The 57,671-nt window shown below is 28.2% G+C and carries 57 protein-coding genes and 4 tRNA genes (2 of these 61 only partly in view); 34 read left to right on the top strand and 27 right to left on the bottom strand.

What is annotated here, in order from left to right; translation table 11 throughout:
• The 3 genes in view from dinB to ACZ5SO_RS05210 are tightly spaced (each overlapping or abutting the next) and all read right to left on the bottom strand, a layout consistent with a single transcriptional unit that may run on beyond the window.
• On the bottom strand, nt 1-563 hold the 5' end (the start) of the coding sequence (dinB, locus tag ACZ5SO_RS05220; protein ID WP_464627270.1) for a DNA polymerase IV. 613 nt of this gene lie to the left of the window's left edge; the window shows 563 of its 1,176 coding nt (coding positions 1-563); it begins with the start codon at nt 561-563; its stop codon lies off the left edge, out of view.
• Nucleotides 553-1,623, bottom strand: coding sequence for a D-alanine--D-alanine ligase (locus tag ACZ5SO_RS05215; protein ID WP_464627268.1), 1,071 nt, complete (start codon nt 1,621-1,623; stop codon nt 553-555). The genes dinB and ACZ5SO_RS05215 overlap by 11 nt, the downstream gene beginning before the upstream one ends.
• Nucleotides 1,616-3,088, bottom strand: coding sequence for a UDP-N-acetylmuramoyl-L-alanyl-D-glutamate--2,6-diaminopimelate ligase (locus ACZ5SO_RS05210; protein WP_464627266.1), 1,473 nt, complete (start codon nt 3,086-3,088; stop codon nt 1,616-1,618). Before ACZ5SO_RS05210 ends, ACZ5SO_RS05215 begins: the two co-directional genes overlap by 8 nt.
• A gap of 135 nt (nt 3,089-3,223) precedes the next feature.
• Between ACZ5SO_RS05210 and ACZ5SO_RS05205 the strand changes: the two genes are divergently transcribed.
• On the top strand, nt 3,224-3,472 hold the full coding sequence (locus ACZ5SO_RS05205) for a TIGR03905 family TSCPD domain-containing protein (protein WP_464627265.1): 249 nt from the start codon (nt 3,224-3,226) through the stop codon (nt 3,470-3,472).
• Entirely contained in the window at nt 3,469-4,515 is a 1,047-nt protein-coding gene (locus tag ACZ5SO_RS05200; protein ID WP_464627264.1) for a hypothetical protein, read from the top strand. Before ACZ5SO_RS05205 ends, ACZ5SO_RS05200 begins: the two co-directional genes overlap by 4 nt.
• On the opposite strand, the gene ACZ5SO_RS05195 is transcribed toward ACZ5SO_RS05200, so the two are convergent.
• The 4 genes from ACZ5SO_RS05195 to ACZ5SO_RS05180 all read right to left on the bottom strand — a co-directional run bounded on the left by ACZ5SO_RS05195 (nt 4,505) and on the right by ACZ5SO_RS05180 (nt 7,489).
• On the bottom strand, nt 4,505-5,329 hold the full coding sequence (locus ACZ5SO_RS05195) for a metal ABC transporter permease (protein WP_464627262.1): 825 nt from the start codon (nt 5,327-5,329) through the stop codon (nt 4,505-4,507). The two genes, ACZ5SO_RS05200 and ACZ5SO_RS05195, sit on opposite strands and share 11 nt — an antisense overlap.
• 10 nt (nt 5,330-5,339) lie before the next feature.
• A complete protein-coding gene (locus ACZ5SO_RS05190; protein ID WP_464627260.1) occupies nt 5,340-6,101 on the bottom strand; it encodes a metal ABC transporter ATP-binding protein in 762 nt (253 codons plus the stop codon).
• On the bottom strand, nt 6,101-6,949 hold the full coding sequence (locus tag ACZ5SO_RS05185; RefSeq protein ID WP_464627258.1) for a metal ABC transporter solute-binding protein, Zn/Mn family: 849 nt from the start codon (nt 6,947-6,949) through the stop codon (nt 6,101-6,103). Before ACZ5SO_RS05185 ends, ACZ5SO_RS05190 begins: the two co-directional genes overlap by 1 nt.
• A gap of 126 nt (nt 6,950-7,075) precedes the next feature.
• Nucleotides 7,076-7,489, bottom strand: coding sequence for a Fur family transcriptional regulator (locus tag ACZ5SO_RS05180; RefSeq protein ID WP_464627257.1), 414 nt, complete (start codon nt 7,487-7,489; stop codon nt 7,076-7,078).
• A 246-nt stretch (nt 7,490-7,735) separates the two neighbouring features.
• Between ACZ5SO_RS05180 and ACZ5SO_RS05175 the strand changes: the two genes are divergently transcribed.
• The 6 genes from ACZ5SO_RS05175 (at nt 7,736) to miaA (ending at nt 12,102) form a co-directional block, all read left to right on the top strand.
• Complete coding sequence (locus ACZ5SO_RS05175; RefSeq protein WP_464627256.1) at nt 7,736-7,906, top strand: hypothetical protein; 171 nt, start codon at nt 7,736-7,738, stop codon at nt 7,904-7,906.
• A gap of 62 nt (nt 7,907-7,968) precedes the next feature.
• On the top strand, nt 7,969-9,420 hold the full coding sequence (locus ACZ5SO_RS05170; protein ID WP_464627254.1) for a glutamate ligase domain-containing protein: 1,452 nt from the start codon (nt 7,969-7,971) through the stop codon (nt 9,418-9,420).
• A gap of 18 nt (nt 9,421-9,438) precedes the next feature.
• Nucleotides 9,439-10,308 (top strand): YicC/YloC family endoribonuclease, encoded by an 870-nt coding sequence (locus tag ACZ5SO_RS05165; protein WP_464627253.1) that lies wholly within the window; start codon nt 9,439-9,441, stop codon nt 10,306-10,308.
• 12 nt (nt 10,309-10,320) lie between these two features.
• Nucleotides 10,321-10,848 (top strand): (d)CMP kinase, encoded by a 528-nt coding sequence (gene cmk, locus ACZ5SO_RS05160; protein ID WP_464627252.1) that lies wholly within the window; start codon nt 10,321-10,323, stop codon nt 10,846-10,848.
• 125 nt (nt 10,849-10,973) lie between these two features.
• Nucleotides 10,974-11,186, top strand: a complete 213-nt coding sequence (locus tag ACZ5SO_RS05155; RefSeq protein WP_464627251.1) for a hypothetical protein — start codon at nt 10,974-10,976, stop codon at nt 11,184-11,186.
• Nucleotides 11,143-12,102: a tRNA (adenosine(37)-N6)-dimethylallyltransferase MiaA gene (gene miaA, locus ACZ5SO_RS05150; RefSeq protein WP_464627249.1), complete on the top strand. Its 960-nt coding sequence runs from the start codon at nt 11,143-11,145 to the stop codon at nt 12,100-12,102. The genes ACZ5SO_RS05155 and miaA overlap by 44 nt, the downstream gene beginning before the upstream one ends.
• Before the next feature lie 310 nt (nt 12,103-12,412).
• On the opposite strand, the gene ACZ5SO_RS05145 is transcribed toward miaA, so the two are convergent.
• The 5 genes from ACZ5SO_RS05145 to ACZ5SO_RS05125 all read right to left on the bottom strand — a co-directional run bounded on the left by ACZ5SO_RS05145 (nt 12,413) and on the right by ACZ5SO_RS05125 (nt 19,741).
• A complete protein-coding gene (locus ACZ5SO_RS05145; protein ID WP_464627248.1) occupies nt 12,413-13,984 on the bottom strand; it encodes a hypothetical protein in 1,572 nt (523 codons plus the stop codon).
• Nucleotides 13,984-14,823 carry an AmmeMemoRadiSam system protein B gene (gene amrB / locus ACZ5SO_RS05140; RefSeq protein WP_464627247.1) on the bottom strand — a complete coding sequence of 280 codons (840 nt, stop codon included), beginning with the start codon at nt 14,821-14,823 and terminating at the stop codon, nt 13,984-13,986. The genes ACZ5SO_RS05145 and amrB overlap by 1 nt, the downstream gene beginning before the upstream one ends.
• A 27-nt stretch (nt 14,824-14,850) precedes the next feature.
• Entirely contained in the window at nt 14,851-16,284 is a 1,434-nt protein-coding gene (locus ACZ5SO_RS05135) for an NFACT RNA binding domain-containing protein (RefSeq protein ID WP_464627246.1), read from the bottom strand.
• A 159-nt stretch (nt 16,285-16,443) separates the two neighbouring features.
• Nucleotides 16,444-17,787, bottom strand: coding sequence for a bifunctional folylpolyglutamate synthase/dihydrofolate synthase (locus ACZ5SO_RS05130; RefSeq protein ID WP_464627244.1), 1,344 nt, complete (start codon nt 17,785-17,787; stop codon nt 16,444-16,446).
• 106 nt (nt 17,788-17,893) lie between these two features.
• Nucleotides 17,894-19,741 carry a hybrid sensor histidine kinase/response regulator gene (locus tag ACZ5SO_RS05125; protein ID WP_464627243.1) on the bottom strand — a complete coding sequence of 616 codons (1,848 nt, stop codon included), beginning with the start codon at nt 19,739-19,741 and terminating at the stop codon, nt 17,894-17,896.
• 325 nt (nt 19,742-20,066) lie between these two features.
• Between ACZ5SO_RS05125 and ACZ5SO_RS05120 the strand changes: the two genes are divergently transcribed.
• The 3 genes from ACZ5SO_RS05120 to ACZ5SO_RS05110 all read left to right on the top strand — a co-directional run bounded on the left by ACZ5SO_RS05120 (nt 20,067) and on the right by ACZ5SO_RS05110 (nt 23,294).
• The gene (locus tag ACZ5SO_RS05120; RefSeq protein ID WP_464627242.1) at nt 20,067-21,788 is read left to right on the top strand and encodes an AMP-binding protein; all 1,722 of its coding nucleotides are present in this window, start codon (nt 20,067-20,069) and stop codon (nt 21,786-21,788) included.
• Between the two features lie 76 nt (nt 21,789-21,864).
• On the top strand, nt 21,865-22,161 hold the full coding sequence (locus ACZ5SO_RS05115; protein WP_464627241.1) for a YhbY family RNA-binding protein: 297 nt from the start codon (nt 21,865-21,867) through the stop codon (nt 22,159-22,161).
• 128 nt (nt 22,162-22,289) lie between these two features.
• Nucleotides 22,290-23,294, top strand: a complete 1,005-nt coding sequence (locus ACZ5SO_RS05110; RefSeq protein ID WP_464627240.1) for an ABC transporter substrate-binding protein — start codon at nt 22,290-22,292, stop codon at nt 23,292-23,294.
• Nucleotides 23,295-23,376: 82 nt separating this feature from the next.
• Here ACZ5SO_RS05110 and ACZ5SO_RS05105 read toward each other — a convergent pair whose 3' ends face one another.
• The 3 genes from ACZ5SO_RS05105 to ACZ5SO_RS05095 are packed head-to-tail and all read right to left on the bottom strand — an operon-like array spanning nt 23,377 to nt 26,313.
• Entirely contained in the window at nt 23,377-24,336 is a 960-nt protein-coding gene (locus ACZ5SO_RS05105; protein WP_464627239.1) for an NAD(P)H-dependent glycerol-3-phosphate dehydrogenase, read from the bottom strand.
• A 2-nt stretch (nt 24,337-24,338) separates the two neighbouring features.
• Nucleotides 24,339-25,001 carry a potassium channel family protein gene (locus ACZ5SO_RS05100; RefSeq protein WP_464627238.1) on the bottom strand — a complete coding sequence of 221 codons (663 nt, stop codon included), beginning with the start codon at nt 24,999-25,001 and terminating at the stop codon, nt 24,339-24,341.
• 10 nt (nt 25,002-25,011) lie between these two features.
• Nucleotides 25,012-26,313, bottom strand: coding sequence for a TrkH family potassium uptake protein (locus tag ACZ5SO_RS05095; protein WP_464627237.1), 1,302 nt, complete (start codon nt 26,311-26,313; stop codon nt 25,012-25,014).
• 361 nt (nt 26,314-26,674) lie between these two features.
• Here ACZ5SO_RS05095 and ACZ5SO_RS05090 point away from each other — a divergent pair, with 361 nt between their 5' ends.
• Together ACZ5SO_RS05090 and ACZ5SO_RS05085 are read left to right on the top strand one after the other, a co-directional pair.
• Nucleotides 26,675-26,830 carry a hypothetical protein gene (locus ACZ5SO_RS05090; protein ID WP_464626058.1) on the top strand — a complete coding sequence of 52 codons (156 nt, stop codon included), beginning with the start codon at nt 26,675-26,677 and terminating at the stop codon, nt 26,828-26,830.
• Nucleotides 26,831-26,863: 33 nt separating this feature from the next.
• Nucleotides 26,864-27,793 carry an IS110 family RNA-guided transposase gene (locus ACZ5SO_RS05085; protein WP_464626056.1) on the top strand — a complete coding sequence of 310 codons (930 nt, stop codon included), beginning with the start codon at nt 26,864-26,866 and terminating at the stop codon, nt 27,791-27,793.
• 235 nt (nt 27,794-28,028) lie between these two features.
• On the opposite strand, the gene ACZ5SO_RS05080 is transcribed toward ACZ5SO_RS05085, so the two are convergent.
• On the bottom strand, nt 28,029-29,687 hold the full coding sequence (locus ACZ5SO_RS05080; protein WP_464627236.1) for a diphosphate--fructose-6-phosphate 1-phosphotransferase: 1,659 nt from the start codon (nt 29,685-29,687) through the stop codon (nt 28,029-28,031).
• Nucleotides 29,688-29,863: 176 nt separating this feature from the next.
• On the opposite strand from ACZ5SO_RS05080, the gene ACZ5SO_RS05075 reads away from it, so the two are divergent.
• Nucleotides 29,864-30,415, top strand: a complete 552-nt coding sequence (locus ACZ5SO_RS05075) for a DUF188 domain-containing protein (RefSeq protein WP_464627235.1) — start codon at nt 29,864-29,866, stop codon at nt 30,413-30,415.
• A 22-nt stretch (nt 30,416-30,437) separates the two neighbouring features.
• Nucleotides 30,438-30,995, top strand: coding sequence for a response regulator transcription factor (locus ACZ5SO_RS05070; protein ID WP_464627234.1), 558 nt, complete (start codon nt 30,438-30,440; stop codon nt 30,993-30,995).
• Here the strand turns inward: ACZ5SO_RS05070 and ACZ5SO_RS05065 are convergent.
• Together ACZ5SO_RS05065 and asnS are read right to left on the bottom strand one after the other, a co-directional pair.
• Nucleotides 30,992-31,987 (bottom strand): adenosine kinase, encoded by a 996-nt coding sequence (locus ACZ5SO_RS05065; protein WP_464627233.1) that lies wholly within the window; start codon nt 31,985-31,987, stop codon nt 30,992-30,994. The genes ACZ5SO_RS05070 and ACZ5SO_RS05065 overlap by 4 nt on opposite strands.
• 545 nt (nt 31,988-32,532) lie before the next feature.
• Nucleotides 32,533-33,918 (bottom strand): asparagine--tRNA ligase, encoded by a 1,386-nt coding sequence (gene asnS, locus ACZ5SO_RS05060; RefSeq protein ID WP_464627232.1) that lies wholly within the window; start codon nt 33,916-33,918, stop codon nt 32,533-32,535.
• A gap of 398 nt (nt 33,919-34,316) precedes the next feature.
• Here asnS and ACZ5SO_RS05055 point away from each other — a divergent pair, with 398 nt between their 5' ends.
• The 6 genes from ACZ5SO_RS05055 (at nt 34,317) to ACZ5SO_RS05030 (ending at nt 40,881) form a co-directional block, all read left to right on the top strand.
• Nucleotides 34,317-36,212 (top strand): AMP-dependent synthetase/ligase, encoded by a 1,896-nt coding sequence (locus ACZ5SO_RS05055; protein WP_464627231.1) that lies wholly within the window; start codon nt 34,317-34,319, stop codon nt 36,210-36,212.
• A 121-nt stretch (nt 36,213-36,333) separates the two neighbouring features.
• Complete coding sequence (locus ACZ5SO_RS05050) at nt 36,334-36,666, top strand: arsenate reductase family protein (protein WP_464627230.1); 333 nt, start codon at nt 36,334-36,336, stop codon at nt 36,664-36,666.
• Nucleotides 36,666-37,454 (top strand): MBL fold metallo-hydrolase, encoded by a 789-nt coding sequence (locus tag ACZ5SO_RS05045; RefSeq protein WP_464627229.1) that lies wholly within the window; start codon nt 36,666-36,668, stop codon nt 37,452-37,454. Before ACZ5SO_RS05050 ends, ACZ5SO_RS05045 begins: the two co-directional genes overlap by 1 nt.
• Nucleotides 37,441-39,276 (top strand): AMP-binding protein, encoded by a 1,836-nt coding sequence (locus ACZ5SO_RS05040; RefSeq protein WP_464627228.1) that lies wholly within the window; start codon nt 37,441-37,443, stop codon nt 39,274-39,276. Before ACZ5SO_RS05045 ends, ACZ5SO_RS05040 begins: the two co-directional genes overlap by 14 nt.
• Before the next feature lie 9 nt (nt 39,277-39,285).
• Nucleotides 39,286-40,335 carry a 3-deoxy-7-phosphoheptulonate synthase gene (locus ACZ5SO_RS05035; RefSeq protein ID WP_464627227.1) on the top strand — a complete coding sequence of 350 codons (1,050 nt, stop codon included), beginning with the start codon at nt 39,286-39,288 and terminating at the stop codon, nt 40,333-40,335.
• Nucleotides 40,336-40,338: 3 nt separating this feature from the next.
• Entirely contained in the window at nt 40,339-40,881 is a 543-nt protein-coding gene (locus ACZ5SO_RS05030; protein WP_464627226.1) for a DJ-1 family glyoxalase III, read from the top strand.
• Here the strand turns inward: ACZ5SO_RS05030 and ACZ5SO_RS05025 are convergent.
• A complete protein-coding gene (locus tag ACZ5SO_RS05025; protein WP_464627225.1) occupies nt 40,878-41,288 on the bottom strand; it encodes a hypothetical protein in 411 nt (136 codons plus the stop codon). The two genes, ACZ5SO_RS05030 and ACZ5SO_RS05025, sit on opposite strands and share 4 nt — an antisense overlap.
• Nucleotides 41,289-41,459: 171 nt before the next feature.
• On the opposite strand from ACZ5SO_RS05025, the gene cysK reads away from it, so the two are divergent.
• From cysK to ACZ5SO_RS05005, 4 genes are all read left to right on the top strand, one after another.
• Complete coding sequence (cysK, locus tag ACZ5SO_RS05020; RefSeq protein WP_464627224.1) at nt 41,460-42,371, top strand: cysteine synthase A; 912 nt, start codon at nt 41,460-41,462, stop codon at nt 42,369-42,371.
• 2 nt (nt 42,372-42,373) lie between these two features.
• Nucleotides 42,374-43,123, top strand: coding sequence for a DNA-3-methyladenine glycosylase family protein (locus tag ACZ5SO_RS05015; protein ID WP_464627223.1), 750 nt, complete (start codon nt 42,374-42,376; stop codon nt 43,121-43,123).
• A gap of 144 nt (nt 43,124-43,267) precedes the next feature.
• Nucleotides 43,268-43,909: a cytidylate kinase-like family protein gene (locus tag ACZ5SO_RS05010; protein ID WP_464627222.1), complete on the top strand. Its 642-nt coding sequence runs from the start codon at nt 43,268-43,270 to the stop codon at nt 43,907-43,909.
• A 34-nt stretch (nt 43,910-43,943) separates the two neighbouring features.
• Nucleotides 43,944-45,008 carry a GGDEF domain-containing protein gene (locus ACZ5SO_RS05005; RefSeq protein WP_464627220.1) on the top strand — a complete coding sequence of 355 codons (1,065 nt, stop codon included), beginning with the start codon at nt 43,944-43,946 and terminating at the stop codon, nt 45,006-45,008.
• 74 nt (nt 45,009-45,082) lie between these two features.
• Here the strand turns inward: ACZ5SO_RS05005 and ACZ5SO_RS05000 are convergent, their stop codons facing one another.
• On the bottom strand, nt 45,083-46,363 hold the full coding sequence (locus ACZ5SO_RS05000) for an FKBP-type peptidyl-prolyl cis-trans isomerase N-terminal domain-containing protein (protein ID WP_464627219.1): 1,281 nt from the start codon (nt 46,361-46,363) through the stop codon (nt 45,083-45,085).
• A 278-nt stretch (nt 46,364-46,641) separates the two neighbouring features.
• Between ACZ5SO_RS05000 and ACZ5SO_RS04995 the strand changes: the two genes are divergently transcribed.
• The 3 genes from ACZ5SO_RS04995 (at nt 46,642) to ACZ5SO_RS04985 (ending at nt 48,904) form a co-directional block, all read left to right on the top strand.
• Nucleotides 46,642-47,676 (top strand): translation initiation factor eIF-2B alpha/beta/delta subunit family protein, encoded by a 1,035-nt coding sequence (locus tag ACZ5SO_RS04995; protein WP_464627217.1) that lies wholly within the window; start codon nt 46,642-46,644, stop codon nt 47,674-47,676.
• On the top strand, nt 47,673-48,380 hold the full coding sequence (locus ACZ5SO_RS04990; protein WP_464627216.1) for an MTAP family purine nucleoside phosphorylase: 708 nt from the start codon (nt 47,673-47,675) through the stop codon (nt 48,378-48,380). The genes ACZ5SO_RS04995 and ACZ5SO_RS04990 overlap by 4 nt, the downstream gene beginning before the upstream one ends.
• Nucleotides 48,381-48,481: 101 nt before the next feature.
• The gene (locus tag ACZ5SO_RS04985) at nt 48,482-48,904 is read left to right on the top strand and encodes a hypothetical protein (RefSeq protein ID WP_464627215.1); all 423 of its coding nucleotides are present in this window, start codon (nt 48,482-48,484) and stop codon (nt 48,902-48,904) included.
• A 130-nt stretch (nt 48,905-49,034) separates the two neighbouring features.
• Here the strand turns inward: ACZ5SO_RS04985 and ACZ5SO_RS04980 are convergent.
• The 3 genes from ACZ5SO_RS04980 to ACZ5SO_RS04970 form a co-directional block, all read right to left on the bottom strand.
• Nucleotides 49,035-49,108: transfer RNA gene (locus tag ACZ5SO_RS04980), tRNA-Arg, on the bottom strand.
• Nucleotides 49,109-49,281: 173 nt separating this feature from the next.
• Nucleotides 49,282-49,355, bottom strand: a tRNA-Arg gene (locus tag ACZ5SO_RS04975).
• A 156-nt stretch (nt 49,356-49,511) separates the two neighbouring features.
• Entirely contained in the window at nt 49,512-50,048 is a 537-nt protein-coding gene (locus ACZ5SO_RS04970) for a hypothetical protein (protein WP_464627213.1), read from the bottom strand.
• 116 nt (nt 50,049-50,164) lie between these two features.
• Here ACZ5SO_RS04970 and ACZ5SO_RS04965 point away from each other — a divergent pair, with 116 nt between their 5' ends.
• Nucleotides 50,165-50,680 carry a GNAT family N-acetyltransferase gene (locus ACZ5SO_RS04965; protein WP_464627211.1) on the top strand — a complete coding sequence of 172 codons (516 nt, stop codon included), beginning with the start codon at nt 50,165-50,167 and terminating at the stop codon, nt 50,678-50,680.
• Nucleotides 50,681-50,743: 63 nt separating this feature from the next.
• Here the strand turns inward: ACZ5SO_RS04965 and ACZ5SO_RS04960 are convergent, their stop codons facing one another.
• The 4 genes from ACZ5SO_RS04960 to ACZ5SO_RS04945 all read right to left on the bottom strand — a co-directional run bounded on the left by ACZ5SO_RS04960 (nt 50,744) and on the right by ACZ5SO_RS04945 (nt 52,446).
• Nucleotides 50,744-51,661, bottom strand: a complete 918-nt coding sequence (locus ACZ5SO_RS04960) for an IS3 family transposase (protein ID WP_464627831.1) — start codon at nt 51,659-51,661, stop codon at nt 50,744-50,746.
• Nucleotides 51,661-52,056: a transposase gene (locus tag ACZ5SO_RS04955; RefSeq protein WP_464627210.1), complete on the bottom strand. Its 396-nt coding sequence runs from the start codon at nt 52,054-52,056 to the stop codon at nt 51,661-51,663. The genes ACZ5SO_RS04960 and ACZ5SO_RS04955 overlap by 1 nt, the downstream gene beginning before the upstream one ends.
• Nucleotides 52,057-52,228: 172 nt before the next feature.
• Nucleotides 52,229-52,301: transfer RNA gene (locus ACZ5SO_RS04950), tRNA-Pro, on the bottom strand.
• Between the two features lie 72 nt (nt 52,302-52,373).
• Nucleotides 52,374-52,446, bottom strand: a tRNA-Pro gene (locus ACZ5SO_RS04945).
• 333 nt (nt 52,447-52,779) lie between these two features.
• On the opposite strand from ACZ5SO_RS04945, the gene ACZ5SO_RS04940 reads away from it, so the two are divergent.
• The 5 genes in view from ACZ5SO_RS04940 to ACZ5SO_RS04920 are tightly spaced (at most 51 nt apart) and all read left to right on the top strand, a layout consistent with a single transcriptional unit that may run on beyond the window.
• Nucleotides 52,780-53,790 (top strand): LacI family DNA-binding transcriptional regulator, encoded by a 1,011-nt coding sequence (locus ACZ5SO_RS04940; protein ID WP_464627209.1) that lies wholly within the window; start codon nt 52,780-52,782, stop codon nt 53,788-53,790.
• Nucleotides 53,791-53,810: 20 nt separating this feature from the next.
• Complete coding sequence (locus ACZ5SO_RS04935) at nt 53,811-55,097, top strand: ABC transporter substrate-binding protein (protein ID WP_464627207.1); 1,287 nt, start codon at nt 53,811-53,813, stop codon at nt 55,095-55,097.
• A gap of 51 nt (nt 55,098-55,148) precedes the next feature.
• Nucleotides 55,149-56,018, top strand: coding sequence for a carbohydrate ABC transporter permease (locus tag ACZ5SO_RS04930; protein WP_464627205.1), 870 nt, complete (start codon nt 55,149-55,151; stop codon nt 56,016-56,018).
• Complete coding sequence (locus ACZ5SO_RS04925) at nt 56,011-56,835, top strand: carbohydrate ABC transporter permease (protein WP_464627204.1); 825 nt, start codon at nt 56,011-56,013, stop codon at nt 56,833-56,835. Before ACZ5SO_RS04930 ends, ACZ5SO_RS04925 begins: the two co-directional genes overlap by 8 nt.
• Before the next feature lie 3 nt (nt 56,836-56,838).
• Nucleotides 56,839-57,671, top strand: the start of a protein-coding gene (locus ACZ5SO_RS04920; protein ID WP_464627203.1) for a glycoside hydrolase family protein. It continues 1,153 nt past the right edge of the window; the window shows 833 of its 1,986 coding nt (coding positions 1-833); its start codon is at nt 56,839-56,841; its stop codon lies beyond the right edge, outside the window.

Below are 57,671 nucleotides of genomic sequence, written 5' to 3'. Positions count from 1 at the left end.
ACCTTACCAATTCCCCAAAGTTTCTTTAAGCCTACAGCATCTATAAATTCTATAACTCTATCTTGATCTACAATACAAAGACCATCAGGCTTATTATAATCACTAGCTAACTTTGCAATTAACTTTGAAGGGCCAATGCCAACACTAATAGTTAAGCCCGTTTTATCTTTAATTTTCTTTTTAAGCTTTAAAGCTACTTGGTAAGGATGACCAAAAAGTTTTTCTGTTCCACTCATATCTAAAAAAGCTTCATCGATTGAAACTTGTTGTATAGTTGGCGAAAACTCTTTGAATATATTCATAACTTCCTTGCTTTTTTGTGAATACCTTTCATGCCTACCTTTCAAAACTACAGCATGTGGGCACAATTCTAAAGCTTTGTACATAGGCATAGCAGAGTGTACACCATATTTTCTTGCAATATAATTACAAGTAGATGCAACGCCTCTTTTCCCACTTCCTCCAATGATTACTGGCTTGTTTTTAAGAGAAGGGTTATCTAATATTTCTACAGCTGCAAAAAAAGCATCTAAGTCAACATGAAAATAAACCTTATTGCTCATATGCTCTCCTACATATTTCATAAATGGCTTCTTGAAAACTTATAAAAGAGCTTTCCATTAAAACTGGGTAGTGTGATTTATCAGTTAAACCTGGTATTGTATTTACTTCATTAAAAAATATTAAATTGTCTTTATAGAAAAAATCAATTCTTGAATATCCAGATAGATTTAAAGCCTTAAAAATTTTAATTGCAGTGTTCTTTAATTCTTTTTTTAATTTTTCATCTTTAATCAATTTAGGATCAATATAAGCACTATCTATTGATCCATATTTTTTATCATATGAAAGAATTTCTTGCATATTTGATTTAACAACTAATCCTGGGTTGGAGGCTAAAAGAATTTTATTTTCTCTCTCTAAAATGGCTACTTCAATTTCTTTAATATTTTCCATCAAAGGTTGGATTAAAACTCTTTTACTATATTTAAAAGCTTTATTTATTGCCTTATCAAATAATTCTTGAGTCACGTATTTTAACGATGTAACTCCTATAGAGCTTCCTGTTGTTTCACTTTTAATAAAAAGATGTGGTGATAATTTTTTTTGGTAATATTCGATAGGGTGAATTTTATCTGATTTTGATAAAACAATGGTTTCAATTGTTCTAATATTATGAGCTTTAACAATTTGGGTTGCTAATTCTTTATACATGCAAATACCACTACTTGTAGCAGATGAGCCTGTATATGGAATATCCATAATATCTAAAAGACCTTGAAGTTTACCATCTTCTCCCTCGTTACCGTGTATTAAAGGAAAGGCTAAATCGATATCAATCTTATGAGAATTAAAATATATACCTTTTGATGGTATAAAGGTAATTAATTGTTTTTCTAAAATAGTGTCTTCAATACAAAAATTAGGATTAATGTTTAGTGAAGAATTTAAATTTTGGAGGTAGAAAGTGCCACTTTTTGAGACTCCAAGTAAATAAACTTTATTAAATAAGTTTTGTAAGATTGGATATACACTTTTAGCACTATTTATAGAAACTTCATGTTCAGGAGATCTTCCTCCATAAATTAGTGCAATATTTTTATTCTTAAAAAATTTATCCATATATATTTTTAATTACCTCTTTAATCGTTTGTGTTTCATCATAAGGGTATTTTATACCTTTTCTCTCAATGGATGATTCATGCCCTTTGCCTAAAAAAAGAAGAATATCATCTTTTTTACTGATTTCAAACATCTTCTTTATAGCGTCTACTCTGTTATTAACTTTATAAACTTTAGCACAATTATTTACTTTAATAATTCCCTTTTCAATTTCATCCATAATTTTTAAATTATCTTCATATCTTGGATCTTCTTCACTTAATACAATATGTGATGAATATTTAGCAGCTACTTTACCCATTTTATATCTTTTTTGAACATCTCTTTCACCACCGGAACCGAAGAGGATTAGAATTCTTTTATTTAAAAGGTTTAGATATGATAATAGCTTGTCAAAAGCATCACTTGTGTGTGCAAAGTCAACAATAATAGTTCTATTAATTTTATTTTCAATTATATTAAATCTTCCTTTTATAAAATCTATATCATTTAAATTGCTAAGTAATGTCTCTATAGAGGTTTTAGTGAGAATATTAACACATAAAGTGGCCAATAGGGCATTTGAAATGAAAATTGGCAATAAAAATGATGTAGGATAAATTTTATTTTTAAATATTATAGATAATGGTGATAATTCATTGTTTTTTAAAATTTTATAATTGATTAAATTTTCAACAATGTAAGTTTTTTTATTTAAGGAATTAGCCCTATCTATACATTCTTTAAGCTTATAATTATTTCTTGTAGTAATAAAAAAACCTTGATCTTTCAATTTATCTACAATATTTAATTTTGCTTTTAAATATTGAATTTGACTTTTATGAAAATCAAGATGTTCTTGAGTAATAGTTGTAATTATAGCTGCATCAAATTGTAAGCCATCTAATCGAGAAAAAAATGAAGATAAGGCATGCGATGTAGCTTCTATTACAACATATTGTTTCCCACTTAAAACACACTTTTCTAATAAATAAAAAAGAATATTTGCATCAGGAGTACTCTGCCTATATGGGGAATCTTTTAAAACATTATCAGTGTCAATGTTAGTTGTGCTAATTAGTCCTACACTATATTTTAAATCTTTCAATAGTTTGTATGTTATATAAGCTGTTGTAGTTTTTCCATCTGTTCCAGTAATACCTATTAATTTTAATTTTTTGTCAGGGAAATCATATAACACTCTAGATAATGTAGCTAAGGCTTTTCTAGCATTTTTGACTATTAAAAAGCCGACATCACGGTATGACTTAGTAGGAAGGCTTTCACTTATAATTAGAGAGGCTCCCTTATCAATAGCTTCATCAATATATTTGTTTCCATCAACTTTAAATCCTTTGATGGCTACAAAAATACTTTTAGGTTTTACTTCTTTAGAATTAAAAGTTATTGAAGTTACTTCAATATCAATAGGATATTGAAAATAGTAACTATCATATAAATATTCATCAAGATTTAAGCTATTCATGTATATACAATATCACACTTTAAATTCAATCTGCAATATTTTTAAATATATTGTATAATGTTAAGGTTGGATTTCTTATAAAAATAAGTATATATTTATTATTATTACTAAAATATGGTATTATGAGGATGTAAAATGAAAAATATGATTTATAAAACTAATGGTACTTGCTCTAAAGAAATACACCTCAGTGTTGATGATAATAATATTATTACAAAATTAGATTTTGTAAGAGGTTGTGATGGTAATGCTAAAGGTGTTTCATCTCTATGCTTAGGAAGGAGTGTTGATGAAATTATTGAGCGTCTTGAGGGGATAACTTGTGGAAATAAAAATACTAGTTGTCCAGATCAATTGGCTAAGGCCTTAAAGGAATTAAAGTGAAAAAAGTTATCTTAAGTTTGTTGTTCATGCTTACCTGTAATTTTGCATTTGCTAATGAAGTTGATATTCTATCTTTAAGTTTAGTTGGATTAGGAAGAGCTGGTATTGCAGATGTTAGTGTATGGTATAATCCTGCAAATTTAGCAAATAGATCAGAGAGTGATCCTTCAATAATTACTTATTTTACAATAGATGAGCAGGTTAATTTAGATGAAATTAATACCACATTGGGATTTTTTCAATATCCTTCTATGATTATGGGTGTTCAATTTTTTGGATCAAACTTAAGTTTAACTTTAAATCTAGAAACGAGCTTAGAGGATAGAGAGTATTATGATGATGCTCTTCATTATATTGGATATAATACATTCCTTCTGCAGCTAGACTGGGGATATAAATTAAATGTAGTAGATTTTGGTATGAGATTGAAGGGGGGCTCTATTGCTAAAAGAGGAAATTTTGAAATTAGAAATAATTTGTTTTTTTTATCTGATTATATAGTTAATACTTTCTTCTCAGAATATACAACATTAGATAGTTCTGACTTTTTTTCTCTAAGCTTTGCCCTTCGGTTTGATATTTTCGAAAATTTAAGTTTTGCCCTTTTAAGTGAATCTGATTTAGATTTAACAGAATCGACTACTAATAATGTAATATCATATTTAAAAGAAACTAGTTTAGGTTTTACTTATGTGAGCAATACATATAGTGACACTAACGAATTAAATAATTTATTATATAAAATTTCTATTGATTTAGTAAAAATTGGGGATCCAGATTATAGAGAATTTAGAATTGGAAATGAGCTAAAACTAGAATTGAGCAATAATAAATCTTTAGCTCTTAGAGTTGGATACTATGAATTAAAACCAGTTTTCACTGATATTTTCAAAATTGATAGTGATTTAGGCAATTCAACCTATGCCTTAGTCTATTCAACAAATAATTTATCCTTATCACTCGATTTTATAGTTCCAATTAACACATATACAGATTTGTCGAATGGCTTTAGCATTGGGTTTAATTCTATATTTAGTTTTTAATTGATTTAATCAATTTTGTTTTTTGAATTGAGAAGACAAAAGCATATACTAGAGTTGAAAAAATAACTATTGAAGCTCCTGATGCGATGTCTAAGACATAAGAAATATATAAGCCTAATAAAGAATTAAATAGTCCGATTAATATGGATATTATCATTCTTGAATTTAATTTTTCACTAATTAAAGCCGCAGTAGCACTTGGCGCACATAAAAGAGCAATTAGCATTATAATACCTGATACTCTAATTAAAATAACTACAGAGAAGGCTATTAGAATCAATAGAGTGTATTCTAAGAAAGTAGTATTTAATCCATTTATTTTAGCCATTTCTTCATCAAAAAGATAAATCTTCCAATCTTGAAAAATAACTATCAAAATAGCTAAAACTAAAAATGTTAATACGCCCATCTGAATTAAGTCACTATCAGTTACACTTAAAATATTTCCAAATAGATATGAACTCATATCTGGTGGGTATCCCTTCATAAATGAAATAAAGAGGATTCCTAAGGCCATACCAAGGGACCAAAATAAAGCTATTATTATCTCACTATGCTTTACATTCGTTTTTCTAACTTTCCCAATTCCAAGAGCCGCTATTAAAGAAAAAGAGAGAGCTCCAATTAATGGGTTGAAATTTAATAAATAGGCTAATCCAACTCCGCCGTAAGCGGTATGTGCTATACCACCCCCCATAAGTATTAGTTTTTTTTCAATAATAATTGTTCCAATTATTCCACAAATTATGCTCGAAAGTATTGAAGCAATAATAGCATTTTGAATGAAATGATAATTTAAAATAATATCTAACATGATTTTCCCCTTAATGGTTGTGATTCGCGAGTACTCTATGAGGAACTCCATGGGCTAATAAATCAATAGGACAACCGTACATTTTATCAATAACATTTTGAGTTAAATGGGGTCCTCCATGATAAATTAAGTTTTCGCTTATACATGCTATATTTTTTACTTTAGATGAAATAGCCATAGTATCGTGGCTTACCATAATTATAGTCATACCTTGTTTATTTAATTTATCGAGTAAATCATAAATTATATTTCTTGAAACAGGATCAACATTTGCAGTTGGTTCATCAAGTAATAATAATTTAGGAGAGCTTGCAAGAGCTCTAGCTATCAATAAACGTTGGAATTCGCCACCTGATAGTCTTTGAATTTGTCTGTTTGATAAGTTTTCAATATTTACCATTTTAAGTGCATTTGTAGCATCTTCAATGTCTTGTTTTGTAAATTTGTAAAAAGGATTTAAAGATTTTTTAAGTTTAGAACCTAAAACAACTTCCATAACACTTATTGGATAAGTCCTATCGACTTTGGAAATTTGAGGTACATAACTTATTTGTTTTTGAACTTTTTTAAAGGGTTTATTAAAAAATAAAATTTTAGAACATTGATGATCTACAAGATTTAAAACGGCCTTTAGGAGGGTGGTTTTACCCCCTCCATTAGGTCCGATAATACCTAAATAATCACCTTCTTCAATTTTTAATGTAATATCACGTAAGGCATAATTATTTTCATATTTTACTGATAAATTCTCAACTTCGAGAGCGGTTTTCATTACATATTGTCCTTAAAAGTATTAGCCATGATTTCTAGATTTTCAATGTAATTTGGGCTTAAAGGATCAAGAAGTATTGCTTTTCCACCAAGTTCCTTACTAAAGGCTATACTTTGCTCAGCTGCTATTTCAGCTTGATAGTATATATTTTTTATACCTTCTTGCTTAGCAATGTCAATAATTTCAGTTAAAGATTTTGGAGTAACTTCTTTACCTTCTTCTTCAATTGAATACATTTTCAAATTAAAATCTTGGGCGAAATAATTAAAAGCGGGGTGGAATACTAAGAAACTTCTATTTTTAGCATCTTTTAAAGTGCTATCTATTTTTTTAATAGCTTGATTTAATTTAGTTTTGTATTCTTCAGCGTTAGCTTTATAGAAATCAGCATTATCACTATCTAAGATTGATAATTCATTAGTAATTATATCAATCATTAATAAAACTCTTTTTGGACTTAACCAAATATGAGGGTCTCTTGTATCACCAAAATACAAAGGAGCATAAGTTTTTTCGACTTCAGTAGATAAGTCTACAATTTTAGTATTTTCACTAGCCATATCTAGGATTGAGTGTTCTTCACTAGGTACTCCAATTGCAAAATAAATATCTGCTTGTTCAAATTCTATTCGCTCTTGGGGTGTAGGTTCATAATTCTCAGGTGAACCTCCTTTAGGAATCATAGTAACGATATCTACTTTTCCTTGGGCTATAGCATCAACAAAAGTAGCCTCAGGAATTATAGAAACTGCAATTACAGGTTTTTCTTTACTTTCTTTTTGCCCTTGGGCAATAATTGGTGTTATACATATTGTGAAAATAGCTAATAGTATAGTTATTTTTTTCATTTTTTATTTCCTCCGAATTTGCAACTAATTTGCAAATTAAAGATAATAAAAAAAGATAGTGGTGTCAATGATTAACACACTTTATCTTTATATTTATAAAAAAAAGAATAAAAAATGAAGAGATATTTATTTTTTTTTCTTGCAATCATCACATAATCCAAAAAGAATTGAGTTGCCACAAGTTAAATCGAAGGAGTGATCATCTTTTACATGATCCACAAAACTTTGCATAAAATCACAATCAAGATGAATAACTTTGCCGCAATTAGTGCACTGAAGATGGAGATGATCTTCATGTGTTAAATCATGTCTTTTTAATTGATAAAAAGTCTTATTACCATCAGCAGAAGGAAATTTTAAAATAATATTTTCTTTTGCTAATTTTTCAAGGTTTCTATATATTGTCGTTATATTCATACCTTTATTATTTTTACTTAGGTAATCAAAAATATTATCTGCACTAAGGGTAGTGTTTAAATTATTTGATAATGCTTCAATTATATATTGTTTATTTTTTGTATTATATCCACCTGATCTCAAAATTGACCTCAACTTTATTTTTCTACTTAGATTATACTATCAAATTAATGCTAATCAATACTACATTTAATCAAAAGTAATTAATTATTCAAAAAGTTATCAATCTAAAGTCTTTATATAGTTAAAATTAGGTAAAGATATGAAAAACACCCCTTCTAAGTTAGTATCTCACTCAATATATCTTGACAGAATGGGGAGCAAAGTACTATTATCCCTATTAGTTATTGATTATTCAAGGAGTTTATTATGTCCAAAGCACATAGAGGAGCAGGCATTCGTCAAGAGCAAAATAGTGGTAGAGGAACTTGTCCAATTTGTAAGAGAACAAACATTAAAGTACTTTATGAAACCACAATTGACGAAAAAAAAGCAATGATTTGTAAAGCTTGTAATGCACATAGAAAGAATTCAAAATAATTCTTTTGTGTTTAGGGGAGAGACTGTCAAGAGGCAGTCTTTTTCTGTTTTTAGGGGTTAGTGTGAGTAATATATTATTTATAGGTATTAAAGGTAGTGGGATGTCAAATCTCGCTTTAATACTAAAAGAAAAAGGTAATTTTGTTTTTGGAATTGATAAAAGTGAATATTTTCAGCCTCAAGAAAAACTAATTGAGTCTAAAATACAGATCTTTGATGACTTTAATTTAGATATAATTCCTCATAAAATTGATGAAGTTATTTATTCCACTGCCTACGAAAATACACATTGTGTAAAACAAGCTAAATTAAAATTTAAAACTTCCTCTTACATTGATTATTTAGCTAAATTAACAAAAGAGAGTAAATCTTATGGAATTGCTGGAACTCATGGTAAAACAACGACTTCAGGAGCTTGTGTTTTTTCATTGAGTTATAAAGAGAGAAAAGCCTTCCCTTTTTTTGCTATTTTTGGATCATCTTTAATAGATAATTCAAATTGTGTTTTTCAAGGAGATAAGGCTTTAATTGTTGAAGCATGTGAATATCAAAATCATTTTTTAAAATATAAATTAGATGGAGCTATTATTACTTCAATTGATTTCGATCATCCTGATTTTTTTAATTCCATTGACGATGTTATACATAGTTTTATACAATTTGCTTTAAATATTAAAGAAAAAGGATTTTTAATTTTAAACACTGATGATAAGAATGTAAAATCTATCAAAACTGTAATAGAAGATAAAAGAAAAGATTTAAATATCATTAGTTTTGGTTTTCATGACAATTCTCTTTTTAGAGTTGAAAAAGATAGTTATAGTAATAAATATAAAGTAAGATTAATTGGTAATGAATTATTTGATTTAAAATATTATGATAGGGCTTTAATAAATGATATTATGGGGGCCGCTCTTATTTCAACCTGCATTCTTTTAGATGCGCAAGATGTCAAACTTTATTTAAATAAAGATGATATAATTTGTGATGAAATATTTACAACTTTATTTAGAACATCTTTAAAAGCCTTAGAAAATTTTAAAAGTGTTAAAGGGCGTTTAGAACTTAAAGCAACAATAAATAATATACTATTCTTAGATGATTATGCACATCACCCTAAAGAAATATATACTTTGTACAATGAATTAAAAAATAGGTATCCAAATAGAAAACTATTTGCTATATTTACTCCTCATACAGCTAGTAGAACAAAAGCTTTATATAAAGATTTTATAAGTGTTTTTTTACTTTTTGATAAACTAATAATTACAAAAACATTTGCAAGTGCTAGAATGGATGTAGACAATGGCAATTTAGCTGAAAAATTAGTCAAAGATTTAAATAAAAAACTTTTAACCAGTTTTAAAATTAAATTAGCAAGTGCAATTTATGTTGATGAAAATGAAGAGGTATCAAAGATAGCTGCATCCATGATTGAAAATGACGATATTGTTATTTCTTTGGGGGCCTCTAACAATGATAGACTTTATAAAGAAATTATAGAAAAAATATAGAAACAAGGTGATAATTTTATGAAAAGTATGACAGGCTACGGTTGTAGTGAAACGCTAAATAATGAAATGCAAATGCAAGTGGAAATTAAGAGTGTTAATAATAGATATTTAGATATAATCCATAATATACCTTATTATTTATCAGCTTACGAAATTGATATAGATAATAAAATTAAAGAAGTCGCTAAACGTGGAAGAATTGAAGTAGCAGTTAGAGTTAGACTTTTGAAAAATGATGTAAATGTTTTGGTCGATGAAAATGTTATAAATCAATATATGATCGCTTTTAATAAAATTAATGAAGTTGTCCCATTCGATGTTAAACCTAAATTATCAGATTTCTTATCAGCAGAAGGAGCTTTGACAAGTGTTAAAGACACTGATACTAAGAAATTTGAAGATCCTTTATTTACTCTATTAGAGGATGCTTTAAATCAATTTAAAAAAAGTAAAGAGAGAGAAGGACAATCGACTTGCTTAGATTTAAAGAAATCTAAAGAAAAAATGTATAACTCATTATTAGTAATCAAATCACGAGCAGAAGAAATCGAAGATTCAGTGAAAAATAATTTAACTCTCCGTATAAAAGAAATGCTAGGTGATCAAAATTACGATGAAAATAGGATATTACAAGAAGTAGCTATAATGTTAGTAAAACTTTCTATAAATGAAGAAGTTCAGCGTTTAGAGGCTCACTTCGCTGAATTAGATAGACTCATCGAGGAAAGTGGACCAATTGGTAAGAGAATTGATTTTTTATGCCAAGAAATTAACCGTGAGATAAATACTATAGGTTCTAAAAGTCAAATTGCCGATATTAATTTAGAAGTTGTTAGAATGAAAGATAATCTAGAGAATATAAGAGAACAAATTAGAAATATAGAATAAATGAGAGGTGTTATGAGAATTGCAATTAGTGGAAAAAGTGGTTGCGGAAATACAACGGTTTCAACTTTAGTCGCAGAGAAATTGAATTATAAATTGATTAATTTTACCTTTAGAAATCTTGCTAAAGAAAAAGGTGTTGATTTTTGGGAATTTTGTAAATTAGCTGAAACTGATGATTCTTATGATAAAGAATTAGATAGAAGACAAGTTGAGATGGCATTAAATGAAAAAAATTGCGTCTTAGGTTCTAGACTAGCAATTTGGATGCTTAAAGAAGCTGACTTAAAAGTTTATTTATATGCTAGTGCTGATGAAAGAGCTAGACGAGTCTTTAAAAGAGAAGGTGGGGATTTTTCTACTAGATTAAATCAGACTAGAATGAGAGATGAAAATGATACTAACCGTTATATGAGAATTTATTCAATTAATAATGATGAGTATGAGTTTGCTAATCTAATTATTGATACTGAAAATAAAACTCCTGATGAAATCTCAGATATAATTGTGAATAAGGTTAAAGAAATAGATAGTATAAAATAGCAAAATAGATAAAATAATTTACTTATTGTAAGTACTATACATTTTAGCTTTTTTTCGCTATTATAATTAAGTTGTGAATAGAGATATGAATTATATTTCTAAATAAAAATTAAGGAGCCATAGCGGTGAATAAAGTTCCATTAGATGCTTTAATTGATTATAAAGATAATATTTATGAAATTACTTGTGTTGCTATTAAAGAAGCAGATATCTTAAGTAATCCAGGATGTGGTGGTAGAGAAATCGAAGAAAATAATGGCAAAATTGTTAGTGAAGTTCTTTCAAGAGCTCTAAATGGTCAAATTAAATATACAAAACCAGACGAAGATAAAGAGTAATAATCCCTTTAAGAAAATTGTTTTCTTATTTGGACCTACTAGTGTAGGAAAAACAAATCTTTTATCTAAGTTAAACAGCGAAAAATATGCTGTAATAAATGCCGATTCAATTCAAGTTTATAAAGGACTTGACATAGGATCGGCTAAAGTATCTAAAGAAATAACTGACAAAATTGAGCATTTTTTAATTGATATTTTAGATCCTAGAGAGCAATTTACAGTTGCTCGTTTCATTGAAGAAGCCGATAAAGCAGTAAAATTAATCCATAGTGAAAATAAAATACCTGTTATAAGTGGAGGGACAGCTTTCTATTTTAAACATTTTTTATATGGATTATCACAAGCTCCTGCTTCGAATCCACAAATTAGAAAAAAAGTTGAAAACATTATTAAAAATAATTCACTTTCTTATGCTTATGAGTTATTAAAGGAAGTTGATAGCGTTTCATATAATAGAATAAACGCTAATGATAAATATAGAATTAGTAGAGCCTTAGAGGTCTATTTTACATGTAATAAACCCCTTTCTTCTTTTGATCTACCTACTACTTATAGAAATGATATGAATCCTTTAATTATAGGTTTATATAGAGACAAAGAAGAAATGAATCGTAGATTGAAATTAAGATTCGATATTATGATGAAACAAGGATTACTAGATGAAATTAGAGAGTTGAAAAATCAAGGGGCAAGTGAACAATGGCCAGGTATTCAAGGAATAGGCTATAAAGAATTTTTCTTAGCTATGAAAACTGGGGAATTAACTGTTTCCCAAATTGGTGATCTTATTGTTAATAATTCAAAAAAGTATGCAAAAAGACAATATACTTTTTTTAAATCTTTTGAAAATGTAAATTGGATTCATGCTGAAGAAGAAGATAAAATCATTAAATTAATTAATGATTATTCAAAATAAAAAAATATGTTATAAGTTTCAATAAAAGTAAATAAAAATAATTACTTATAAGATAGGTAATTATTTAAAAAAAAATAAACATTTTGAAAATATGTCCAATTTATTCTATTAAAGTATTGACATAAGTTTCAAACTGTATTATATTAATAAATGTAATTAGGCAGAATAATTTAAATTAATCCCCCTTATACATTTTTCTCCTAAGAAACAATATATATATAACCTCCTTTTATTAAACCTCTCTATTTTAGAGAGGTTTTTTTTAAAGTTATTCTTTAAATAAAAATGATAAAATTAGTTTATTAATTATTTATTCTTCTAAAAAAATCTTGTCATTATATTTTGATTCTACAATACTTTCAGTTTGTCTAGAGTCTGATTCAAAATCATAAGACGTATCAGTTGATTGATATACAGGAACTAATAAAGTATCTAAATACTTCAAATCAGTAGTTTTAATATCTGTAATTTCATACCAACCTTTTTTATTATATTCAAAAGAAAAAACTTGTTTTTGTTCAAATCGATAGCATTTAGTTGTATCAGTTGTTGTTGAATTTAAGTTTTCTTCAGTTTCTTCAGATTGATCTAAAGAATATGGGGAGTAATAAATACTTGTTGCTAAAAATTGATTATCACCGATTTGTGTTATTTTTACATCATCAATTCCATATATAATTTTTTTAGAATCAATTGGAGGCATGCCTTCATCTACCCATTGTGAAGGATTGATAACTGAATCTACTTGCTCATATGCAAGTCTAGTTTGTCTTGTAACATAAAGGGTAGTGATTTCATTTAAAACAGGTGAAGAAACCCCTCGTTGTAAACTAGCTTCTAAGTTTTGAACATCTAAATTGTTTTGAGCTTCATAATAAGCTTCAATAACTCCAATTTGATCTAGACCTGCCGTATATGGAGGTTGTAAAGCATCATGTATTCTCCCTCCAACAAAACTAATTACAAATGCAGCCACTATCAAACTAACTATAATTACAGATCCTCTTTTCCTCCAGAAAATAATTCTTTTTTCACTTTTTAATAGTTTTTCAATAATTGGTTTGCATTCTTCAATTTTTAGTAAATCTTCGATAGTTATAATCTTATCTTCTCTGTTCTCTAAAGACCACTTAGTACCGTCAAAACGCTCAATAAACCATTGTAGAGCATTTTGCGGAGGTAGGTTAGAAGAAATATCGCGGGTTTTATTTAGGCTTAGGTGCAAAATTTTATTTATTTTCTCAACCAAATCTGAATCTACATTAATTTTAAAGCCCTTAACTAATAAATTCAAATCGATCGCTTTATAATGATTAGATCTAACTGTTGTAAATTCGAATGGCTTAATTCCAGTAATTGAATAATAAAATAGTTGTGCCATTTGATCTATTAGAGAAAAAGATGGAAGAACATTAGCATGAATGAAGCTATTACTATTTGAATACCTATTATATTCATCAGCAGTTGAAGAAAAAATATCACTTAAAGTTCTTGGTAAAATTAAAACACCATCATCTTTAGTGAAAAAAATTCTCCATGCACTTATTATTCCGTTTTGTAAATCTAAAAATTTAGAATCACATTTATTAAGTGCTTTTGATAAATTAATAATCAACATAGGGGCTTTACTTCTTAAAGATGAAGCCAACTGAGATAGTGGAAATATTTCTATAGGATCAAAATAAAGACATTTTTTATTTCCATAATTTGCAAAACCTTTCCAATACCAAGGTTGCAATTCTCCATTTTTGTATATATATCCTGGTTGTTTTTCTCCTTGAAGCAAAAAGGAGGGTAATTCGCAATCTTTATTACTAAAAGCAATAGCACTATATTTTTCGTTTTCAATTTCTATCTCAATAATATCTTTGTTTGTAAACATTAATTATCCTCTATTGTCGCTGTGATATGATATACACATTTATCATTTGTTTTAATCTTAATTATACTATTACTAATTTTTTTTTCAACTTCTATTAAGTTTATCTTAAATTTTTTATTCTTATATAATTGAGTTTTTGTAATTGAATCAATTATACCACAACCGCAAGAATCAATTATGTTTTTTCTTTGAAGTTGTAAAAGTCTTTCCCCACAAGTTAGGGCATTAATGAAATTATTTGTTTTTTCATATGCAATAGTAGTTTTTTGGTATGCACAAGCATTTGAACTAATTAAAACAAGTGTTTTCTCATCAATTATAGCATTTAAAAAAGTACTAAAATCTTTGCTTTGTTTAGAATTTTCTATTACAGCACAAAGAGGTATTACCTTTTTTTGGGGAAAATAATGTTTTATTAGTACATATAGTTGTTCAAATGATGATTCTTCTTCAAAATAAGTATCTTTTTGCATATTTTCATTAAAATACTTATTGATAATATCTTTATCAAAATCAAGTATTCCAACTGCAGTCTTTATTGCATCATAGGAGGGTGTAAACAAGTTATATAATGATGAATCATCAATTACTTTTAAATGACTAGGTGCAACAATTAATATTTTTTCAAAATTATCTATAATTGAGGTGAATGTGTTTACTAAGAGGGGAAGGATAAACTCAAAGCTTGCATGAGGAAGAATAAAAACTTTAGAATCAGTTTTTGTTATAGCCTTATAATTAGTTTCGCATTTTTCAATCATATTTAGAATTTCATCTTTTTTGGAAGGATAAAAAATATCGTGATGAATCGTGTTTTCAACTTTTTTAATTTTTCTCATAAATCTTAACTCCGATAGATAATGATTTTATACAGAATCTTTTTCTTTTAATAGTCTATTTAGTCTTTTTTCATCAACTTTAATGTTAAGATTTTTTTCTTGAGTTGGGAGTACAAGACCAAGGGGACCGTTTTTTGCTCTTCTTAAATATTTTACTTGTGTATAATATAAATCGCAATTTTTATGACCTTTAGCCTTTGAAAAGAAAACTGCTAAATTACCAGCATCTAAAAGGACATCTAAAGGGACAGATTTATTTCGTATAAATTTTATAAAAACATAGCCTCCACTATAATCTCTAGCATGTAACCAGTAATCATTTCCTTTAACTTTTTTTCTCAGTAATTGATCATTTTCTTTTGCATTTCTTCCGACTAAAATAATAAATTGACCACTTTTAAAGCTCAACCCTATATCATTAATTTCCTTATTTTGATTTGGTGTAGTAGTTTCTAAGGCTTTTTTTAGTCTTTTTATATCTTTTTGTTCATTGTTACTTAATGTAAGTAATTTTCTAAAATATTCTTTAGTTTTATTGTATTCATCTTTTGCAATTTCATATTGTTCAATTGCATTTTTATTTGACCCTTTTGCTTTTCTATATTTATCATAATAGTAATTTAAATTTTCTTCTTTTGTAAACTTAGGATCTAATTTTAATGTAATATCTTTATTATCATTCCATGATTTTAAAGTAATGCTCTCGCTATGTGGTTTTACTTTGTATAAATAAGCAGATAACAAATCAGCCTGTTCTTTTATTATCTCAAAGTCTTTAGTATTTTCAACCCTTTTTAAAAGTGATGTTACAGTTCCTTCTAATTTCTTTAACTTATTATCTCTTAAAGCCTCAATTTTATTTATTAATTGATCTAATGTCGTATCTGTACTAAGTAAGCCGTATTCTTTTTCAATTTGTTCATTAAAAGAAATAGTTAAATCTCTTTTTCTTATCTCAAATTTTTTATTATCTTCTATCTCTTTAAATTTTGGTAGGATTTGGTGCGGTACTTCATTTCTTTTAGGTCTCCTATATAATAAATCTAAAATTGTATTGTTCTCATCAGTTATGATTATATTAGCAGCTGGTCCACTATAAAGACGAAAATACATATAAAAAATAATATCTTTCTTTTTAAGTTTCAAAGTGAGAATTCTATCACCTTTAACACAAAAGCTTTCAATAATTTTAGCTCCTTCGACATTTGCTCTACAAAATTGAACAAAACGTTGAAGTTTTTTTGTTTTATCTAACTGTGCGGGAGCAGTAACTTTATTTGTTTTATGAATACGGGCATAGGGGGTATTTATTTCTGTGTATAAAGTCCATTGTTTTGCTGAACTGCTGTGCATAATCCAAGAAAGAGAATGAAAGTCATGTTGAATAACTTTTTGTATTCTAGAATTGACAAGTGGTAATTCGCTTTCAATCAATTCAAGTTCTTTCCAGTTCAATGACATACCTAGTCTCCTAAAATTTTATATTCAATAATTTACTATATATTACTTTGTTTATCTTAAATATTATAGAGGTAAGGGAGTAAAAAGAAAATTAAATAAGTTTAATATGGTTATGATATTAAATCTTATATAAACGATATCGTAATAGTACCATAAAATTTATTTAACTAAATTTTTCTTTTTCAAATTATTAAAAGCTATAGCAATCTCACTAGCTAAATAAAAGGAACCACAAACTAAAATACATCCATCTTTAGGTGTTATTTCAAAAGCTCTTTTTAATGCATCCTCACCATCTAAAAGTAGTTCTATATGACTATTAATATTTAGTTTGTTGAAAAGATCATATAGAGAGGGCATATCACTTTTTTTAAAAGTTCCAGGTTTACTTAAGATTATATTATTAAAATTATTTAATAATATGGGTGCAATAGCTTTATGATCTTTATCAATTAATGATCCAAAGATAACAGTACACTTACTTTTATCTTCAATTTGTTTTATAGAAGATATTAAAGCTGAAATAGATATTTTAGTATGTGCTGCATCAATATATAAATCTGGATTTGTGCTAAGCAATTGGAATCTTCCCAATAGAGAAGCCTTATTAATAGATTCAATCATTTTAGAATTATAAAAATTCAATGTTTTTAATGCAAGGATTGCAAGAGCAGCATTTTGTGCCATAACGCTACCTTTTAATGATAAATGTAAATAATTTACACTATTATCCTTCCAAGTAATTTTAACTTCTTCACATTCTTTTGTTGTTTTTGAGACAATTTCTTTTGTTTCATTCTCTAATAATTTTAAACAACTATTTTGCACCTTAGCTTCGTTAATCATCACTTCTCTAGCTTCTTTTTTTAAAGTAGCAGCAACAGAGGGGATGTTTTTCTTTATTATTTTAGATTTTTCAATAGCAATCTTTTCTATTGTATCACCTAAGATTGAAGTATGTTCTAATTCGATTGGACATATTACACTTAAAATAGGGGTAATAGTATTAGTTGCATCGAGTCTTCCTCCAAGCCCTGTTTCTATAACAGCATAATCACAATGACTTCTTGAGAATAGAAGAAATCCATACAAAGTAAACAATTCAAAAGTTGTTGGAGTTGTCTCACCCCATTGGTCTGCGAATTTAAAATCTTTTACTTTATCTAGTATAAAATTTCCTACTTCTATTAGTAATGAATCACTAAAAAAATCTCCACAAAGTGTAAATCTCTCACGATAATCTAAAAGATGTGGGGAAGCGTAGATACCGACTTTATAACCAAAGGACTTAAGCCCTACAGCTATAAATTTGCTAGTTGAGCCTTTACCTTTACTTCCTGCGACATGTATAGTTTTATAATCTTTTTCTGGGTTGTTAAAAAAAGATAAAAGTTTATGCATCCTATCAAGACGATAAAATCTAGTTGTATAATGATCGATATTTTTTTCTAAGTTAGTATAGTTTTCCATTGCATGGATAATGTCAATAAACGTAGTTTTCATTAAAAGTCCTTAAATCATACTTTATATTTAAAAGTTAGCTTTGAAAAGTATCATTGCAAATATTTAAATAAAGTTAAAGTATTTTTTAATAAGCTTTTAATTTAAATTAAAGAAAATTAGACAAAGTTTCGATGAGTTCTTTCTGGTTTATAGGTTTTTTTAGGTGGTAATTCATACTAACCTTTTTACTTTTACTTATATCAGAAGGGGTAGAATTAGCAGAAATAGCGATAATGGGAATATCTTTATTAAATTGTCTAATTATTTTAGCACTTGTGAAACCATCCATAATAGGCATCTGTAAATCCATAAGAATTGCAAAATAATTATTTGATTTAGCCTTTTTTACACCTATTTCGCCATTAAGAGCAATATCAGTTTGTATTCCTAAGGAAGTTAATATTTTGTTAATAATCTTAATATTAATTAAATTATCTTCACAAATTAATACTTTTTTATTTTCAATTATATTTATAACATTATTTTCTTCTATATATTTTAAATATTCTTTTTCACTAATTTCACAGGCTGGAATTTCAAAATAAACAGTTGTGCCAACACCAACTTCACTTTCAATCCAAATCTTCCCACCAAGTAAATCTAAAATACTTTTTGTTATTGTAAGCCCTAAACCATTTCCTTCTTCGTTATTAAAGATATTATTATCTTCTTGAGAATAAGGTGAAAATATTATATTTAGAAACTCTTTTGAAATACCTATGCCTCTATCTCTTATTATATTTTTGAAATAAGGATTTCCATTTTCATCATATAAATAATATTTTTCCCAAGTTACAGTGGATCCTTTTGGAGAGTATTTTATAGCATTATGTAAAATATTTATATAAACTTGCTCTAATCTAATTAAATCAAACTTTTGGTAATCCCACATTTTATTATCGAATTTTGTTTCAATTTTAATATCATTTTGATTTGAAAAAACTCTCATAATATTTAATATATTATTAAGAACTTTTTTCTTAGAAATAGGTTTGGGATTTAATTTTATAACGCCTGATTCAAGTTTATTCATATTTAAAATATCATCGACTAAGCATAACAAATAATGTGCACTTTCATTAATTTGTTGAAAATATTCCTTATCTTTTTCCACCTTGTTTTCTTTAATCCCAAATTCACTAAAAGCAAGGATTGCTGTTAATGGAGTTCTCATGTTATGACTCATTCTAGAAAAGAATTGCTCAGTCTGTTTTTTATATGCTTCTACTTTTTGTAAAGCTAATTCATAATTCATTTTTTGCTTATTGCGTTTAACTACTTTTTTAGTAATATCCTCTATTAAAATAAGAGAACCTCTATATTCATCTGAAAAAAAAGAAGGAATCCCAAACAAGTTTAAATATTTACCATCAAGAGTCAAAATATTGATTGAAGGTAGTTGTCCGTCCTTTAATGAAAGGTAAAATTTATTAATTTTGTTAATTTCTTTAGTATTTAGTAATTTATGTAATGGTTGATGGATACATTTTTCTTCATTTATATTAAATGATAATTGGAATGCTGAGTTAAAGTTAATTATTTTCATTTGATTATCAACTATAATTAATGAATCTTTTGATGTTTCTAAAAATGGGTAAAATATATTTCTGAGATAATTGTCATTATTTGTAGGTTTTAAAGTAACGTAAAAAACCTCTTTTCCTTCATAAGTTGTTAAGGTACTATTAATTTCCATTTCAATGATTTTGCCAGAAGATGTCTTATGTGGGAAATAATAAAAAGAATTTTGTTGTAATTTCGCATTGTTAATTTCTTGAAATATTTTTTCTTGTGATAATATATTAATATCATTAATATTCATATTTATTAACTGTTGCCTACTATATCCATATATTTCACATGCTTTGTTATTAGCATCAATAATAGAACCATTAACGGGATCAATTATTAATATTATTTTAGGGATATTATTGAATGCGTCATCAAAAAACATATTACCTCTTTAAAAATTACTTTAATATACTAATTATATCATAAAATTTTTGATACAATAGCTAAAAAGTAATATTTTTACCAAATTTTAGATTTTTTTTACAAATATCATAAAAGTATTTCAATTTTTTAAGTAAATAATTTAATTTATTAATTATTGTGGTTTAATATTAATATAAAATTGTAAAAAGCTTCTTTATTTATCTATGAACTAGTATTAAGTTTATTGACACTATTACATTTTATGACAAATTGTAAAAAATAAGCTTGAAATATTATTGGTGCTAATTTACAATAAAGCAATAAGTATCAATCTGGAGGATAACATGTCAAGTAAGGAAAAATTTAACCCATTACAATTCTTAGAAGATTATAGGGGAAAGGACTTTGAAGGACAGTGGCCCACGCTTGTTGAAATGTTTGAAATAACTGTTAAACGCTACAAGGACAATGCTTGTTTTAAACAATTTGTTCCAAATAAATTAGAATTAAATTATACTCAAGCTAGAGATAAAGTAATTTCAGTTGCTAACTATATTTTAACATTTGCTAAACCTAAAGATAAAATTGCTTTATGTGGTAAAAACAGTGTAGAATGGGCTGTTTCTTATTTAGCTATTTTATATGCTGGTTGTATTGTAGTGCCTCTAGATGCAAATCTTAAAGATCATGAAATTGATATTTTAATTAAATTTGCAGGTGCCAAAGCTCTATTTGCCGATAGTGCAAAACTTAATTCTTTAGCAAAAGATCCTGAGATTAAACTAGAAAATAAGATTTCTTTAGAAGAGGATGATAAAGAAAGATATGTCTTTAATAATGTAGTAAAAGGTAAATTGAGCAGTAAAGCTTATAAACCTAAGAGTGATGATTTAGCAGCTATATTGTTTACTAGTGGAACGACAGGAACACCAAAGGGTGTAATGTTAACTCATGAAAATCTAGTCAGTGATTGTTATTTAGCTCAATGTAATATGAATATTTTTTCCACTGATGTATTTTATGCTATTTTACCAATCCATCATGCTTATACAATGCTTGCTGTTTTTATTGAATCTATCAGTGTAGGTGCGCAAGTTATTTTTGGTAAGAGATTGATAATTAGCCAAGTTTTAAAAGAGTTAAAAGTTGGTAAAGTTACTATGTTCTTAGGTGTACCAATGTTGTTTAATAAACTACTTGCAGGCTTGCTTAATGGTGTTAAGAAAAAGAGCATTATTTTATATGGAATTATCAGATTTATGATGGGTCTTTCAGGTATTATCAAAAAAATCACTAAAAAGAATGTTGGTCATAAAATGTTTAAATTCCTACTAAAACAAATCTCCCTTGATACAAATAGAATTTGTATTTGTGGTGGGGGACCTCTTCCATCTTCTACCTTTAAAATGTTTAATGAACTTGGTATAGATTTTGTACAAGGATATGGATTAACAGAAACTAGTCCAATTACTCATTTAAATCCAAAAGAAGCTTATATCGAATCTAGTGTAGGAAAAATTATTCCAACACTTGAACAAAAAATTGTTAACCCTGATTCAGAAGGAAATGGCGTTTTACATATTAAAGGTTCTGTTGTTATGAAAGGGTATTATAATAATGAAGAAGCAACTAAAGAAGTTTTAGATAAAGATGGTTGGTTAAATACCGGCGATGTTGGGCATATTGATAAAAATGGTTATCTTTATCTTACAGGTAGGGCTAAAAATATTATTGTCACCGAAGGTGGTAAGAATGTATTCCCAGAAGAAATAGAAGATCATTTCCAATTATATAATGAAATAGATCAGATTTGTATCGTTCCTTTCATTAAAAATGAAGCTACTAAGAGTGAAGGTATCAAAGCTTTAATTTATCCTAACCAAGATTGGATTAAAGAAAATGATGAAGCTCAAGTTGAAAAAAGAATTAATTCGATAATTGAAGAAGTTAACAAAGAATCCATACATTATAAGAGAATTGAAAAAATTCAAATAACTAAAGAGCCTTTACCTACAACAAGTACTAAAAAAATCAAAAGATTTGAGGTCGAAAAAATATATCATTAGTAAGTAATTAGAAGTTTAGTTAAAAAATGATTTTTAACTATTGCTAAAATTATCAAAGGTTGGTAAAGTCAGTTTTATGAAAAGTAATTTAAGAAACTATTTACGCTCTCAAGCGCATAATATTGATCCAACTGTTATGGTTGGAAAAGAAGGTGTTAGTGATGCTGTTGTCTATGCTTTAGATCAAGCTTTACTACATCATGAATTGGTTAAAGTTAAATTTCAATCTAAAAAAGACCAACTTAAAGATCTTAGCAATGAACTCGCTAAAAAAACTAACAGTGAGCTAATTACTACGATTGGTTTTATTTCTATTTTTTATCGAATTAGTGATAAAAATCTTATTGAAATTCCAAAATCTTTGCTAAAATAAAAGATTAAAAAAAGAGAAGATGTTAATTACATCTTCTTTTTTTTTAAATTTTTAATGTTTCTATCTAAAAGTACATTGACATTTCTTTTGTTTCTATATATAGTAACAACAACTTAACGGAGAAATGTATGAAAAAAAAATTAATTGTATTATTATTATTTGTATTAACTGTTGCTACTCTTTTTGCTAATGGGGTAAAAGAAGAGGTTAGTAGTAATGAAAAAAAAGTTTATAAAATTGGTATTTCAAAATTTGTTGCTCATCCAGCTTTAGATGATATTGAAAATGCGATAATGGATGTAATGAATGAAAGCGATCTAGATTTTGAATTTGATTTACAAAACTGTAATGCAGAAATTTCGACAGCAGTTTCAATTGCCAACTTATTTAAAGATGGTCAAAAAGATTTAGTTATAGGTATTGCAACTCCTCCAGCTCAGGCTTTAGCCGTAGCTTATGATGGCTCTGATATACCTGTAGAATTTGCAGCTATAACAGATCCTTACAGTGCTGGTTTTATGGACGAAGAATTAACTAATATTTTCGGTATTAGTGATAGTAACCCAATCGAATTACAGTTAGACACTTTTGTATCATTAGCATCTATTGAGACACTAGGAATGATTTATAGTGGCAATGAATCTAATGGTGTTGCTATTTATGAAAGAGCTAAGCAATATTGTGAAGATAATGATATAGAATTTATTGCTGTTAGCATTTCAAATTCATCAGAAGTTAAAACAGCAGCACTTTCGATTGCAAATAGAGTAGATGGCTTTTTTGTAGGAAATGATAATACAGTTGTTTCTGCTATAGCAAGTGTCGATCAAGTTTGTACACAATATGATTTACCATTATTTAACAGTGATACAACAAGTAGTGAAAACACTAACTTCTTAATGAGTTTTGGACTTGATTATTATAAAGTTGGAGAAATTTGTGGTGAGTATGCTCTAAAAGTTATTAAAGGAGCAAAGCCTAGCGATATTGGTGCTGTATTCTTAGATGATATTAGTCAATTTAATTTTATCTTAAATCTTGATAGAGCTGAACAATTGAATATTGATATTGCTGACGATGTTTTATCTAAGGCAAGTTATATTGTTAAAGATGGAGAAATGATCAAACAATAAAAATACTTCAAAATAGAAAACTATATGAAAAAAGTACACTCTCAAATGTAGTGTACTTTTTTTATATATAATATTTTTAGATTTACTTAAAAACAGTATTAATATAATCGTTTATTGTTTCTTCTTTATACATTAATTTGTAAAGAGCTGTAACAATAGGATATTGTTCAACAACATTATGTTCTTTCGTTTTTTCATGCATAAGTTTTATAGTTCTATATCCTTCAATAACTGTGGTACTTTTATTGTCTTGCAAAAATCCTTTACCTACTAATAAGCCTAAAGTCCTATTTCTAGATAAGTCATTTAAACTAGTTAAACCTAAATCACCCATTCCGCAGTAATTAAAGATTGTTGAACTCTCACAACCAAATAATATTAAAAAACGTCTCATTTCATTTACACTTTTAGTATAAATTAAAAAATCGACATTAGGAGAGTTATATCTTCCAGATACAACTCCAATAGCAATTGCATACATATTTTTTAAAATACTTAAAAGTTCAACAGCCCTGATATCATTAGTATAATCTAACGTTAATGCTGTATGTAGAAGGACTTTATTTTTAATTATCAAGTAATCTTTTTCTTCTCCACCAAAGGTAAAAGCTGATGGAAATCCATTTAATAATTCCATAGCAAATGTTGGGCCTTTCATACTAGCTTTTCTTTTAAAAGGGAGTTTTTCAGTGATGAATGCTCCTTCATCGCTCATGCCTTTAGCCAAGTTTATTATTAAAGTATTATCATTTACGTATGGTTTTATTTTTTCACAAAACGATAGTATAGTTTTTGATGGTATCGCAAGGAAAATACATGACGCTTTATTAAAAGTTTCTAAAGTATTGAATGCCTTAATGTTCTTATTAATATATCTTGTTGAAAAGCTTTTAGAATTTTTATGGAATGAATTAATTTCATTAACAACTTCATCTTTTCTAGCATATATTAACACTTGATTTTCTACGTTCCAGGCTAGCCTTTCGGCAATAGCAGTTCCAAAAACTCCACTACCTGCAATAATTATAGTTCTTTTTGCCATCTTTATTTTGAGTTTTGTTGTTCAAATGCACTAATATCATGGTTGTTACCACTAATTACTAATATATCTTTTTCAAGTAAAATAGTATCAGGCATGATATATCCATTAGCTTTGCCATCTCTAACAATAGCCACTATATTAATTCCAAACTTAGCTCTAAAGTTTAAATCTTTAATTTTTTTATTAGCAAATTTATCATTTAGTTCAATTTCAATAATAGAAAAATCTTCTCCAATAGGTAACACATCTAAAGTTAACTTAGCAGATAGAGTTTTAGCAAGTTTTGCTCCCATATCAACTTCTGGGTTAACAACATTAGCTCCTATTTTTTCAAGAACTCTACCATGGTCTTCGCTTATAGCTTTAGCATATACTCTTGGAACGCCAAGTTCTATCGCATTTAAAGTTGCTAAGATATTTGCTTCTACATCTTTTCCGATGCAAACAATTACTGTTCCACAATCACCAATCCCAACTTCTTTTAGAGAATCTTTAGAAATTTCTCCTAAATGTATTAATTGATTAACTGTAGTTTTTAAAGGATATAATTTATTTTGATCCTTATCTATTGCAATGATTGTTTTTCCATTTGCTAGTAGATTTTCGGCAAGGGCAAGGCCAAATCGTCCAATCCCAATAATACCATATAAATTACTATCTGCCATATTTAACTCCTTATCCTATTAAGATATCTTCTTCAATGTAATGGAATCTTTTTACTGAAGTTCTCCAACTAAAAGCAATGGTTAGAGGGCCTAATCTTCCGATAAACATTAAGAATATTAAAATGATTTTGCTCAATGATGAGAGACTAGTTGTAATTCCCATCGAAAGGCCAACGGTTGCAAAGGCACTAACACATTCAAAAATAACTTCTTCGAAACTAAATGCTGTACCTTCTATAGAAAATATAATACCACCAGTAATAATAATTGCAAACATTGCCAACGTAGCTACTAAGAAAGCTTTAATAATTGAAGAGTCTGCAATCTTTCTGTAAAATGCCTTAACATTATTGTGAGTTGGTATTCTGATAATTGCTAAAATGATTGTAAACATGGTTGTTGTTTTAATACCTCCACCAGTAGAACCTGGAGAAGCTCCTACAAACATCAAAAATAGCATTATAACAACGCCAGCATTACTTAAATTTCCAATATCTATTGTGTTAAAACCTGCTGTCCTTGCTGTTGTGCTTTGAAAGAAAGCTTGTAAGAGAGTAATGCCTTTTTCGCTAAAATAAAATACGAAAGTACCAATTAAAAGAAGAGAAAACGACATTGTTAAAACAATCTTTGTATGTGTTTTTAATCTTTTATTTGTTTTAAATGAAAATAAATCATAGATAACAAAAAAACCAAGCCCCCCAATAATAATTAGAGCTGCTGTTGTGAGATTCATCAATACATTATTACTATATTTAGTCATACTTTCAAAATTCCCTAATAAGTCAAAACCAGCATTATTGAAGGAAGAAATTGAATGAAAAACAGATAAACCTATAGCTTTAGTTGTGGGGTAATCCAATTTAAATACTTGATAAAATAAAATTGAGCCGGTAATTTCACAAAATAAGCTAGTTATAATAACAGTTTTTACTAAAGCGGTAATATCAAATCCTGGAATTGAGTTCAATGATTCTCTAGCTAGAGAAAGATTTGAATATGATAAATTATTTCCAAGAATCATCAGAAAAAAAACTGCAAAAGATGCAAAACCTAAACCACCTAATTGTATTAATGTAGCTAATACAATAGAGCCAAATATCGAAAGTGTGTTACCGACATCTATTGTTGAAAGTCCTGTAACACAAACTGCACTAGCTGATATGAAAAACGAATTTACAACACTTATCGATTTTCCTGCTTGGTGACTAATTGGCAATAATAATAAAATTCCACCAATAATTATAATGGAAGCAAAGCCAAAAATTAACCGAATCCCAGGCATCAGCTGTATTTTATGTTTTAATTTCATAAAGACGATTATAATTGTTTAAGTTGATAAAAACAAGATATTAGAACTATATATTAATATTCCTATTTTTTAATTAATATAATAAAAAAAGTAGTATGTCTATAGTTGGTAAGTCAAAGGTGTTATCCTATTCTTGACGGAGAATGGGAACCGGTGATCGTGTAATGGTATTTGTGATGGATACTGTTAATACAGATATACCTCAATAAAAAAGATACAATAGCCGGTCATCGAAGACTACAGGGAGATATCTCGAGATTCTTCTCGAGATAATCTCAATAATAAAAATGAAGGACATTTTTGTCACTCCCTTTCATAAAGCTTCCCAACAATCTGTTAATTTAACTTAAGGAGGCTGTTCATGATAGACAGACCTAAAGAATTAACGGCAACTAGAATTATCGGTTTGGATCTTTCCAAAAAAACTCTAGTTGGATGTACACTTTCAAGAGATTCAGGATTTCAAAAGAAATCTTTCTTTAATGAAAAGATGAATGAGCAAGGAAGAAATAACTAAATTTCTCGGTTCAAGGTTGGTGATGCAATATTTATGGAAGGTGGAACTTCTTCTTTTAATCTTGCAAGATATCTTTTAGAACACACTGCATCTAATGTTTATGTCCTTAATCCAATGAAATTGCATATTATTTTTGAATCAATTTGTAAAACAGATAGGCAAGATGCTGCAAAGATTGCTAAATATGCAAGAGATGCTAATCCTGAAAATTGGGTTCTTATACCAATTCCTACAAAAGAAGAATCAGCTGATAGAGCATTGATAAAACTTCATATAGCATATTCTCAATTACAAACTAAATTAATTAATAAACTTCATGCAATATTTACAGGTATGGGTTATCCAGATTTAAAGAAATCAGATTTAAAAAATCCTGAAAAAAGACAATCTTGTGTTGATGAATTACTTAAGGAAGATTTAGCTATTTTTAGTGCAAATTTATTAGTTCGTAACATTGAAGTAGTAGAATCTCAAAAAGAACAAATTCATAGTAAAATTATTCAAATATTATTAAATCATCCTAAAGAAGCTTTAGCTTGGTTATCAATACCAGGTATTGGTGATATAACAGCAGCAACTTTAGTAGCTTTCATTGGAAATGGAGAAAGGTTTTCTAAGGCAGATCAACTTAGAAATTACATAGGACTCATTCCTAGAAAAGATCAATCGGGTTCAGTAGACAAACAATTAAGTGTTTCTCATTTTGGCTGTATGCCTGTTAGAAGACATATAGTACAAGCTGCTTGGAGTATAAAAAACTTTAATCATAATTGTTCTCTTACAAGGTATTGGCAAAAACTTGAAAAAAGAGGAAAGTTTGGTCAAAAAACAGCAGTTGCAACAGCTAATAAAATGATATCTATTGGATTTGCTTTATTAAAGAATGGTGAGATTTATAATATAGTAGATGAAGAATACATATTTAATAAATTAAAGCGTTATAAACTTGAAGCTCTCATTTGAAATATTAATAACCAATTAATTTCAAACAAGAGCTACCTCGTTAACTAAAACATCTAACATAGTTTTAGCTTAACAACATTAATTCCCAAAAACAAGACCTGAGCCAGAAGGTCTAACATAATATGTGTAAAAAAGATAGAAAAAAATAAAATTATTAAAAACTTGACAACTATAGACAAATAAAAATACCACCTAGTTGTTAAAATTACTAGGTGGCAATGGAAGTTAAATTAAATTATTTACTTTGTTCTAAGGCAAGTGTTCTAGTTGTTAAGTCACAAACACTTTCTGGACCATAGTATTGAATAGCACCAGGGAAGGTGAAACAAGTTTCTTCTGCCCATTGATCTCTATGTGCTTTAAAGTAGTTAAATGGAGCTCCATCTAGTTCAACTAAAGCTTTTTTAATAACAGGCTTTAATTCCCCATGTCTTTGTTCCATATTCATCATCATTGTAATTGGTATACCACCTGCAATCCATTCGCTAGCAGGAGCACTTAAATTTTTAACACTTGATAGATAACCAGATAAGCCACTAGCTATTAACATGAAAGCATTGAAACCTAAACTATAGCAGTAATCAGCATCGAAGTTTGAAGGGAAGGCACATCTTCCTTCATAACCAAAGAAGTGATTTTGAGCACTGAATTTCCCCTTATATGTTCCATCTTTTTTCATTTGATCTAATTTTTTAGCAACCATCTCAATTAACAATTTATCAGTTTCAATTCTTGAAACCTGTACATTGCCATGAGGGTCTCTATCCATAAGCAATTGCATTTGAATGCTAGCAGGTAAAATACTAAATACTTGTGCAGATTCTTTGGAAACATTAGATAGAATAAATTTAACTTGTTCTTCACTATTTTGAAGAAGGGCATATTCCTTTTCTTTTTTAGCTAATAGATCATTTAATTCATCAATTAAAGCTTTAACTTCAGGAATGAATTCAACAAGTCCTTCAGGAATAATGATAACACCAAAGTTTAACCCTTTGTTTCCCCTCTTAGCAATTATGTTACTAATATATTCAACAACACCTGAAAGAGAAGTTTTATTTTTTTCAATTTCTTCACTAATTAAACAGATATTAGGTTGGGTTTCTAAAGCACATTCTAAGGCAATATGAGAAGCACTTCTTCCCATAACTTTGATAAAATGCCAATATTTCTTAGCTGAGTTAGCATCTCTTTCAATATTACCAATTAATTCACTGTAAGTCTTTGTTGCAGTATCAAAACCGAAGGAGACTTCAATTTCATCATTTTTTAAATCTCCATCAATAGTTTTTGGACAACCAATTACTTGGATTCCGGCTTTTTGTTTTAAGAAATATTCAGCTAACACAGCTGCATTAGTATTAGAATCATCTCCACCAATGATAACAACAGCACTGATATTATGTTTTTTACAAGTTTCTTTTGCTTTTTCAAATTGAGCTTCAGTTTCTAATTTAGTTCTACCAGAACCAATAATATCAAATCCTCCAGTATTCCTAAATTTTGATAGATATTCATCAGTTATTTCCATTGTGTCATCTTCTATAATTCCACTTGGACCACCTTTGAAACCAAATAATTTGCTCTCAGAATTAGCTTTTTTTATAGCATCAAAAAGACCACTAATAACATTATGGCCACCTGGTGCTTGACCTCCAGATAAAATAACTCCAACGTTTATTTGTTTTTTAATTTCTGCATTAGTTCCTTTTTCAAAAGTTATTTTATTAAGTCCATATGTATTAGGAAATAATTCTTTAATCTTTTCTTTATCAGAAGAAGGTTGTGTAGCTTCTCCTTTAACAGGAACAACTTTGTCGATAGCTTCTCTCAAAATAGAAGGAAGTTTTGGTTGATATTCATAGCGTGCACTTTGAAGCGGTGATAAATCCATAATTTTAAATCTCCGATTTGTATTTTGTTTTGTTTTTTTTTGCAAATACTTGCATTAAAAAGATATTAAAATAACTTAGTTATTTCAAGGGTAAATTAAGAAAATAAGAGGCTAGAACTAATGTAGATATTATATTATCCTATAAAAAATAAAATTTGGAGATATCTAATAAAATTATGAAAGTATATGTTGATTCTGACTCATTTTTTAAACAAATGCGTGATATTGTGCTTAGAGCTGCAATTAAGAGAAATTTAGATATAACATTTGTAGCTGATAGAAAGTTGAAAGATGTAATTATGGCAAGAGATAAGCATACTTCATTATTAAGAAAAAAAGCTCAAAAAAATAATAGAGAAATTGATACAATTAAATTAAAAGAAATAAAAAGTACTATTAAAATGATAGTTGTAGAAACAGATAGTGATAGTGCAGATAATATGATAGTTGATTTAGCTAAAAAAGGGGACTTAGCTATTACTCATGATATTCCACTAATAGACAGACTTACAGAAAAGGGTGTATTAGTTTTAGATGATAGGGGAAATATCTTTACTCATGAAAACATAAAAGAGAGACTTTCAATTAGAAATGCAATGACTGAACTTAGAAGTTATGGAATTAATATTGAGAAAACAAAGAGAATGGGAAATAAAGAAGTTAAACTTTTTGCCGACGCCTTTTCTAAAACAATTGATAAATACAAAGAAGAATTGAAGCAAAATTAATTTTAATTATGTATTATATAATATGAACACTTCATATTTAATAGTTTACAATAACAAAAAAGATTTAAAGTCACTTAGAAAATTAGCTCTTTATTCTTCTATCTATCAAAACTGTAAATTTTTAAATAACTTTGATAAAAAAGAATTAGATAATTATAAGATAGTAATATCGATGACTCATGATTTACTCTCTTTAGTTAAATTAAAATGTCTTTTTCAAAAATTAAAATCTTTTAAGATAATTGTATTAGCTGACGGGGAAAATTTATCTATTTTAAAAGCATTAAGTGAAGATGATTTTATTATTTTAGATAGCAAGTGCACTGTTAGTGAATTTAGAGAAAATTTATTATATCTTACACCTAAAGACAAAAATTATATAAAAATTACTAAAAGGGAGAGAGAAGTTTTATCACTTATATTAAACGGTCAAAATAATAGCAAGATTGCTAAACAACTTGGAATAAGTGAAAGAACAATTGAAGCACACAGGCGAAATATCTATTTAAAAATTGGAGTTCACTCTCTCTCACAACTTACACTTTGGGCAATAGATAACAACTTGATAAAATCAAATTAACAATTTATTAAATTAAGGGCTTTTTTCATATTTTCGTTTGTGAATTGAGCCCCTATTTGAGAAATAATTTCTCCAGCTAAGATTGATGCTATCCTACCACATTCTTCAATACTTAGTTTTTTACAAAGTCCATAAATAAAACCAGCAGCATATACATCACCAGCTCCAGTAGTATCCACTGGATTAACAGAGCCATGGACAGGGATATTATAAATTTTACCATTATGAGAAATTATTGAACCCTTAATACCATTTTTAACAATAGCTGTATTACAAAGCTTACCAAGTTCGATACAATTTTTTAGAGGATCTTCATTACCAAACATTATTTTAGCTTCTTCACGATTTGCAAAAACAATATCAATTTCATCTTTGATTAATTCTAAGAAAATATTTTTATAACGTGCAACAGCAAAAGGGTCTGCAATATCAAAGACAACTTTAGTTGAAGCTTCCTTAGAAATAGATAATGCTTTTTTTATAGCTTGTTGTTGATTTTCTGTATCCCACATATAGCCAGTAAAATAAAAAAATGAAGCCTTTCTAACACTATCTTCATTAATGTCGTCTTTGTTAAAAAGTCTATTAGCACAAAGATAAGTATTCATAGTTCTTTCGCTATCTGGCGTATCAAAGATAATTGAAGAGCCAGTACTTTGATCGCAATCTCTTAATTCATCTTTAGTATTAAATTTTTGAAGATTTTTATGATAGTTTTTACCAAACTCATCATTACCGACTTTACCAGCTAGAATAGTATCTACACCAAGCATTGATAGAGCAAGAATAGTATTAGGACAAGATCCACCACAAGAGTAAACTTTATTTTTATCTTTTATAAATTCAATTAGTTTTTTTCTAAAAGAATCATCAATTAATTGCATAACCCCTTTAGTTAAGTCTAAATTATCAAGATCTTCATATTCAACACTAGTAATAATATCTATCAAAGTGTTACCAATTCCATAAACTATTGCTTTATCACTTTCCATAAGGCTTAACCTATTACAAAAGAACATAATTTTCAAGCCAAATATAATAATTAATTGAGATAATTAGATATACAAAGTTGTATTCTAACAAATATAAAAAAACAAAGGTGTTTTCATTAATTATTAAAGAAAGATAGAAATTTGTTATTATGAAATTGAGTTGAGATAGAACTGTTAAGCATATACAACTCAATAGATATGGTAAAATTAACTTGTTATAGAAGAGATCTTTTAGATAATTTAAATAAAAAATTAATAAACAAATAACTAAAGCTTAGGCCATCGGTTCAATGTTTGTGTTAGAGAAAGATTATATAAAGCAGAGAACATTAGCAAATATCAAATTACGAAAAAAATCAACAAAATTGCTCTTACAATTTAGTTAAAAAAAATGAAAGATATTACAAAAAAAGAATCACTAAATATTACAAATATAGTGGGATAGATAATTTTAGCTTATCTAAAAATGAAGAAAAAATAATTTACCAAATAATGAAAAAAAACCGCTATTAGTAACTAACAACGGTTAATGAATAAATTAAAATTTAGAATTCAGCATTTCCAACAGTTCTTGGATAAGGAATAACGTCTCTGATGTTTTGAACACCTGTAACATATTGAACAATTCTTTCAAAACCTAAGCCGAACCCTGCATGAGGAACAGTACCGAATCTGCGTAAATCTAAATACCACCAATAATCAGCTTCATTTAAATTTAATTCTCTCATTCTCTTTTTGAGAGTTTCAAGATCAGCCTCTCTTTCACTACCACCTATGATCTCTCCAAGTCTTGGGACTAAAACATCCATACCTCTAACAGTTTTGTTATCATCATTAAGCTTCATATAGAAAGCTTTAATTTCTTTAGGGTAGTCAGTAACTATAACAGGAGATTTACAATATACTTCAGTTAAATATCTCTCATGTTCAGTTTGTAAATCAGAACCCCATTCAACAGGATAATCGAAATTTTTATTATTTTTAGATAAAACCTCAATAGCTTTAGTATAGGTCATATGAGCAAAAGGAGTATTAATTACACTCTCTAAAGTTTCTTTAACGCCTTTTTCTACAAATCTTGAGAAGAACTCCATATCTTCTTGACATTCTGAAAGGACTTTTTTGAACAAGAACTTTAGAAAATCTTCAGCAATTTCCATATCCAATTGAAGATCGCAAAAGGCCATTTCTGGTTCAATCATCCAAAACTCTGCTAAGTGACGTTTAGTATTAGAATTTTCAGCTCTAAAAGTAGGTCCGAAAGTATAAATATTTTTTAAAGCCATAGCATAAGTTTCACCCTCAAGCTGACCGCTAACAGTGAGGTTTGCCATTTTTCCAAAAAAGTCTTTTGAATAATCGACAGTTCCATCTTCATTTTTAGGAACATTATTTAAATCTAGAGTAGTAACTTGGAACATTTCTCCAGCACCTTCACAGTCACTAGTACTGATTAAAGGAGTGTTTACATAAGCAAAACCATTTTTTTGGAAAAATTCATGAACACCGAAGGCTAAAGTATTTCTAACCCTCATAACAGCTCCAATCAAATTTGTTCTAGCTCGTAAATGCCCAATTTCTCTAAGGTATTCGATGCTATGTCTTTTTTTCTGCAAAGGATAATCATTACCAGCTTCTCCAACAATAGTTAGATCACAGCTTTGCATTTCTACAGCCTGATTTCCACCTTCACTTTTAACAATTGGACCGCGAGCAATTACAGAAGCTCCAGTTGTGATTTTAGCTAGTAACTCATTATTATTTAGGGTTGTCTTATCAATAACTATTTGCAAACCCTTGAGACATGAACCATCGTTAAGCTCAAGGAAGCAAACATTTTTGCTATCACGCTTAGTGCGAACCCAACCTTCTGCTACAACAATATCATTACTTGGGGTTTTGTTTAATAAATCTTTTATTCTTTCATTCATTTTAAAGTTGCTCCTTGAAATATCACTCATTATCAAACGTATTAAGCCTTTCAGTCAAGGTGTTTTATAAAATAAATACCATTTCATATTAAAAAAAATAAACACCTCAAATCTAATTAACACAGTGTTATAATTTATATTATTCACATCATTTTGGGAATTCATAAAATTAATAATTAAAAGTAAAATAATATAATTAATTTGTTTTATAAACAAAAAGTAATATACAAATATCAAAATAATGTCCAAAAAACTCTTATTTTCTGTAAAAATTTAATAATATCGATTTATTTTGACAAAATTTATAAATATGTTAATATTGACATATTGACTAGTAAGTGTATTTTTATTAGCTTTATAATATATTGGTTACAAACCAATACAAGTAGGAGTTGCATATGGTTAAAACAATAGCACAAATGTTTCATAACAGCGTTAGAAACTATCCAAACCTTACATTGGTTAGCACAAAAGATAAAAAAGGTGTTTTCCAAGGAGAAACGTATAAAGAAGTTGAAGAAAAAGTTATCAATTTAGCCTTAGGCTTAAATGAAACTTTTAAATATAATAAACAAGAATTAATTGCAATAATAAGTGATAACAGAAAAGAGTGGCTATATAGTGATTTAGCAATTCAATATTTAAGAGGTGTAGATGTCCCACGTGGATTAGATGCAACTGATGTAGAACTTATTCAAATATTAAACGATACAAAAGTAAAGACTTGTTTTGTAGAAAACATTCAAACAATTAAAAGATTTAATAAACTAAAACAAGATCTTCCATATTTAGAAACCTTAATTTTACTTGAAGATAATAAGAACGATATCGATAGTGAATACAAAATAGAGAGATTATATAATTTAATTAATCTTGGCTCGATGTTGTTAAAACAAGATCCTCTTTTATTAGATTTTATTATGAATAATATTGAAAATGGTAAAGCTGATGATTTGGCAACAATAATATTTACAAGTGGAACAACAGGAAAATGCAAAGGGGTAATGTTGACTAATGATAATTTTATTTATGAAGTTACCAACCTTCAAAGTTTAGTAAATTATAAATTTGAGCCTGGTCAAAGATGGATGACTGTACTCCCAATTTGGCACTCTTTAGAGAGAGCTGTAACTTATGTTGCTCTAAACTATAATCAAGCAATATATTATAGCAAACCAGTTAGTAAGATAATGTTGAGTGATTTTAAAAAAGTAAATCCTCATTGGTTTTCCTCAGTTCCAAGGATATGGCAATCAGTTAATAAAACTATAGAATCAAAAATAAGAAAAACGAAAGGTTTTAAAAAGACTATGAGTTTAGTTTTAATTAAGAATGCTAAAAGATGGAAAATGGGGTACAACAAAGTATATAATTTACTACCTCAATATAAAGAAAATAAAAATAGATTACTTGAATTTTTACATGGATTAATTAATGTAACACTTTACTATCCTTTATATAAACTTGGTCAAAAAATAATGTTTAAAAAGATAAAAAGTCTTTTTGGAGATAATTTGATAGCCGGAGTATGTGGTGGAGGCTCTATGCCAAAAGGAGTAGATGATTTTTTCAATGCTATTGGTATAACACTTTTAGATGGCTATGGAATGACAGAAACTGCTCCAATTATATCTGTTAGAAATTTAGCTAAACCTATTTTAGGTACAATGCAAATTATTGATGGTTGTAAGATAAAGGTAGTTGATGAGAATAATAGAGAAGTCGGTGTGAATCAAAAAGGTGTATTAAAAGTAAAAGGCCGCCAAGTTATGAAAGGATATTTTAATAATGAAGAGGCTACTAGAAAAATCATAGATGATGATGGTTATTTGGATACTGGTGATTTAGTAATAAAAACTATTAATAACGATATTTCTATTGTGGGAAGAGCAAAAGATACTATTGTTTTAGCAGGTGGAGAAAATTTAGAACCCGTTCCAATAGAAGGCAAATTAAGTGAACTAGATTTTATAGATAATGTAATTGTAATAGGTCAAGATCGAAAATATCTTTCTGCCTTGATAGTTCCCAATTTTAATTCTATTAAAGAGTACATAGATCAGTTTAGTGATAAATATAAGGATGATAAAGATGCAATTTATAATTTTATAAAAGAAAAGATAGATGAAAAAATAAATTGTAAACTCGGTTTTAAAACATATGAATTAATTAATAAATTTGCAATATTAGATAAGCCATTTGAAGTCGGTAAAGAATTAAGTGCAAAACAAGAATTAAAACGCAACATTATTGAAGAATGTTACAAAAAAGAAATAGAAAGTCTTTATGCTTAAATTATAGTAAAACCTCAAAGTATCATTACTTTGAGGTTTTACTTAAGATAAAGAACTATTATCAAATATAGCTTGATAATTACTAATTCATTTATTAAAATAAAACACGTCAGAGGAATATATGATTCAAATAATCGGTGTTAAGAAGTGTAAAGAAACCCAAAAAGCAATTAGGGCATTAAAAGAACGTGGTATTGATTTTCAATTTGTAGATTTAAAAGAAAGAGATTTATCAAAGAGAGAATGGGATAGCATTTTTTCTAAATATGATGCTGAAGATTTAATAAACAAAAATTCGCCTTATTATAAGAAAAAAGGCTTTAGTTATATGGTATTTGATGCAAAAGAAGAATTGATGGAAAATAGTGATTTACTTATTACTCCAATAATAAGAGATAAAAATAGAGTAAAGAAAGGTTTTGACCTAAAAACTTTAATAGAATGGAGTAATTAATGAAATTATATCACGCTGTTTTAGGCTCAGGTTCTTGCGGAAATAGTTATGTATTTTATGATGGAACAACCTCGATTTTGATAGATCAAGGTTATTCTTTTATTCAGTTTAAGAAAAAATTAAATGAGGTCAAAGTTCCATTATCAAGCATTAAAGCAATATTTTTAACCCATTTTCATCCTGATCACTCTCATGGATTAAAAGTTACATCTTCAAAGGCTTCAATACCTTTATATATAAACTCTAAAGCTATAGAAAAAGAATCTGTAGTTTTTGAAAAATTAAATTTACCACAAAAAAATCTTAATACGATTGAAGTTGATAAAGAATATAATATTGGAAATTTCAAAATAACAGCTTTCAAAACACATCACGATAGTGGAGGTAGTGTCGGTTATTTTATTGAGAACAATGATGAAAAAATCACTTTAATAACTGACACTGGAAAGACTACTGAACAAATGGGAGAATATGCAAAAAAAAGTAATGCATTATTCTTAGAATCGAATTATGATGAAGATATGCTATTAAAAGGACCTTATCCTTATAGACTTAAAAAAAGAGTTAGTGGAGATTGGGGGCATTTATCTAATGATCAAGCTTTAGATTTTGTCGTGAAAAATGAGTTTAATGGTGAATTATTATATTTGATACATTTGTCAGCAAAAAATAATGATATAGACTTAGTTAAACAAATATTTTGTGATAAATTGAACGGACCACAGATAGTTGTTTGTCCTAGAGGAAAACTAGTAAATATTATGGGGATGGGTAATGATGAAAAATAAAAGGCCTAAACACATGGAAATTATGACATATAAAAAATGTCAATCTATCAAACGCTCTGATGGGTTAAAAATGCGTTGTGTTGATGAATACACAATGAACTCACTATTGAGATGTACTGTAAGTCGTAATTTTAAAAGACCCTTTATGAGTATATATGGGGATGATGAGTTTATAACTTATGGAAAATTTAATTATATAGTTCAAAATATAAGATTTTTTTTAATATCAAAAGGTATTAAAAAGGGAGATAAACTTGCCATTTTTGGTGAATCTTCACCAAATTGGATGATATCATATTTTTCAATTACTACACTTGGTGCTATAGCAGTTCCTATACTTCCTGAATTCTCCAAAAGTGAAGTAACTAAAATTTTGACTCATAGCGAAGCAAAATCAATCTTTATCAATTCAAAACAATTTGAAAAAGTAAAAGATTTTTGCTTAGAGAATTCACAATTAGTTATTCGATTAGATGATTTATTTCATATACCTGAGAAAATAATTAAAGAAGTTAGTAATAAAAAAGATTTTACTGAAGCAGCTGGTATTGATATTAAAGTATATAAGCGAAGAATGAAGGAAAATCAAATCTTAAATGAAATAAAAGTTGAAGAGGATGATATTGCTTCAATTATATATACAAGCGGAACAACAGGCACAAGTAAAGGTGTTATGTTAACCCATAGAAACTTAGTTTGGAATGCCGATATTTCATCTGATGCTTATGTTCATATTACACCTAGAGATAAATTTTTATCAATTCTTCCTGTCGCCCATGTTTATGAGTTTACAGAAGGTCAATTGTTAATGATGATGAATGGAGCTCAGATAATTTTCTTAGGCAGACCACCAGCCCCAAGTGTATTAATTCCTGCTCTTAATAAGATAAAACCACAAATTCTTTTGTCAGTACCATTATTAATGGAAAAAATATATAGAAGTGCCGTTATACCAACAATTAATAAAAACAAAACACTTCAAAAACTTATGAAGAACCCCATAACAAGAAACTCAGTATGTAAACTCATAGGAGCTAAGTTAAAAGTTAAGTTTGGTGGTAGAGTTAAATTTTTTGGCTTAGGCGGAGCGCCTTTAGATAAAGAAGTTGAAGACTTCTTATATAGAGCAAAATTTCCATATGCTATAGGCTATGGTTTAACAGAAACAAGCCCATTAATAGCAGCTTGTGGAACAAAAAAAAGAGACCACAAAAGAGGTTATATAGGAAAATTAGTTTCACATGTAGATTATAAATTAATTAATAAGGATCCAAAAACAGGAATAGGAGAAATTGCTGTAAAAGGTCCTGGAGTTATGAAAGGCTATTATAAAAATGATGAACTTAATAAAGAAGTATTTACTGAAGATGGATATTTTAAAACAGGTGATTTAGGTTTAATTGAAAAGAAAAGATTAGCATTAAAAGGTAGATCAAAGACAATGATTTTAGGCTCTGGTGGTGAAAACATTTACCCTGAAGCTATTGAAAGTATTTTTAATAATCAAGAATTTGTTGAAGAAACTTTAGTCGTTCCTGAAGGAACAAGTTTAGTTGCATTGATTAAGATTGATTATGAATCTTTTGCTAAGATTACTAAACTATCATTCGAAGATAGTAAACAAGCTGCTTTAGAATATATTAATAAATTAAAGAGAGATATAAATAAAGAACTTAATTCTTTTAGTAAAATTCATGAAGTAACTTTACAAGATGAGCCATTCCAAAGAACTCCTACACAAAAAATTAAGAGATTCTTATATTTGGATAGAAAGAAAAAAGATAAAACCACAACAGATAACGATAATGAAAAAAAGGAATAGATAAATTTTATGCGCAACACTGATATAAGAATTAAAAGTTATGAACCTTTAGTAACATCTAAAGAGTTGCAAGAAAAGATCCCAACAACAGCTGAAGTTGAAAAACAAATTGAGATTAGCAGAGATATTGTAAATAATATAATATTAAATAAGGATGATAGGATTTTAGCAATAGTGGGCCCCTGTTCAATCCATGATCCAAAAGCTGCAATGGACTATGCTAAAAGATTAAAAAAGATAAGTGATAAGATTAATGATAAAATTTATGTAGTTATGAGAACTTATTTTGAAAAACCGAGAACAGTTGGAGGGTGGAAAGGCTTAATTATTGATCCTGATTTAGATGGTTCATATAATATTGAAAAAGGTTTGATAATGGCTAGAACCTTACTTATAGATATAATTAAATTAGGGTTGCCAGTTGGTTGTGAAGTATTAGATCCAGTTGTTCCCCAATACATAGATGAATTAATGAGCTGGTCAGCTATTGGAGCTAGGACTACTGAAAGTCAAACTCACAGAAACCTTTCAAGCGGCTTATCTGTAGCAGTGGGATTTAAAAATAGTACTAATGGTAATATCTTTAATGCAATTAATGCTATAAAAAGTGCTTCATTACCTGCGGCTTTCATCGGTGTTGATAGATTTGGAAATATGTCTGTTATAAGGACTAAAGGAAATGAATTAGGTCATTTAATTCTTAGAGGTGGTAATAACGGTCCAAATTATTATGATGAAAAAGTTGAAGAAGCTAGAGAAAGTCTTATTCAAAATGGGTTAAATCCTTCAATTATAATTGATTGTTCACATGCTAATAGTGGTAAGAAAGCTTATAGACAAAGAAGAGTTTTGAGAAGTGTAATTGAACAGATAAATTTTGGAGAAAAGAGTATTAGAGGCTTTATGTTAGAAAGTAATATTGAAGCTGGTTGCCAAAAAATAGTTGGAGATTTAAATTCATTGAAATACGGAGTAAGTGTAACTGATGAATGTATTTCAATTGACGATACAGAAAATATGTTGTTAAGTGCATATGAAAAATTAAAAGGGAGTGATTAAGATATGAAAGCATTAGTTTGTTTGGCCGAAGGATTTGAAGAGACAGAAGCAATAGTGCCAATTGATATTTTAAGAAGAAGTGGAATAGAAGTAATAGTAGCTGGTGTGGGAAATATCCAAATTACTAGTGCACATAATGTTAAAGTAGTTTGCGATATCGAAATATCTGAAGCTAAAGAAAGCTATGATTTAATAGTTTTACCAGGGGGAATGCCTGGAAGTACAAATTTAGCAAATAGTTTTGAAGTTGTTAAAAGAGTAATAACAATTTCTCAAACAGGCTTCGTTTGTGCTTTGTGTGCAGCTCCTGCAGTAGTTTTAGCGAATACAGGTATATTAGATGGTAAAGAAGCAACCTGTTACCCATCGATGGAAAAAATAGCACCAACCATAAACTTCACTCATAAAAAAAGATGTGTAGTTGATGGTAAGATAATAACAGCACAAGGCCCTGGAGTTGCTGAAGAATTTGCCTTAACTATAGTAAAGGAAGTCTTAGGCAAAGAAAAGATGGAAGAAGTAAAAAAGAGTTTCTTAGCTCGTTAACAAGCCTTACATTTTAACAAGAGATTAACAAGAATTCTACCACGTTTATTATCTCCAAAATTTAAACAAAAGTCATGAGCAACTGTTTCTATAGTTAGAGATGGTTGCTCTTTTCTTCTAAGATAAAGATGTTCTAAAAAAGAGAAGTATAGACATTCACGTTGCTTTTTTTTGAAGGCAATGTCAAATTCCCAATTTTTAATTAAATTACAAACAGGTAAAAAAATATCATCTTTATAAGATTCTATAGTTTCTTCCATGCTAGGAGATCTACCTAATTTTTGACCTAAAAAATATTTATGCGTATTAAGTTGTTTAATAATATTTTCAATGCATACATCACCAAGTTCATTATTTACTACATTTGAAAATTCTTTAAACTCCTTAGATTCTTTATTAAATTTCATTATTTTTCCTTTATATATAAAAAACTTATATTATAAACTTTAAATTCGATTTATAATAATCCTATATACCTTTTTTGAAAAGGGGTAAGAATTTATTAACAGAAAAAAAACAATTTTGTTACATTTTTAATAAAAATATCATATAAATCAAATAAAGTTGTAGGAGAATTTATGTTATATAATAATATAGTAGAAGCTATTGGTAATACTCCATTAGTTAGAATAAACAAAATTAATAATACATCAAATACTATTTGGGCAAAAGTGGAATCTATGAATCCTCTATCAAGCATAAAAGATAGAGCAGCCTTATTTATGATTAATGAAGCAGAAAAAAAAGGACTATTACAAAAAAATAGTTTAATTGTTGAGCCAACAAGTGGAAATACTGGAATTGGCTTAGCATATATTTCTGTATTAAGAGGGTACAAATGTACATTAGTAATGCCTGAATCTATGAGTGTAGAGAGACGAATGCTTTTAAAAGCTTTAGGAGCTGAAATTGTTCTAACTCCTGCAGAAAAAGGGATGAATGGTTCAATTGAAAAAGCAAAAGAAATAGTAAAAAATAATAAAAATAGTTTTATGCCTTCACAGTTTGAAAATAGTGATAATGCATTAGCACATTATATGACTACAGCTAGAGAAATATATAAAGATTTGAATAAAAAAGTTGACATCTTTATTTCAGCAGTTGGGTCAGGAGGAACGATAACAGGATGTGCAAAATATTTTAAAGAACAAAATAAAAACATCAAAATAATAGCAGTTGAACCTTATAATTCTCCTGTATTATCACATGGAGAAGCTGCACCACATAAAATACAAGGCATAGGAGCGGGATTTATTCCTAGTCTATATGATTCCAAATTAGTAGATGAAATTGTTCAAGTAAAGGATGAAGAGGCTATAGAAACAAGTAGAAGATTATCTAGAGAAGAAGCCTTACTAGTTGGAATTTCGTCAGGAGCTGCTTTAAGTGCTGCCTTAGAAGTTGCAAAGAAAACTGAAAATAAAAATATTGTAGTTATCTTTCCAGATAGTGGAGAGAGATATTTATCAACAGACTTATTTAAGGAATAATTATGTTTAATTTTGATTTAGAAAATACACTATTTTGTGGCCAAAGCTTTTGCTGGAGAAGAGAAAATGGTAATTTTGTTGCTGTTTTAAATAATCAAGTATATAGAATAAATCAACAAAGTAATATAAAAGATCCTTTTTTAATTCATTATTTAGATATGGATTATGACTATAAAACAGCTTTAGAAGAAATAAAAAAAATGGACAATTTTTTAGAAAAAGCTGTGGATCAATGTAATGAAATACATATATTGAATCAAGATTTATGGGAAACTGTCATAGGCTTTATATTAAGCCAAAATAACAATATAAAGCGAATAGAAGGATTATATGATAGTTTCTGCAGAAATTTTGGAAAAGAAGTTGAAAAGGGATATTTTACTTTCCCTAGACCAGAAGATTTAAAACATCTAAGTGAAAGTGATTTAAGAGATATGAAAGTAGGATTTAGAGCTCCATATATTTTAGATGCAATTCAACAATCCGATTTAATCTTAACAATTGATAAGATGGATGAAGAAAAGAGTGATAAAGTATTACAATCTATAAAAGGAATAGGACCTAAAGTTAGTGCATGTATAAGGCTTTTTGCTTTACATCAATTAAATTCATTCCCTAAAGATGTTTGGATTAAAAAAATTATGAAACTAAAATTTGAGGGTAAAGATGAAAAAATTTTCTATCCATATGCGGGACTTGCACAGCAATATTTATTTCATTATGCGAGATTAGGTTATTTAAATGATATTTAAATTATCTTAATAACTTTTAAAAAAAATAGAATTATGAGAGAGTTCTATTTTGAAGAAGCTAAGAAATTAGATTAATAAAAATAATAAATTGTATCAAATATTTTGATATGGTATAATTAAGTTACATAAATTCATGGAGGTTATATGAAATCAGGAACAATTTACACAATTGGCAGGCAATATGGAAGTGCTGGCAGGAGAGTAGGTAGTGAAATAGCAAAAAAGCTAGACATACCATTTTATGATAAAGAGTTAATTTCTTTAGTTGCAAAAGATAGTGGCTTAAATGAGGCTTTAATCGAGAATGTTGATGAAAAAGCTGCTAGTTCATTTTTTCAATCTTTAATGGCAGGTTCTAATCCATTTGGGGCTTTTCCCATGGCAACTAGTAATCTAGGATTACCTGATTTGCCAATAAATGATAGAATCTTTTTGATACAATGTGATGCAATTAGAGAGATTGCAAAAAAAGGGCCATGTGTTATAGTAGGACGATGTGCTGATTACGTTTTAAGAGAAGAAAAAAATAGACTATTATCAATTTTCATCCATTCTCCTTTAGATGTTAGATGTGAAAGGGCTATAAATCTTTATAAAGTACCTGAAAAGAAAGCTATAAGTGAATGTCAAAAGAATGATAGAACTAGGGCACATTATTATAATTATTTCACTGATAGGAAATGGGGTGTAGCTAATAATTATGATTTGAGTATTGATTCTTCAATATTAGGAGTATCAAAAACAGCAGACTATATTATTGAATTTGATAGAATGCGCCGTAATTAAAAAACTCAAACTAGTTTCCTAAAGGACTTTATTGATGCACTTCTTTGAAAAAAAAATTGATGAAAAGGTTCAACATGAAATAAATAGAATTAATTCAACAAGAATCCATAAATTGATATATGTTGTTATGGTCATGGAAGCTTTTATGATTTTATTCTCATTTTTTATAAAGCTTCCAAATTATTATAAATATTCATATATATCACTATTTATATTAAGCTTTATATTTTCATATTTGACACAAAAGCAATTCCAAACAAATTATTCAATGCAAAAAATAGTAATAAATTTTGCCATATATATATTTTCTTTTTGGGGAATCATTATCGCAATCCTAGATTCCTTTTTAGATATATGTCCCTATGTTTACTTAATAAACATCAGTGCTATTGCATGTTTTTTAATATCAACTCCAAAAGAGAGTATTGTTTATAATTTAGTAAATTTTACGATATTATTATTATCCTTTGGCCATTTTAATGATTTGTCTTATCCCTTTATAATTAATATAGTATGTTTTCACTTAGTTTTGTTAGCAATATCGATAGACAGATATATTATATTCTCAAAGAGCATAGTGGATAATTTTTTTCTTAAGAAAGCCAATAAAGAATTAGAAATTTTATCAACAATCGATCAACTCAGTGGATGTAAAAATAGACGAGGCTTATTATATGAAATAGAGAAATATAGTGGTCAGGTTTTTTTTATATTATTAACTGATATAGATAATTTTAAAGAAGTTAATGATTTATATGGTCACGATATAGGGGATTTATTTATAGTAAACTTTGCTAAAATATTACAATCAAATTTCGGTATTAATAATGTATTTAGAATTGGAGGCGATGAATTTATAATTATTAATAATCAAGATCCAATGGACTATTGCTTAAAAAAATTTAAAACATCTTGTAGAGAATTGGAAGAAATCTCATTTGTAACACATGCAAATTTGAAAATGACAACTAGTGCAGGATATACATATAAAGTAATAAATAATGAAGATGATTTTAATATTCTTTATAAACAATTAGATATCGCATTATATAACTCAAAAAAAGCTGGTAAAAATCAGATTTTTAAAGTAGAAGATTAAATTAATTATATTTAATAGATATAAAAAAACTTGGAAGACAATACGAATTCCAAGTTTTTTTGATTTAAAAAATATTATTCATTAATAGAAATTAAGTCAATTTTGAATATTAACAATGAATTAGGTTCAATATTTTGATTTCCATCTTCACCGTATCCAACAGCAGGTGGTAACCAAGCTATAATAGAAGAACCTGGTTTCATTTGCATAACAGCTTCACTAAATCCTGAAATAACTTGAGTTAAACTAAATGTTGCAGGAGTACCTCTTTCAAAAGAACTATCAATAACACTACCGTCTAATAGAGATAATTCATAATCTAGAGTAACAGTAGAATCGGCAGTAGGATTTTCACCTTCACCTTCTTTTAAAACTCTATATTGAACACCAGAATCTAAAGTAATAACTCCACTTTGAGATTTATTAGCTTCTAAGAAAGTTTCAGCATCATTTAAATTAGTAGCTTTAAGCTGAGCTAAATATTCTTCTTGTTTTGCAGTATATTCTTTTTCAAAATCTCTCATCGCATTTTCCATTTGATATTGAGACATTTGAGAATCTAGATTATAAGCTGAATCTAAAATACCTTGAGTGAAGTAGTAATTATCAACAGGAATTCCTGAAGTAACAAATTGAGCAGCAATTAAGTAACCATAAGCATAAGCAAATTGATCATCTAAATCAGTAGGTTTATCTAAGTTATTAATTTCTTCAAGAGGAGTCACAGAACCATTATCACTCTTTTTTTCAATCTCAGGGTCTTGGAATTTTGTATTATAGTCTTGTACAAAACCTTGTAGTTCATCAATAGTAAAGAAATCCTCAGTATCAATAGAAATTACATCAAGAATACCACGAACAAAGTAGTTTGCATTTACAAATAAACCTTGTGTATTGAAACTTTGCATCAATGAATAACCATAAGCATAATTAAAACCATGTTCAAGAACGTTATCAAAACCATAGTCATCATCTGGAATATCAAATTGAGCTTCGATAGGCACAAAAGAAATTGAGCCAGAAGTTACATATGGAGTAATAAGTCTAATATTATTGCTGGTTATTTGATCAGCATTAACATCTAAATTGTCAAAACTTACATAATCACCAATAGAATAAGAGTCTATATTATAGATAGTTTTTACATTATATTTATCAATCGATACAGTTAATTCAGCTGAGTCAGTTAATACATCAAATAAATAAGTATCGTCTGTTTTGTCAATATTCTGAATCATAGCTAATGTTTCAGAGGCCTTTACTTCGTTTGTGCCACTAGCAAATACATTAGGTGCTACAAAAAGAACACTTAAAGCACAAATAATAGTAATTAAAGATAATTTTTTAATTTTCATAAGTTTGTAATCTTCCTTATTTTGTTTTTAAACATTTAGAATCCCTTTAACTTTAGGACAAGAAAGGAAAATAGTCAAATACAAACTTATTTTAATTCAACCTTTGATACTTTAAAAATATTTTTAATTTCCTCTATTGCAAGATTTTAACATAAAAATTATTATTTATGTAGAATTATGATTTATTTTTAATAAGGAACTGTCGGAAAGGAATATAACAAATATTTAGATTTCTTTTTTTAAGAGACTGTGATAAAATATTTCAAAAAGGAGTAATAGTGAGTATTAGATTACCATATTTGTTGCAACCTTATAACATTTGTCATTTTAAGGACTCTACATTTTACATAGGCAATCGAAAGGCTTTCCCAAGTGAAAAAAGCTTTGTTGAGTGCAATTCTTGTCAACAAATTGGGGATGCTTTAAAACAAATGATAACTCAAGGTGGTGGGCCATTACAAGTTGCTTTAACTGCTTTTAGATATATCGCAAGTCAAATGGAAAGAAAGAGAATCGAATTTTCCTACGATAGTTTAGAAAGAGAAATCTCATATATAGTTAGAGCAAGAGTTACAAACACCACTATGAAAAGAAGTGTTCATAGAGTTTTAAATTTAATGAAAAATAGATTTATAGATCCAACATTTAATCAAACTGATTTGATCATTGAAATAAATGAAATCATAGATAAGATTGAAGAAGAAAAAAATGATACTTATTATAAAATGGGTAAATTGGGTTCATCTCTAATAAAAGATGAAGATACAATATTAACAACATGTTTTGCTGAGCACAGTTTTATATTATCTTTATATTTTGCTATGCAAGAGGGTAAAAAAGTATCAGTTTTAGTAAATGAAACCAGGCCATATTTTCAAGGATCACGTTTAACAGCCCCAAGTTTAAAGGAGATGTTAATTCCTGTCAAAATTATAAGCGATGGAATGGGGTCATATTTTATGCATAAAAACATGATTAAGCACTATATGACTGCAGCAGATTTAGTATGTATGGATGGAACTGTAGTAAACAAAATAGGAACTAATCAAAATGCTATATGTGCTAAATATTATAATATCCCTTATACAGCTTTCGCTATGGCACCAGATACCACAAAAAGTACATCAGATGATATACAAATGGAATATAGAGATGGCCTTGAGTTATTGAAGATAGATGATAAATTTATTAGTGACAAAGACATCAAAGCTTTATATCCAGCCTTTGATATAATTGAAAGTTCTTTAGTTACAAATATAGTAACACCAAAAGGTATTTTTAAACCAAACCAAATTAGAGGAGTGTTTAATTGAAAGCAATTATAGGTGGAACAGGAATAGATGAATTATTTCCAAATTCTAAAATTTACGAAATATCTACTAAATATGGCAAAGCAAATTATATAAAAGATAATGATATAATTATAATATTACGACACGGACCAAATCATGATATACCGCCTCATTTAATTAATTACAGAGCAAATATAGAAGCTCTAAGACTTTTAGATGTTGATAAATGTGTCGGCATTTATGCGGTAGGATCAATAAGCAAGAAGTTATTGCCAGGGGCAGTAACAATCATAGAAGATTTCATAGATTTTACAAAAGGGAAAAGAGAATCATCTTTTGCTACAGTAAATGATGTATTTCATGTAGAAATGAGTAATCCATTCGATTTAGACCTTAAAGTCAAGTTAAAGAAAGAAGCTTCGATATGTAATTTTCCATTATCTGATGGAGGTGTTTATATATGTACTGATGGACCAAGACTTGAAACTCCTGCTGAAATAAGAATGTTTGAACATTTTGGAGCAGATTTTGTTGGTATGACAGGTTGTCCTGAATTTGCACTTATGAATGAAGCAAAAATTAAATTCGTTGCTCTAGCATATAGTATAAATTGGGCAAGTGGTGTAAATCATGACAAAGTAACGTTTATCGATGATCAAGCAATAGGAAAAATAGCTCAAGCTTTAATTTCCTTTTGTATTAAATCATATTCTCAAATAAGTTAGGCTACAAATTTTCTTCACAATTCTACACTAATTAGTTATTGAATTATGAGAAAAATTTAGTATTATTAAAAAAGAAATTATATATAAGAAGGTGAAAAGATATGAAGAAAGGATCAATTGTGAGTTTAGTGTTTAGCTGTATTTTATTTGTGTTTGGTGTTTCATTAGTAATTATGAGTTTTAGGCAAGCCTTAACTCCTGTAAGTATCCAACACTATGCAGAAGGCTTTACAATGAGTTTAAGTATAAACAATTTAAGTCTAGCTATTTCATCTATATCTGTAATGTTTTTAATTTTAGGAGGGAACTTAATCGTTAGCTCAATCTTATTATTAATATTATCATGTTATTTACATGTATCTAGTAAATCAAATACAGTTATGGATGCAAATTTGAAAACACAAAAAGTAGCTAGCCATAAAAAAACAGACAAAGGCCCTAAACCTGAGAACCATCAAGAAGAGAGTGTAAAGGTCGAAGCAACTTTAGTTGAGCCTGATTCTCAAAATAAACAAACTGAATAACTAAACTTTAAAAAATAACGTAGCCGCTTAATAAAATTTAAGCGGCTTTTCTATACCTAACAAGAAGGTTTAAATTAAAGGAAATAACTTAAAAAAAGATTCCTAAAAATTAGGAATCTCAAATAAAAAATACGCCAGATAGGAGTCGAACCTATGACCTACTGCTTAGAAGGCAGTTGCTCTATCCAGCTGAGCTACTAGCGCATTAGCAAGTTACTTTGTAACTCGCGATTGTGTTTATACGATATTATTAAATTATTTTCAAGTATTTTTTTAAAAAAACTTACTGAATCACAGTGTGTTATTATAGCTAATATAAGAAACGTAAAACTTAAAAATAAAAAAGATTCCTAAAATTAGGAATCTCAAATTAAAAATACGCCAGATAGGAGTCGAACCTATGACCTACTGCTTAGAAGGCAGTTGCTCTATCCAGCTGAGCTACTGGCGCATTAGCAAGTTACTTTGTAACTCGCGATTGTGTTTATACGATATTATTTAATTCTTTTCAAGTATTTTTTAAAAAAAAGTTTAAATATTTTGAAAAAAACTTAATTTTAGTGCTTTATATATTGGAAAACATATAAACCTAAAAAGATAAAACAATTTAACTATTAGTATGCTCAAGATAAATTGAAGTATCTTTATCACGAGGAGCTTTTACAATTAAATAATTGCCGTTATCTTCAAAATGACCAAGAGCCATTTCCTCACTGAAATTATAAACTTTACCATATAAAATGTTGTTTTTAATTTCATAATCCATTACAAAACTTTCCCCACCTGTAATATCTTGAACAATTAATTTATTATCTAAAATTGTATAAATCAAATCTCCAAGTAAATCTTCTTGTAGAATTTGATTATTTTTTAATGATGATAATATTAAATTATATTCATCTTTAAAAGATTGATCATTAATATCAATTTTTCTCTTTGACAAATAATCTTGAACATATTTATTGACTGTTTTATCAGTAATAATATAAGACCCGTAATATTTGCTATTTGGGGTCTTGTTTGATATATTTAAGATACTGTCATTAGAAGTGTTTTGAGGTGTGGCAAAATTTAATGTCGTTGCTGCCATAATACTTGTTGTAATTATGAAGGTTGTTAGACCTTTAATTATTTTTGTCTTCATGTATTTATCTCCTAAATCCTGCAATAAATATATTTATATTGATTAAAGTAGTCAAGGTAAATTTGAATATATGGACAAAATAAAATATAATCATTTAAAATTAGATGAGGTTATTTATGGAAAGATTATTTGTAGAAAAATTAGAGTCAAAAAGATTATATTTTAGACCATTTAGGGTAGAGGATAGCGAAAGTGTATTTGAATACTCAAGTGATGAAGAAACAGTAAAATATCTAACTTGGAAAGCTCATTCTACTATAGACCAAACTATTGCAACCATAAAAGATTATCTAATGAAACCTGGGATTTATGCCATTGTATTAAAAACTGAGGAAAAAGTTATTGGGTGCATTGATATCAGATTGCTTGAAAATAATAAAGCTACATTTGGTTACGTTTTAAACAGAAAGTATTGGAATATGGGCTACATGAGTGAAGCTTTACAATCGTTTATCGATTATATGTTTAAAAAACTAAATATAGATGAAATTATTGGAATCCATGAAAAAGGTAACGATGCTTCAGCCACTGTTATGAAAAAATGCCATATGAGACTAAAATCTGTTGTAAAAAATGAAAAAATAAATAATAAAGTTGCAGATTATAGTCTGGTCTGCATCCAATTTAGTTGACACTTTAGGAGCCACTGCTTCCTAAATAGTTTACAACTGTTTTTAGTATTTTAGCACTATTTATTATAGTGTCAATTCTGGGTTATAAATAATTGGCAAAGTTCCTTTAGGATTTTTCTCTAATCTTTCTATTGGAGTTTGCCAATTAAATCCTTTTTTCTTTCTAACTGAATTATACCAAGGGATAAACCATCGTGTTTTTGCTATAACTAATTCAGCTCTAACTTGTCGATTTTTAAAATTTTTCTTTCCAAATTCTGTATAAAAAGCCTCTGTTTTTATTATTGAATTTAGAGATTCTTCTGCTGCATTGTCATAACAATTTCCAACAGAAACACTCATTCTAACATTAAGCTTTTCCATTAAATCCATATAACTATTATTTACATAGCTAGTACCTGCATCACTATGAATTATGCAATCATTTAAATCATATTTGCTTGAAAGATCTAATAATGTGTTCACACATAGTTCACTATTAGGACTATCACTAATTCTCCAAGCGACTACTTCTCTATTAAATAAATCCATAATTGTGTTTAAATAATACATCTTCTCTAAGTAATATAAATAAGTAATATCAACAACAAACTTTTTTCTTGGTGTACCACTAAAGAAGTTTTGTTTAAGTAAATCTTTAGGTTTACCCACTTTCATTTCTTTTCTTCTTTTATACTGCAACGGTGTCCATTTTTTCACTCTAACATGCGATAACAGGTTGTTTTCCTTCATTAAACGAAGAATTCGACCTTCTCCAACTTTTATATTTAAGACTTCATTTACAACTTCTTTCATAGGTCTATGACCAATTGCATATGAGGTTTCTTTTTGAACTGATCTAATAACTTCAAGTATTTGATTATTTAAATTTTCTTTATCTTTATTCCTTAAATATTTATAGTAAGCTTCACGTGAAATATTAGCAATAGCGCAAAGTATTGTGATATTGTTAACATCTTTGTTAGTTAATGCAAAAAGGATTATTTGTTCTCTTTTTTTTTACGATACTTATTAGGATCAATTCCATTAAGCTCTAACATACTTTCTAGGTAAGCTATTTTATGCTTATCCCATTCATGCTCTTTCTTTAACTTAAGATTCTCTTTTATTAAATCATCACTATCAATAATTTTCTTTGCCATATATTCAACCTCCATTAGAGCTTTTGAATCTCCAATAGTTTGTGAATACAGTTTAACAGAATCCTTACATTTAACAAGGATGTCATTTCTTTCATTTACCCATTTTAGTATTGTTGGATATTCAACTTCATACTCTCTTGCTAAGTCAGCAATAGTTGCTTCATTAGTTAGGTATTTTGTAATAGCGTTAAGCTTATTACTAACCGTTTGGTGCTTTCTTTTTTTCTTTTTCATAGATTCTCCTCTAGCTGTAAACTAGAGGAGGTGCAGTTAACTTCTAAGTGTCAACTTAAATGGGGGCATATCAGTCACTATTCAATTACAAAAGAAGACTATTTTAATATTTAATTTATACTTTAAAATTAAAAATACAAAAAAAAGCTACCAAATTAGGTAGCTTAATTTATCGGGATGAAAGGACTCGAACCTTCGATATCTTGCTCCCAAAGCAAGCGCCATAGCCGCTAGGCGACATCCCGTTTATAAAAAAGGTACTAATCTATAAGATTATTTATACCATAAAAAGAGCACTCAAAAAAGAAGAGTGCTTATCGGGATGAAAGGACTCGAACCTTCGATATCTTGCTCCCAAAGCAAGCGCCATAGCCGCTAGGCGACATCCCGTAACGAATGAGAGATTAACATTTGTGCTCATAAAGGTCAATATGAAATTTAAAAAAAATTTAAAATCTTATCCATTAGTTTAAACATTTATTTTCCTAGTAATGAAATAATATAATTTTTGATAATTGAGGAGTAAAAAATACTTTATATGAAAATAAAAATTTTTAACTTTCTTACAAGAAAATAAATTAAAAGATAATGGACATTTTCTAAAAAAAATATGACTTAAAATGTATAATAGGATTAACGTTAATCCTAATAATTTCTTTTACAGTAAGTAATTATCTAATTTTTATTCTTGCTAATTGGATTAATTTATGCTATATTAATCTTATGAGAACAGTATTGATGAAAGATATAGCGAAAGCAACAGGTTTTTCCATAAATACAGTATCAAGAGCTTTGAGGAAAGATCCAAAACTAAGTGATAAAACAGTTAATCTTATATGTGAAACAGCAGATAGGCTTGGATATATAAATAATTCTTTAGCATCTAGCATGAGATTAAAGCATTCAAAAATTATTGGAGTAATCACTTCAGATTCTTCAAACCCATTTTTTGCAGAAGTTGTCAGGGGAATAGAAACCACAGCTAAAAATTATGGGTATAATATTTTACTTGTTAATACAGGTGAAAAACCTGAAGAAGAGAAAGAATATATTAGATTATTTTGTAGTAGGCATGTTGATGGATTGTTAATTGTTCCAGTCTTAAAGGATGAAGTTATAAGAAAATTATATATGCGAATGAACATACCTTATTTATTTTTAGGTAGGATAGCAGAAGGTGTAGAAAATCATTCTATTCTGCATCAAGACTATGTTTCTCAAAAAAAAGTTGTTAAGCATTTAATTAAGAAGGGTCATACTAAAATATTATATTTAAGAGGGCCTAAAAATGTAAGTAATACTAATGAAAGACTAGAAGGTTATAAAGACGTTTTAAAAGAAAACAAAATTGACGTTGATGATAATTATATAATTAATACTTATGGTCATATAGAAGATGGATATGCTGCGACAAATAAAGCTTTAAATAAAGGATTAAAATTTACAGCAATTTGTTGTTTTAATGATTTAGTTGCTATGGGGGTTTTAAAATCATTAAAAGAAAATAACTTGGAAGTTCCAGAAGATATAGAGGTTTTTGGTTTTGATAATTTGAAAATATCTCAATTTATGCAACCTAGTATTAGCACTGTAGATGTTCCAAAATTTTCACTAGGTTGTGAAGCCACACATGAACTAATGAAACATATCGAAGATTCAAATTTAGAATATGTTACAAAGCAACTTAAAACTAGATTAATTTTTAGAGAATCATCACCAAAAAGAAATTCATGAATTATAATTAAGGAGGAGTCATGAAAATCAAGAAAATTTTACTTACATTATTAGTAGTAATGTTTAGTACAAGCGTAATTTTTGCAAGTGGTACTAAAGAATCTGATTCATCAAGCAAAAAAGAAGGACCAATAACAGTTACATTTTGGTCTTTATTTACTGGTGGGGATGGAGAATTTTTTAATGCTATTATTGATGAATTTAATAATACCCACACAGATATACAAATGAAGACAGATACTGTTAAATTCGATAATTATTATACTAAATTAACCGCAGCTCTAGCAGCGGGAAATGCACCCGATCTTATAGTATTGCACCAAGCTAATTTAAAAAACTACATACCTAGTGGACAATTATTAGCTTTAGATGATTATTTAGAAGATATTAATGCTCCAATAGATGATTTTATTCAAGCACCTTTAGATGCTTGTAAAGTTGATGGAAAATTGTATGCTCTACCTTTAGATGTTCATCCTATAATTATGTATGTTAATAAAAGCTTGTTAATGGAAGCAGGAATTAATGAGATTCCCACCAATTATGATGAGCTAATTGATGCTGCTATAGCTGTACAAAACAAAACAGGTAAAATGGGTATAGCTTGTGATAATACCACAGCTGTTTATAAAGCTTATACTTTAACTAGACTATTTTTCTCAATGATGTATCAACAAGGTGGACAAATGTTATCTGACGATAATAAGGCTGCAGCCTTCAACAATGAAAAAGGTGTTGTAGCATTGAAAGCTTTGCAAGATATGGTTAATAAATATGGAGTGACACCAGAAGGTTTAGACTACGATACATCAGTTAACTCATTTAAGTTAGGTGAAGCAGCATTTCATTTCAACGGTGTTTGGGCAACAGGAACCTTTGAAAGTCAAGAAGATTTAGATTTTGTTGCTGTTCCTTTACCAGGTTTAGTTGGAAAGCCAGCGGCTTGGACAGGTAGCCATACTTTAGCAATTCCTAAAAACAAAGCAAATGATATGGAACATGTAGAGGCAATCCTAGAATGTATGCTTTGGATTACAGGTCATGGAGAAATGTGGGCTAAAGCAGGACATATACCAATAAGAACATCAGTACAAAATAGTGAAGCTTTCAAGGCTCTCCCATATAGAAGCGATTATTCAGGAGCAGCTGCAAATTCTGTAGTTCCACCTAATGCAGCTGGTTGGGATGAAATATATTCAACATTATCGGACATGTTAGAATATGCTGTTGCTAAGAACTCAGATCCTAAACAAGCTCTAGCTGATATGGAAGATAGAGTGAACAATATTCTTTCAACTTATAACTAAATTAAAACGAGAGTGGGAGGCATCTCCCACTTTCTCTTAAGGGAGGCCTCTATGATACCGGGAAATAAAGATAACAGAGATGGATTGATTTTTGCATCCCCATTTATGTTAGTATTTATTTTATTTATGCTCTATCCATTACTTAACGGTTTTTACATAAGTTTTTTTAAATGGGATATCCTATCAACTAAAAAGTTTTTGGGATTTCAAAATTACATTAACTTATTTAAAGATCAGACATTTTATTCTTCTTTATTACATACTTTACAATTCGTAATAATAACAACACCAGTTTTGTTAGTATTAGGTTTTATAATGGCATTATTTGTAAATTCAAAATCCCCCTTTAAGAATTTAGGAGAGAATATTTTTTTCATTCCATACATTTTTTCTATGACAGTAATATCAACATTATGGGCTTGGCTATTTCAAAAGCAATACGGTCTAATAAACCATGTAATATCATATTTCAATATAGAACCAATAGGTTGGCTTACAGATACAACTTGGGCTATGTGGTCAGTGTGTTTTGCTACTTTTTGGTGGACCGCAGGTTTTAATATGATTTTAATGTCAGCTGGAATGAGACAAATTTCAAAAGAAGTTTATGAATCAGCACAGATAGATGGAGCTACATATATACAACAGATAAAAAGTATTACAATACCTTTATTAAAACCTACAATTGCATTATGTTTAATTCTCCAAGTTATAGCTTCTTTTAATGTCTTTGGACAAGTATACGTAATGACAGGTGGTGGACCTTATGGTTCAACTAGAGTGCTTATCCAATACATATATGAAACAGGATTTCAATATTTTAAAATGGGTTATTCTGCTGCAATGAGCTACATATTATTTTTTATCATCATGATATGCTCACTAATCCTAAGTAAAATAGGAGGAAGTAAAAATGAATAAAAAAACTTCCAAATATTATATATTAAGATTTATTGAGATTTTTATTCTTTTAATATGGGTCTTCCCTCTTATTTGGATGGTAATTACATCTTTGCATAACGAAACAGATTTAGTATCTAAGCAATTTCATTTTTTACCTACAAAACCAACTTTAATTAATTATGTTAAAGCTTTTACTTCAACATACATAATAAGATGGTTGTTAAATAGTTTATATGTTTCATTTTTAGCAATGGCTTTAACTTTAATTGTCGACGCACCAATAGCTTATGCTTTTGCAAAAATCAAATTCAAAGGTAAAACTTTCTTATTTTGGTTAGTTATGGCTGGGATGATGGTACCGTTTCAAGTTTTAGTAATTCCATTATATTTACAATTTAACAGTTATAATTTGATTAATAATTTATTGTCAGTTGTTCTTCCTAGAATATCTTTACCCATTGGAGTTTTTATCTTAAAACAATTTTTTGAAGGAATCCCTGATGCCCTTGAAGAATCGGCATTTATGGATGGAGCCTCACGATTTAAAGTATTTAGATCAATAATATTACCCTTAGGTGGAGCCGCTTTAGCAACCGTTACAATTTTATCCTTTATAAATTGTTGGAATGATTTTTTATGGCCATTAATAGCAATTAATGATACCGCTAAATATACAATTACAGTAGGTATAGCAAACTTCCAAGGAACTCATGGAACTCAATACGCATTAATATTATCTGGAGCTGTAATAGCTTCGATACCACAATTTATATTTTATGTTATTTTCCGAAAACAAATTGTTCAAGGAATAGCAATGTCAGGCATCAAGGGGTAGCAAATGTTATTTCCCATCAAAATTAATGATACAATTATTAATATTTCAAATAATATAAGAACAATAAAAAACAGAGAAAAATTAAAAAACTTTAAACAAAAGAATAACGAATTATTTTGGTCATATAATTGTTTAATAATAAAAGATAATGTAGAAATAGAAGATAGTTTTATCAAAATAAAGAGAGAAATCAAAGTTCTAAAAACTAATAGATATAAAATTGAATTAATTATTAACCATGATGTTGTAAATTATGAAATATTTATTCCATCTGTTATTTATAAAGGTAACTTAGAGGGGAAAGGTAAATTCCCTAGATTAAAAGATGAAAAATATTGGTCATTTGATGAGAGTAGAATGACAATACCAGGATGTATAGAAATTAAAGGGAGTAATAAGACTCTAATTTTAGCTCATAGGGCAAATAATAAGCATTTAGCCACTAGTTGGACTAAAACAAGTGTATCTTTTAGTTTGCCTTCTATTGAATGGCCTTATGAATATACAGGAAAAAACAGTTTAGAAAAAACAATTATTAATGATGAGAATTCGTATACTAATTTAGATAAAGGAACAAAGATAAACCAAGAATATATATTTTATATAAACGATACTAAAAAAAATGATTTATTAGGTGATTATAAAATATTTTTAGAAAAATTTATAAATTTGACTCCTAGAGTCGAACCTAAATTATCATTCTATGATTTTAAAGGCTTGTTATTGAAACATTTATTATTTTTAGTAGAAAGAGGTAAAAGCGGACACTACATAAAAATGGGGAAAGGAAATGAACCTCATCAAGAAATATATGAATATACTAGTGCATCTTTTTT

Source organism: Pleomorphochaeta naphthae, from assembly GCF_055396005.1.
Note: the sequence above shows the minus strand (reverse complement) of the source record. Positions and strands in the feature narration are given on the sequence as shown.

Bases quoted from the DNA above. Each gene is read 5' to 3' on its own strand.
- ACZ5SO_RS05010 (WP_464627222.1), top strand. From the start codon at position 43,268: ATGAAATCAGGAACAATTTACACAATTGGCAGGCAATATGGAAGTGCT.
- ACZ5SO_RS05175 (WP_464627256.1), top strand. From the start codon at position 7,736: ATGTCCAAAGCACATAGAGGAGCAGGCATTCGTCAAGAGCAAAATAGT.
- ACZ5SO_RS05135 (WP_464627246.1), bottom strand. From the start codon at position 16,284: ATGTCATTGAACTGGAAAGAACTTGAATTGATTGAAAGCGAATTACCA.
- ACZ5SO_RS05110 (WP_464627240.1), top strand. From the start codon at position 22,290: ATGAAAAAAAAATTAATTGTATTATTATTATTTGTATTAACTGTTGCT.
- ACZ5SO_RS05215 (WP_464627268.1), bottom strand. From the start codon at position 1,623: ATGGATAAATTTTTTAAGAATAAAAATATTGCACTAATTTATGGAGGA.
- ACZ5SO_RS05130 (WP_464627244.1), bottom strand. From the start codon at position 17,787: ATGAAAACTACGTTTATTGACATTATCCATGCAATGGAAAACTATACT.
- cysK (WP_464627224.1), top strand. From the start codon at position 41,460: ATGTTATATAATAATATAGTAGAAGCTATTGGTAATACTCCATTAGTT.
- ACZ5SO_RS05090 (WP_464626058.1), top strand. From the start codon at position 26,675: ATGATAGACAGACCTAAAGAATTAACGGCAACTAGAATTATCGGTTTG.
- ACZ5SO_RS05005 (WP_464627220.1), top strand. From the start codon at position 43,944: ATGCACTTCTTTGAAAAAAAAATTGATGAAAAGGTTCAACATGAAATA.
- ACZ5SO_RS05080 (WP_464627236.1), bottom strand. From the start codon at position 29,687: ATGGATTTATCACCGCTTCAAAGTGCACGCTATGAATATCAACCAAAA.
- ACZ5SO_RS04965 (WP_464627211.1), top strand. From the start codon at position 50,165: ATGGAAAGATTATTTGTAGAAAAATTAGAGTCAAAAAGATTATATTTT.
- ACZ5SO_RS05100 (WP_464627238.1), bottom strand. From the start codon at position 25,001: ATGGCAGATAGTAATTTATATGGTATTATTGGGATTGGACGATTTGGC.
- ACZ5SO_RS04985 (WP_464627215.1), top strand. From the start codon at position 48,482: ATGAAGAAAGGATCAATTGTGAGTTTAGTGTTTAGCTGTATTTTATTT.
- ACZ5SO_RS05120 (WP_464627242.1), top strand. From the start codon at position 20,067: ATGTCAAGTAAGGAAAAATTTAACCCATTACAATTCTTAGAAGATTAT.
- ACZ5SO_RS05030 (WP_464627226.1), top strand. From the start codon at position 40,339: ATGAAAGCATTAGTTTGTTTGGCCGAAGGATTTGAAGAGACAGAAGCA.
- ACZ5SO_RS05075 (WP_464627235.1), top strand. From the start codon at position 29,864: ATGAAAGTATATGTTGATTCTGACTCATTTTTTAAACAAATGCGTGAT.
- miaA (WP_464627249.1), top strand. From the start codon at position 11,143: ATGGTCAAATTAAATATACAAAACCAGACGAAGATAAAGAGTAATAAT.
- ACZ5SO_RS05050 (WP_464627230.1), top strand. From the start codon at position 36,334: ATGATTCAAATAATCGGTGTTAAGAAGTGTAAAGAAACCCAAAAAGCA.
- cmk (WP_464627252.1), top strand. From the start codon at position 10,321: ATGAGAATTGCAATTAGTGGAAAAAGTGGTTGCGGAAATACAACGGTT.
- ACZ5SO_RS04970 (WP_464627213.1), bottom strand. From the start codon at position 50,048: ATGAAGACAAAAATAATTAAAGGTCTAACAACCTTCATAATTACAACA.
- ACZ5SO_RS05115 (WP_464627241.1), top strand. From the start codon at position 21,865: ATGAAAAGTAATTTAAGAAACTATTTACGCTCTCAAGCGCATAATATT.
- ACZ5SO_RS05040 (WP_464627228.1), top strand. From the start codon at position 37,441: ATGATGAAAAATAAAAGGCCTAAACACATGGAAATTATGACATATAAA.
- ACZ5SO_RS05125 (WP_464627243.1), bottom strand. From the start codon at position 19,741: ATGTTTTTTGATGACGCATTCAATAATATCCCTAAAATAATATTAATA.
- ACZ5SO_RS04940 (WP_464627209.1), top strand. From the start codon at position 52,780: ATGAGAACAGTATTGATGAAAGATATAGCGAAAGCAACAGGTTTTTCC.
- ACZ5SO_RS05205 (WP_464627265.1), top strand. From the start codon at position 3,224: ATGAAAAATATGATTTATAAAACTAATGGTACTTGCTCTAAAGAAATA.
- ACZ5SO_RS05065 (WP_464627233.1), bottom strand. From the start codon at position 31,987: ATGGAAAGTGATAAAGCAATAGTTTATGGAATTGGTAACACTTTGATA.
- ACZ5SO_RS05210 (WP_464627266.1), bottom strand. From the start codon at position 3,088: ATGAATAGCTTAAATCTTGATGAATATTTATATGATAGTTACTATTTT.
- ACZ5SO_RS04925 (WP_464627204.1), top strand. From the start codon at position 56,011: ATGAATAAAAAAACTTCCAAATATTATATATTAAGATTTATTGAGATT.
- ACZ5SO_RS04955 (WP_464627210.1), bottom strand. From the start codon at position 52,056: ATGAAAAAGAAAAAAAGAAAGCACCAAACGGTTAGTAATAAGCTTAAC.
- ACZ5SO_RS05085 (WP_464626056.1), top strand. From the start codon at position 26,864: ATGGAAGGTGGAACTTCTTCTTTTAATCTTGCAAGATATCTTTTAGAA.
- amrB (WP_464627247.1), bottom strand. From the start codon at position 14,823: ATGAGAAAAATTAAAAAAGTTGAAAACACGATTCATCACGATATTTTT.
- asnS (WP_464627232.1), bottom strand. From the start codon at position 33,918: ATGAATGAAAGAATAAAAGATTTATTAAACAAAACCCCAAGTAATGAT.
- ACZ5SO_RS05185 (WP_464627258.1), bottom strand. From the start codon at position 6,949: ATGAAAAAAATAACTATACTATTAGCTATTTTCACAATATGTATAACA.
- ACZ5SO_RS05035 (WP_464627227.1), top strand. From the start codon at position 39,286: ATGCGCAACACTGATATAAGAATTAAAAGTTATGAACCTTTAGTAACA.
- ACZ5SO_RS05105 (WP_464627239.1), bottom strand. From the start codon at position 24,336: ATGGCAAAAAGAACTATAATTATTGCAGGTAGTGGAGTTTTTGGAACT.
- ACZ5SO_RS05190 (WP_464627260.1), bottom strand. From the start codon at position 6,101: ATGAAAACCGCTCTCGAAGTTGAGAATTTATCAGTAAAATATGAAAAT.
- ACZ5SO_RS05015 (WP_464627223.1), top strand. From the start codon at position 42,374: ATGTTTAATTTTGATTTAGAAAATACACTATTTTGTGGCCAAAGCTTT.
- ACZ5SO_RS05095 (WP_464627237.1), bottom strand. From the start codon at position 26,313: ATGAAATTAAAACATAAAATACAGCTGATGCCTGGGATTCGGTTAATT.
- ACZ5SO_RS04935 (WP_464627207.1), top strand. From the start codon at position 53,811: ATGAAAATCAAGAAAATTTTACTTACATTATTAGTAGTAATGTTTAGT.
- ACZ5SO_RS04930 (WP_464627205.1), top strand. From the start codon at position 55,149: ATGATACCGGGAAATAAAGATAACAGAGATGGATTGATTTTTGCATCC.
- ACZ5SO_RS05165 (WP_464627253.1), top strand. From the start codon at position 9,439: ATGAAAAGTATGACAGGCTACGGTTGTAGTGAAACGCTAAATAATGAA.
- ACZ5SO_RS05195 (WP_464627262.1), bottom strand. From the start codon at position 5,329: ATGTTAGATATTATTTTAAATTATCATTTCATTCAAAATGCTATTATT.
- ACZ5SO_RS05070 (WP_464627234.1), top strand. From the start codon at position 30,438: ATGAACACTTCATATTTAATAGTTTACAATAACAAAAAAGATTTAAAG.
- ACZ5SO_RS05145 (WP_464627248.1), bottom strand. From the start codon at position 13,984: ATGTTTACAAACAAAGATATTATTGAGATAGAAATTGAAAACGAAAAA.
- ACZ5SO_RS05045 (WP_464627229.1), top strand. From the start codon at position 36,666: ATGAAATTATATCACGCTGTTTTAGGCTCAGGTTCTTGCGGAAATAGT.
- ACZ5SO_RS05000 (WP_464627219.1), bottom strand. From the start codon at position 46,363: ATGAAAATTAAAAAATTATCTTTAATTACTATTATTTGTGCTTTAAGT.
- ACZ5SO_RS05025 (WP_464627225.1), bottom strand. From the start codon at position 41,288: ATGAAATTTAATAAAGAATCTAAGGAGTTTAAAGAATTTTCAAATGTA.
- ACZ5SO_RS05055 (WP_464627231.1), top strand. From the start codon at position 34,317: ATGGTTAAAACAATAGCACAAATGTTTCATAACAGCGTTAGAAACTAT.